A 55,879-nucleotide genomic window follows, 5' to 3' on the forward strand; every position below is an offset into this window, starting at 1 on the left:
CCCGGGGGCCTCACCCGCCTCCGGGGAACGCTCGCATCTTGACGGCCCGCACGCGACTGCGCGACTCTGAAGCCCGGCATCCGGCGCTTCGGGGGGCAAAGTCGCCTATGCGGACCATGCATGTCAAAACGTCTCCACGAGATGTCTCACCGCTGCTCGCGGGCGCCGCGACAGCCGTCGCGGGGTGCGGCGCGCTGCTCGCGCTCGCCGGCTCCGACTCACCGCTGCGCGGCCCGTTCACCCTGTTCTTCCTGCTCGCCGCGCCCGCGACCGCCATCGCCGCCGCGCTGCGCGGACTGGAGACGTTCGGCCGGCTGCTCGCCGCGGTCGCCGGCTCGGTCGTCCTGAACATGCTGGTGGCCCAGGGCATGCTGGCCGCACACCACTGGTCGGTGCGCGGCGGGATCGTGGTGGTGACCGCGATCAGCGCCCTCGGTCTCCTGCTGGTGCTGAGCCGGCGGCCACGCGGCCGTACGGCGCGACGACAGGGCGTCTGACGTGGAGATCGACGTGTACCGGCCCGGCGAGCTGAGCGCGGCCGACCGGGCGGCCTGGACGGCGATGCAGTCCAAGGCCCATCTGCACGGTGCGCCCGGACTGGCGAACCCGTTCCTGTCGCCCGAGTTCGCGCTCGCGGTGGGCCGCTGCAGACGGGGCGTCCGCATCGCGGTGGTCCGGGAGGACGGCGAGCCCGCCGCGTTCTTCCCGTACCAGAGAACGGCCGCGGGCGTCGGCCGGGCCGTCGGGCTCGGCGTCTCGGACGCCCAGGGCCTGGTGCACCGGCCCGGGTTCGCCTTCGACGCCCGAGAGCTGCTGCGGGCCTGCGGGCTCGCCGTCTGGGAGTTCGATCACCTGGTGGAAGGCCAAGAACCCTTCGGGGCGCGGGCCTGCGCCACCTTCGCCTCACCGGTCATGGACGTCGACCGCGGCTACGACGCCTACCTGGCGCACCTGCGGGAGCGGTCCCCCAAGTTCACCCGGACCACCCTCGCCAAGGAGCGCCGGCTCGGCCGGGACGCGGGCGGGGTGACGTACGTCCACGACGAGCGCGACCCGGCCGCCCTGCGCGCCCTCATGGACTGGAAGTCCGCGCAGTACCGCAGGACCGGGCGCAGCGACCGCTTCGCGCACGACTGGATCACCCGGCTCGTGCACCAGCTGTTCCACACCCGCTCCGAGCCGTTCGCGGGGATCCTGTCCGTGCTGTACGCGGACGGCAGGCCGGTCGCCGCGCACTTCGGGCTGCGCACCGAACGGGTGCTCGCCTGCTGGTTCCCGGCGTACGACCCGGACTGCGCGAAGTACTCCCCCGGACTGGTCCTGCATCTGCGGATGGCCGAGGCGTCCGCCGCCGACGGCATCGCGTACCTGGATCTGGGCCGGGGCCAGAAGGACTACAAGGACTCCCTGAAGACACGCGAACTCCAGGTGTCAGAGGGGTGGGTGACACGACGTCACCCGGTGGCGGCCGGGCATCGCGTCCGCCGCGCTCCGGTACGGGCCCTGCGCAACGCCGTGGTGTCCCGGCCGGAATGGTTCGAGCCGGCCGACAGACTCCTCAAACAGGCGGGGAAGTTCCGTTCGGGCCGCCGGTGACGGCCGACCGGCATGTCAGCCGGAATGCCGACCGGCATGTCGACCGGTATGCCGACCGGCATGTCGATCGGTAACGGTCAAACCATCAAAAACGTGAGGCCTCGTTCCAGGTCTTGCCATACAGGCTCAATCGTCAATACCGTCGTACATCTCACCCGCACCGGTTCGTCATCAAGCGGCTCCAGGGGAGGGCTCAGGACCGCGATGATCCCGGCGCGGGGCGCGGTAGGGGGGTGCCGTGCTCGGTGATCAGGCTGATGACCGAGTCGTGCCGCGCGACCGGCTGCCCGTTCCCGGGGCCGGCCAGCTTTGCCAGCTCACCCGGCACGCACGGAGATCCTTCCGGCATGCCCCGGGTGAGAACCCCCCTTTCGAACCGGACACGAAGCCGGGCCGCCCAGGGGCGGGCGGTCCACCGGACGAGAGGGACCAGACTCATGAGCTCAGTTCTGCGCCCGGCCAGTACGGGCAAGAATCCGTCGACGGCCGGCGCGTACCGTCCTATCTCCTCTCACCTGGCGATCACACCGCCGGTGAGTGTGGTGATCCCCGCCATGAACGAGGCGGAGAATCTCCCGTACGTCTTCAAGACGCTCCCGGACTGGATCCACGAAGTGGTGCTGGTGGACGGCAACTCCACCGACGACACCGTCGAAGTGGCCCGTTCGCTGTGGCCGGACGTCAAGGTCGTCGAGCAGCGCGGCAAGGGCAAGGGCGACGCGCTGATCACCGGGTTCCAGGCGGCCAGCGGCGACATCATCGTGATGGTCGACGCGGACGGCTCGGCCGACGGCAACGAGATCGTCAGCTATGTCTCCGCCCTCGTCTCGGGCGCGGACTTCGCCAAGGGGTCCCGTTTCGCCAACGGCGGCGGCACCGACGACATGACCTTCATCCGCAAGCTCGGCAACTGGGCGCTGTGCACGGCCGTCAACCGCAAGTTCGGCGCCCGCTACACGGACCTGTGCTACGGCTACAACGCGTTCTGGCGGCACTGCCTCGACAAGATCGAGCTGGACTGCACCGGCTTCGAGGTCGAGACCCTGATGAACATCCGGGTCGTCAAGGCGGGGCTCAAGGTGCAGGAGATACCGAGCCACGAGTACCTCCGCATCCACGGCACCAGCAACCTGCGGGCCGTGCGGGACGGGATCAGGGTGCTCAAGGTGATCCTGAGCGAGCGTTCCAACCGGCGGGCCCTGCGCAGCCGCAGGCACCCCTCCCCGATGCTCGACTCGGTCCGGGGAGAGGTGTCTTGAGCGGTCCCGACATCTCCGTCGTGATCTGCGTCTACACCGAGGACCGCTGGGAGGACATCCTCGCGGCGGTCTCCTCGGTACGGGCGCAGTCCCGGCCGGCCCTGGAGACCCTGCTGGTCGTCGACCACAACGAGGCGCTCCTGGACCGGCTGGCCGAGGAGTACGAGGAGTCCGGGCAGTCCGGGGAGCCGGGCGAGTCCGGCCGGGTGCGGGTGCTCGCCAACGCGGGCCCGCGCGGCCTGTCCGCCGGCCGCAACACCGGGATCGCCGCGGCGCGCGGTGACGTCGTGGCCTTCCTGGACGACGACGCCGTCGCCGAGCGGGACTGGCTGCGGCACTTCGCCGACGGGTACGCCGATCCGCGGGTGATGGCCGTCGGTGGCCGTACCGTGCCCATCTGGGCGTCGGGCCGCCGGCCGGCCTGGTTCCCGGAGGAGTTCGACTGGGTGGTCGGCTGCACGTACAGGGGCCTGCCGCCCGGCCGGGTGAAGGTGCGCAACGTGCTGGGCGGCAACGCCTCCTTCCGCCGCAGCGCCTTCGAGGCGGCGGGCGGTTTCGCCACCGGCATCGGGCGCGACGGCGACAAGCGGCCGCTGGGCTGCGAGGAGACGGAGCTGTGCATCCGGCTCACCCGGGCCAGGCCGGAGGCGGTCCTGCTGATCGACGACCGGGCGGTGATCCACCACCGGGTACCGCGGGCGCGCGAGCAGTTCGGGTACTTCCGCGCCCGCGCGTACGCCGAGGGTCTGTCGAAGGCGCTGGTGGCCCGCAGTGTCGGCACGGACAAAGGGCTGGAGACCGAGCGCCGGTACACGACCCGGGTGCTGCCCGCCGGGGTGGCGCGCGGCCTGCGGGACGCGCTGCTGGCCCGTCCGGGCGGCGCGGGCCGCGCGGGCGCGATCGTCGCGGGGGTGCTGACGGCGGCGGGCGGCTACGTGGTGGGCACGGTCCGCTCGCGCCGCGGCGCAACCACCTTCTCGGTGCCCGGCATCGAGAGGGGAAGCACATGAGGCACATGGGGCACATGGGGCACATGACCGACCGGCCCGTGCCGATACTGATGTACCACGCGGTCGCGACCGACCCGGACGAGGCCACGCGCGCGCTGTCGGTGACCCCGGAGGCGTTCGCCGCGCAGATGGCCGTGGTCGACGGCCTGCGCCGCACGCCCGTCACCACCGCCGATCTCGCCGCCCGTTGGCGCTCCGGGCGCCCGCTGCCGGAGCGGCCCGTCCTGATCACCTTCGACGACGGCTACGAGGGCGTGCACCGGCACGCCCTGCCCGTGCTCACGCGGCACGGCTTCCCGGCCAGCCTGTTCGTCTCCACCGGCTGGATACGGGGCGCGTACGACACCGGGGGCGGCCCGGACACCATGCTGGACTGGGACCAGGTCCGCGAACTGGCCGCCGCGGGCGTGGAGATCGGCGGGCACAGCCACACCCACCCGCAGCTGGACCAGCTCGACGACGCCGCGCTGCGGCACGAGCTGATCCACTGCAAGGAGATCGTCAGCGACGTGCTCGGCACGGTCCCGGCCTCGTTCGCCTATCCGTACGGCTACTCCAGCCGCCGGGTGCGGCAGGCGGTGCGGGAGACCGGGTACGGCCAGGCGCTCGCCGTCGGCAACGGCCTCGCCCGGCGCCGGCAGGGGCCGTACGCCCTGCGACGGGTCACCGTGCGCCGCGGCACGGGCGCCGAGGAGTTCGAGCGGCTCGTCGAGGGCCGGGCGATCGCCCGGAACTTCGCCGGGGACCGTGCCCTCACCAAGGGGTACGCCCTGGTCCGCAGAGCACGCCAGGTCCGCCGGAAGGCCATCCGTTCCCGTGTCTGACACGACCATGACCGAGCCCACCTCACCCTCGCCCGCGTCCGAGGCGCCCGAGCGGTCGGGGCGCCGGCTGCGCCTGCCCGGCCTGGGCCGGTCCAGCGGCGGCAGCCAGCTGTTCCGCAACGCCTACGCCCTGATGCTGAACACCGGCATCTCCGCGGTGCTCGGCCTCGGCTACTGGCTGGCCGCCGCCCGCTACTACTCCGAGTCGGCCGTCGGCCAGGGCTCCGCCGCGATCGCCGCGATGAAGCTCCTCGCGGGGCTGACCGCGGTGACCCTGACCGGCGCGCTGGCCCGGTTCATCCCGGTCGCGGGCCGGGCCACCGGCCGGCTGATCCTGCGTACGTACGCGGGCAGTTCGGTGATCGTGGCGCTGGCCGCCCTCGTCTTCCTGCTCACCCTGGACCTGTGGGGGCCGTCGTACCGCTTCCTGCACGGGCCGCTGTACGGGCTCGGCTTCGTGGTGGCCGTCGTCGCCTGGTCCCTGCTGACGCTCCAGGACGGGGTGCTGACCGGGCTGCGCAGCGCGCTGTGGGTGCCGGTCGGCAACACGGTGTTCTCCGCGGTGAAACTGGGGCTGCTGGCCGCGTTCGCCGTGGCGATCCCGACGACCGGCGTGTTCGTGTCGTGGGTCGCGGCCATCGCGTTCTCCGTGCTGCCGCTCGGCTGGCTGGTGTTCCGGCGCCTGGTGCCCCGGCACGAGAAGGCGACCGACGAGCGCGCGCGGCCGCCGACGCTGAAAGAGGTCGGGCGGTTCCTGGCCGGCGACTACACGGGCTCGCTGTTCTCGCTGGCCGTCGTCTACCTGGTCCCCGTGATCATCGCCTCGCAGGTCAGCGCCGAGGACAACGCGTACTTCTACATCACCGCCACGATCGGCGGCACCGTCAACCTGCTCGCCATCAACATGGGCGCGTCCCTGACCGTCGAGGGCTCGCACGACCCGCGCCGGCTGGCCGCCAACACCCGGGCCGCGCTCAGGCGGATGGCCCGGATCATGCTGCCGGTGGCCGCCGTCCTGTTCTTCGGGGCGCCGTGGATCCTCGGCGTGTTCGGCGCGGGCTACGCGGACGCGGCCACACCACTGCTGCGCTGGTTCGCGGTCGGCGCGGTGCTGCGGGTCGTCATGGAGACGTACTTCGCGGTGCTGCGCGCCCAGAGCCGGACCGCCGGACTGGCCTGGCTCCAGGGCCTGTTGTGCGTGCTGGTGCTCAGCCTGACGCTGCTGCTGCTGCCCCGGATGGGCCTGGCCGGCGCGGGCGTGGCGGAGATCTGCGCGCTGGCGGTGATCGTCACGATCGCCGCGCCCAGGCTGTACAGGATCGTCCGGGGCGCGTCGGGCGACCTGCCCGAGGGCGCGGCACCCGACGGGGACCTCGCCGACCTGGGGGCGCGCGAGGTGTCCGTCCCGGCCGGACCGCACCGGCGCGGGCCCGCCTGGGGGCTCGACCAGGACACGCTCGGCCTCGGCGTCCGCGTCGACTTCGACCACCTGGAACGCCGGCCCGACGTCCGTCCGGGCCCCGGCACCCCGCCCGGCACCCCGCCCGTCGGGACGCCCGTGGCGTTCCGGGCTCCCGAGGACCGCCGGCCGGCCTGGGCGGCGAGACCCGAGGTGGGCCTGCCGGCCGAGGAGCGGGAACCGGGTGCCGAGGCGTCCCTGGGCCCGGCCGAGGTGGACGCCCCGTTCGAGACGCCGGAGGAGTCCGTCGTACGGGAGGAGGCCGCAGCACGCGCCGGGGCGCCCGAGCCCGACGAGGTGCCGGAGCCCGCGGGGGCGCTGCCCACCCGGGTCGGGATCGTCCTGGGCGGTCTGCTGGCCGCCGCGCTGCTGCTCTACTGGGTGCCCGCGCTGCGGCTCGGCGAGGCCGACCTGGACGCGATGGGCGGGCTCGGGCTGGTCTCCGTGCTGCCGACGCCCACGCTGGTCGGTGCCGGGCTGCTGGTCGTGGTGTTCGCCTCGCTGCTGTGGCTCGGCCGGGAGCACCGGACGCTGCTGCTGGTGACGCTGCTGGCGACGGTCGTCTCGCTGCACGCGCTGCCCGCGGTGATCGAGACGGAACCGCGCTTCGCGACGGCCTGGCAGCACCTCGGATTCATCGACTACATCGACCGGACCGGATCGGCCGTACCCGACCTGGACGCGCGCTGGAGCTGGCCGGGCTTCTTCGCGGCGGCCGCGTTCGTCGCCGAGGCGTGCGGAGTCAGCGACCTCACCGAGGTGATCCGCTGGTGGCCGACGGCCGTCCAACTCCTCTACCTGGCGCCGATGTTCCTGCTGGTGCGCTCGATGCGGGCGAGCTGGCGGGCCAAGTGGACCGGCATCTGGATCTTCGTGCTCAGCGGCTGGGTCGGCCAGGACTACTTCTCCCCGCAGGGCTTCACCTACCTCCTCTACCTGGTGTTCGTGGCGATCCTGCTCGTCTGGTTCCGGGCACCGGGCGTGATCTGGGCCCGGCGGCGCCCCGGCGAGATCGAGGTCGAGCCGACGGACCGGCGGCAGCGGGCCGTGCTGCTGATGGTCGTGATCGGCCTGTTCGCGGCGAGCGTCCCGGCCCATCAGCTCACCCCCTTCGTGATGGTGGGCGTGCTCGCGGTGCTCGTCCTGGCCGGCCGCAGTGAACTGCGGGGCCTGCCCCTGCTGTTCGGCGTCATGGTGACGGCCTGGGTGGGCTTCATGGCGGAGCCGTACTGGTCCGGGCACTTCGGCGAGATGTTCGGCGGGGTCGGCGGGGTCAGCGGCAACGTCACGTCGTCGGTGTCCGGGCGGATCGAGGGCGGCAGTTCGACGCACAAGCTGGTGCTGTACGTGCGGGTGCTGCTGGCCGGCGGGGTGATGGCGTTCGCCTGCTGGGGCTGGTGGCGCAGGCGCTGGCACGGCTACCGCGAGCGGTCGCTGCTGGTCCTCGCCTTCGTGCCGTTCCTGGGCTTCGGCATGCAGTCGTACGGCGGCGAGATGGCGCTGCGGGTCTTCATGTTCGCCCTGCCGGGCGCCGCCCTGCTCGCCGCTCTCGCCCTGTTCCCGCGCACCGGCGTCACCGTCGAGGAACGCGACAAGGACCGGGTGAGCCTCGCCCCGCTGGCCGCGCTGATGGCGGGGCTGGTCCTCATGGGCGGTTTCCTGGTGGCCCGTTGGGGCAACGAGCCGTTCGAGCGGATCCGGCCCGGCGAGGTCGCGGCCATGGACTACCTGTACGCCCACGACGAGCCGACGGCCCGGCTGCTGTGGCTGAGCAACGACACGGTGACCAACGTGACGCCCGCGATGCCGTGGGGCGCCCGGGACATGGAGAAGGTCGAGTACCTGCCGACGCTCGCGCCCGCCGACCCGGTGCTGGTGTCGGGCCTGGTCAAGGCATTGAAGAACGCCGGCCCGAACTCGTATCTGATGGTCAACCGGAGTCAGGTCGTCTATCTGGAGCTGGACGTGGGCTACCCGAGCACGTGGGAGTCGCGGCTGGTCCGGAACCTGGACGACCGGCCGGAGCTGCGGAAGGTCCTCGCCGACGACGACGTGACGATGTACGCGCTGCGCAAGCAGCCCGAGGGCAAGGTGCCGGCCGCGGACCCCGGTCCGGTCGGGCCGCTGGTGACGTGGACGCCCTGGTCGGTGGTCGGCGCCCTTGCGGCGCTCGCGCTGATCGTGCTGCTGACGGCACGGGAGGTCGTCCGGGTCGCGGTGCGGCCCGGTGTGCGGCAGCTGCGGTGGCTGCAGAGCAGCTTCTGGTTCTCGCTGCCGCTGCTGGCGGTGCTGTCCGCCTCGCTGATCCAGCGGTTCCTGACGATGAAGTGACGGCCGGGTGGCCGAACCGCGGCAAGGGATGCGGCGGGATCAGGGGGTTCGGCCGGAGCGGGCGCGTCAGCCGGAGCAGGTGGTTCGGCCGGAGCAGGTGGTTCAGCCGGCTTGCCTGTCCAGCCACTTGACCTCGTACGCCTGCATCGTGAACCGCCTGCCGTCGACCGTCGCGCTGATCCGCCGGTCGAGGGTGTTGACGACCAGGACCGCCTCGTCGGTCGCCAGGACCCGGATGCCGGGCGCGTCGTCGCCGGCGACGGACACCGTCCGGTAGGCGGTGCCCGGCCCGAACTCCGCGCCGAAGCGGGAGACGAGGTCGTACATGGGCAGCTTCGCGCCGCCGCCTGCCCTGTCGGTCGGTGTCCACAGGCAGCCCGCGCAGTCGCCGCCCTTCTCCTTCTGCGGGTTCCAGTAGAAGCCGGAGGTTGCGCCGCCCTCGGCCATGGCGATCATCCCGGTGGCCTGGACGGCGACGCGGTGGGTCTCGGACCAGCCCTTGCGTTCGTCGTCGCCGTCGCCGGGCTCGACGTAGTACTCGGCCCACCACAGCGGCAGGCCGCCGGTCCGGGCCCGTACCCACTTCCCCACCGCGGTGAACTTGCCGGTGGCCGCGAACTCGTCCGGCAGCAGTTCGTCGTCGTTGGTGTAGCTGGAGCCGTCGACGACCACGAAGTCGGCGCCGGCCTTGTGCTCGTTCCAGTGGGCGAAGGCGTCCAGGACGCGCTGGTCCATGGCGCCCCAGGGGCCCGTGAAGGTGGTGGAGGCGTCCTCGGAGCGCGGGTCGAGGCTGTCCATCACCAGGTAGGGACCGCCGACCATGATGTCCTCGTCGACGCTCTTGAGGGCCTTGTGGACCAGGTTGTAGAGCTCGGTGTAGCCCTCGTAGTCCCAGCGGGCCTCCGCGTCGTTCCAGAAGCCCTTGAACTCGTTCCAGACGACGAAGTGGCGTACGTCCGGATAGCGCTTGGCGACGGTCGCGGCCAGGTCGGCGAAGTCCTGGTAGTGCTCCGGGGACGGAGCGGTCTCCAGGGCGGCCTGGCTCCAGTCCGTGTGGTCGACGCCGGCCCGGCCGCCCTTCATCCAGTCCGGGGAGCAGCACAGCGTGATGACGGGGGTGGCGCCGGAGGCGCGCATGAAGTCGACGCGGCGGTCCATCGCCTCGAAGGAGTAACGGCCCTTCACCGGCTCGGGGTTGTCGGCGCCCCAGCCCATGATGTGCTGGTTCTGCGGCAGGCCCCCGGCCCTGGACAGCAGCCCCTCGACGCGCCCGGTGGCGGCGGCGCTGCCCTCGTCGGCGCTGAACTGGGTGTGGGTGAAGCCCCAGCCGACCTCGGGCTTCGGCGTGCCGGCGGGAGCGGTCGGGGTGCCGTGCACCTTGTCGCCGTCGCGGGAGGTGCCGGCGGTGCTCGCGCCGTTCCCGGGAAGCGTGTGGAACAGGGTCACGAGCAGGGCCAGAGCGGCCGCGCCCACACCGAGCAGCGCGGTGAGCCGCCACCGCCTAGCCCCCGAATTCCACCCATGACGTCCCATCGAGGACAACGGTAACCGGCGGGGTGCCCGCTGGGCAGAGGTCGTAGCCGTACAGCTCGGAAACGGGCCCCGGGGCGCACCCCGCGGGCCCACGCGACCGGCGACACCTCCGGCGCACTGCGGAAAGCGGGTGCACGAGGCGCGTGCGTGCCGGATCATGGCGGCATGTCTGCGAACCCACACGACGCTCTGCCGATCCGGCTCAACGTCGACGACAGCGACTCACCGTCCGATGTCGTCGACGCGCTGTTCCTCGGCCGGTTCGCGACGGGCGAGCAGCCGTACTCGCACGCGGCCAACATCGACCGCGTCCGGTCCGGAGCGACCCTGATGCCGCCGGGCGCCCGAGTGCTGCGCGTGGCCCGCGACGACGACCGCAGCGCGACGCTCGCCGAGGGCGACGGCTGGACGCTGCTGATCTCCCGCTGGAACCGCGGCGCCGACGTCACGGTCACGGCGACCAGCGCCGAGCTGGCCGAGAAGGTCCTCGACCAGGCCACCGAGGGCGCCGCGGACGAGCCCGAACCGCAGCCGGAGAACGTGACGATGGGGTTCTGGTACGTGTCCCCCAGGCGCGGTCCGCACCGCACCACCCGCCAGATCTCCGCGGGCACGTGGGACGAGGTGCGGGCCAACTACACCGCGCCGGTGGCGGACGCGATGGACCGTCTGATGAAGACGACCCCCGAGGACATCGCCGGCCGGCTGCTGCTCCTGCACGGCCCGCCCGGCACCGGCAAGACGTCGGCGCTGCGGACGCTGGCGCGGTCGTGGCGGGACTGGTGCCAGGTGGACTGCGTGCTGGACCCGGAGCGGCTGTTCAGTGACGTCGGCTATCTGATGGACATCGCGATCGGCGAGGAGGACGGGGCGGGCAAGGGCCGCTGGCGGCTGCTGCTGCTGGAGGACTGCGACGAGCTGATCCGCGGGGAGGCCAAGCACACCGCCGGCCAGGCGCTGTCCCGGCTGCTCAACCTCACCGACGGCCTGCTGGGCCAGGGCCGCAACGTCCTGGTCGGCGTGACGACCAACGAGGACCTGGAGCGCCTCCACCCGGCCGTGGTCCGCCCCGGCCGCTGCCTGGCCCGCATCGAGGTGGGGCCGCTGACCCGCCGGGAGGCGGTGACCTGGCTGGGCACCGAGGAGGGCGTCGACCGCGAGGGCGCGACGCTGGCGGAGCTGTACGCGCTGCGCCGGGGCACGTCACCGACGGCGCTGCCGGAGCCGCGCGGCAGGGCGGACGCGGGGCTGTATCTGTAGTGCTTTCATGAAGGTATGACCCTGTTCGTCGGTACCTCGGGGTGGCAGTACAAGGACTGGCGGGGCGCTCTCTACCCGGCCGGGTCTCCCGTCCGGCTGTGGCTGGAGGAGTACGCGACGCGCTTCGCGACGGTCGAGATCAACAACGCCTTCTACCGGCTGCCGTCCCGAGAGACCTTCGAGGCCTGGCGGGAGCGCACCCCGCCGGACTTCGTCGTCGCGGTCAAGGCCAGCCGCTATCTGACCCACATCAAGCGGCTGAAGGACCCCGAGGAGCCGGTGCACCGCCTGATGAGCCACGCGGCGGGCCTGGGCGACCGGCTCGGCCCGGTGCTGCTCCAGCTGCCGCCGACCCTGCGCGCCGACCCCGGTCTCCTGGACGTCTGCCTGGCCTGTTTCCCGGCCGGCACCAGGGTCGCCGTCGAACCCCGGCACGACTCCTGGTGGACGCCCGGAGTGCGCACGGTGCTGGAGACGCGCGGGGCCGCCCTGTGCTGGGCCGACGTCCGCTCCCGCCCGGCGACCCCGCTGTGGCGCACCACCGACTGGGGCTACGTCCGCTTCCACGTCGGCCGGGCCCGCGCCTGGCCCCACTACGGCCGGCAGTCCCTGAAGACGTGGGCCGAGCGGATCGCGGCCACCTGGGCGCACGGCGAGGACGTCTTCGCCTACTTCAACAACGACCCGAACGCGGCGGCGGTGAGGGACGCGGTGGTGTTCGCGCGGGCGGCGGCTGCGACGGGGCTGACACCGACCCGCACTCCGTGAGTCGTGGGCGCACCCCCTGCCGGCGGCTGGCTCCGAACCGGCCGTGCCCGTTTTTTCTGCGGCCCCGCTCAACTCCCCCCGTAAGCCGCCCGCAGGGCATCCCGTACCGCGACGAGCGCCGCGCTCTCGTCCAGCCCGAGCCGTCGAGCCCGCTCCACGTAGGCCTGGGCGGCCGACACGAGTTCCCGTTCCGCCGCCGAGCCCGCGGCGGCCACATAGGTGCCGTTGCGCCCCCGCGTCTCGATCACCCCGTCCCCCTCCAGCGCCCGGTACGCCTTGGCGACCGTGTTCGCGGCAAGGCCCAGCGACTCGGCCAGCCCCCGCACGGTCGGCAGCCGGTAGCCCACCGGCAGGACTCCCGACCGTGCCTGCTCGGAGATCTGCGCGCGCACCTGCTCGTACGGCGGGGCACTCTCGTCGATGTGGATCTTCAAGGTCACGCAGGCGATTGTCCCGCACCCGGGCGGAAAATGAGAGGCACCGGGACGCGGCTCCCGCATAGCCTCCGCCCATATGACTATGACTGTGCGCGATCTGCGCCCCGAGGTCCGGGCCGACGTCGAGGGCTTCGCCCGCGTCCGCCGGCTCGCTCTCCCGTTCTACCTCGTCACCCCGGACTCCCTCACCCACGACCTCGCCCACGCCCACCCCGGCTCCCACTACCGGCCCCTGGTCGCGGAGGAGGGCGGCGAGGTGGTCGGCACGGCCCAGGTGGGGCTCGTTCACGACAGCGCGGAGCCCGGCCAGGGGTACGTCAACGTGTACGTGCACCCCGAGCGCACCGGTCGCGGCGCCGGCTCGGGCCTGGTGCGCGCCGCCGAGGAGTACTTGGCCGCTCGGGGGGCGACCCGGCTCTTCGCCTGGGTCCTGGACGAGCCGGGCAACCGCGCCTTCGCCGAACGGCACGGCTACCGGGGCAGCCGCACCGCCCACTTCCTGCGCCTGGATCTGGCGAACGGCGCCCTGCCGCCGCGCGAGCCCCTGCCGCCGGGGGTGGAGCTGCGCAGGGGCGCCGACTTCGCGGACGACCCGCGCCCGCTGTTCGAGCTGGACGCGGAGACGACGTCGGACGAGCCGAGCGACATCGACTACGAGTTCACCGACTACGAGGCCTGGCTGGAGAGCACCTGGCAGCACCCGCTCTTCAGTGCCGAGCTGACCTCCGTGGCCGTGGTCGAGGGGCGTCCCGCCGCCTTCAGCGCGGCCCGCACGGACGGCGGCACCCGCTACGGCACCGTCATGACCGGCACCGCCCGCGCCTTCCGCGGCCGTGGCCTGGCCAAGCTGGCGAAGAACGACTCCCTGCACCGCGCCCGCGCCGCCGGACTCGTCGAGGCGTTCACCGGGAACGACGCCGGCAACGAGCCGATGATCGCGATCAACAAGTGGTTCGGTTACGAGATCTGCGCGACGGAGGTGCGGTATGTCCGCGAACTCGGCTGAGCCGCCCCGTGAGGTGGAGATCGTCCTCGTCAAGGCGGGCCGTACGAAGATCCGTTACCCCAGTGTGCTCCTCCAGGACGACGGCACGCGTGTCGCGGTCCGCGCGCCCTGGGCCGGGGACGGGGTTCGTGACTTCGGTTTCGTCCGCTTCGAGCCGGGCGACGTCTTCACCGAGTACTACTGGCGTGACCGCTGGTACGCCGTGAAGGAGGTCCGCGACGCGGCCGGCGCGGTGAAGGGCTGGTACTGCGACATCACGCGCCCGGCGACTGTCTCGGGTACGGAGCTCGTCGTCGAGGACCTCGACCTGGACCTGTGGGTCTCGGGCGACGGCACGGACGTCCGCCGGCTGGACGAGGACGAGTTCGCCGAGAGCGGCCTGGCCGACCGGGACCCGCGAGCCGCGTCCGCCGCCGTGGCCGCCCTCGACGCCCTGGAGTCGCTGGCCCGCGGGGACGGCCTCGCCACGCTGCTCACGTGACCGCCGCCCGCGCCGGCCGTCCCGGTGCGGGCCCGGACGCCGACGAACCGCACGTGGCCGACGCCGCTGCGCCGCTCAGCCGGCCGTCGCCACCACCGCGTACCGCTCGTCGTCCACGTCCTTGCCCCACAGCCGCGCGTCGTCCGACAGCCGGTCCACGCGCACGGGCCCGCCGAGCGGGGCGAGCAGGGCGGTGAGCCGGTCGGCGGGTATGCCGACCGGGTCGGCGGTGCCCCACACGCCCTCGATCAGCACCAGCCGGCCGCCGGGGCGGAGGAAGCCCCGCCAGTGCCGCAGCACCCGGCCGGGGTCGGGCAGCGTCCACAGCACGTGCCGCACGAGCACCGCGTCGAACCGCTCTTCTCCCACCGGCGGGTCCACCGCGTCACCGACGAGGAACACCGCGTCACGGCCGGCGAGCTTGGCGCGCGCGAGGCCGACCATGGCCGGGGACCGGTCCACCCCGGTGACGCGGTGCCCCTGTTCGGCCGCGAGGAGCGACAGACTGCCGGTGCCGCAGCCGAGGTCCAGGACGTCGGCCGCGGCCCGGGGCAGCCAGCCGCGCAGCCGTTCGGCCCAGGCCAGGCGCACCTGCGGGTCGCGCAGGCCGTGGTCCGGCTCGTCGTCGAAGGACGCGGCCCGCGCGTCCCAGTCGACACCCTCCGAGGTCGTGCCGTCACTCTCGTTCGTCATGCGCCCCAGAGTGACACCCGCCACTGACAGTCGAATCGTGACAACCGCCACTGACAGAACAGCAGCCGATGAGGAACTCTCCCTCAACGGGTCTACCTCCGTGAGATCGCGGAACTCGGTAGTCCTTGAAGGAGGCAGCCATGCGCCGTGTGACCGTGCACAAGCCCCTGAAGAAGACGGACTCCCGAGTCCGCGAGGAAGCCGACGAGCGCCCCGCGGGACGTCCGGAGGTCCGCAAGGACATCGCGCGCACATGGTGGCCCGACGGGTAAGGGCGCCGAGCGCCCTCAGTCCAGCCGCTTGCGGTAATGGACACGGTCGTAGGGCCCGTCCACGCGCCGCTCCACGACCTGGTAGCCGAACTTCGGGTAGATCTCCTGGTTCTCCCGCATCATCGCGTGGGTGTGGAGCCTGATCTCGGGACGGCGCAGCGCACGCGCGCGTGCCTCCACGAAACGCAGCAGCCGTCCCCCCACCCCCGTGCCGTGCGCGTCGGGGTGGACGGCGATGCTGTCGAGATACAGGTGGTCCTCGTGCGCCTCGATCACCACCAGGCCCGTCACCGGTTCCCCCGTCACGAACACCTTCCCCTCGGCCACGTTCGCCGCGTGGTCCGCCTCCATGGGCCGCGGCACCACCCCGATGCGCGCGATGTAAGGGTGGTACGCCGCGTCGGTCACGCTCTTCACGGCCGGTACGTCCGCCGTCACGGCCAGCCGGATCTCGTCGCCTGTCATGCCGGGCACCGTATCCGTCCCGCCGATGCGCGCTCCCGACCTGAGCCCTCGGTTAGCGCTCCCTTAAAGGCGCCATAAGGATCTCCCCCACCCGCCTCCAGCAGGCGTTTTCGCGGTCGTCAGGGGCTAGCTTGCTGCTCGTCCCCCACGGGTTCCGGCCCCATGAACCTGAACCGAGCGACCGTTCCGAGGAGTTCCGCATGCCCGCACGCCACAGGGTCGCCACCGTCGCCGCCGCCGGCATCACCCCGCTGGCCCTGGCCGTCCTGGCCGCCGCGCCCGCGTCCGCGCACGGTTCGATGGGCGATCCGGTCAGCCGGGTCGCGCAGTGCTACGCGGAGGGTCCGGAGAGCCCCTCGTCGGCCGCGTGCAAGGCGGCGGTCGCGGCCGGCGGGACCCAGGCGCTGTACGACTGGAACGGCATACGCATCGGCGACGCGAACGGGCGGCACCAGACGCTGATCCCGGACGGCAGGCTGTGCAGCGCCGGCAACGACGCGTTCAAAGGGCTCGACCTGGCCCGCGCCGACTGGCCCGCGACGGCCGTGAGCGCCGGGCCGTACACCTTCGAGTACCGCGTGACGGCCCCGCACAAGGGCACCTTCACGGTGTACGCCACCAAGCCCGGGTACGACCCGGCGCAGCCGCTGGGCTGGGACGACCTGGATCTGGCGCGCCCGGTGGCGACGGCCACCGACCCGGTCGCGGCGGGCGGCCACTACACGTTCTCCGGCACCCTCCCCGAGCGCACCGGCCGGCACCTGCTGTACGCGGTCTGGCAGCGCTCGGACAGTCCGGAGGCGTTCTACTCCTGCTCGGACGTCGACTTCGGCGGCGGCGCCGGCACGGCCGGCGCGGGCGGTGGCGGCACCCCGGCCCCGAGCGCCTCCGCCCCCTCCGAGCAGCAGATCGAGGACGGTGCCGACAAGTCGACGATCGAACACCACGGGCACGGCGACCAGGACGCCGGCACGTCGGCCGAACCACAGACGGAGTCGGAGTCGGAGGCGGAAGCGGACCCGACAGCGGCTCAGGCGACGAACCCGGCAGCGGACCCGGCAGCCGAACCGGTCACGGGGACCGCGGACTCCGCACCCAACGAGCCGAGGGCGGCCGGTGTCTCCGCGAACCTCGCCGAGACCGGCGGCGACGACAGCACGCCGTACCTGGCCATGGGCGGGGCGGCCGCGCTGGCGCTCGGCTCGGCGGCACTGTTCGCGTCGGTCCGCCGCCGGACGGTGAGCGGCGGCCGGCGCGGTCGCTAGAGCCGGCACGGGGCGGGGCCCCGACGGGGGCGGGGTCTGTCCGGCGGCTCAGGCCGGACAGACCCCCCTCACCAGCTGGGCCGCAGCGGGCCGGAGGGGGCGATGCGCCCCAGTCGCTCGCGCAGCGCGCGCACCTCGCCCTCGCCGAGCAGCTCGGCCCAGGCCCCGACGGCCTCCGCCGCCGCCTCCTCCGCCGCCCGGGTGCAGGCCCACCCCGACTCGGTCAGCACGACCAGCCGGGCCCGCGCGTCCTCGGGATGCGGCCGGCGCTCGGCGTACCCCTTGCGCACGATCTCGTCGACGAGCTGACTGGCGGCCTGCTTGCTCACCCCGAGGTGGGCCGCGAGGTCGGTGGCGGTCGCCCCGTCCGGGGCGAGCCGGGCGAACGCGAACCCGTGCGCGGGCCTGAGGTCCTCGAAGCCACGGGCGACGACCCCCTCGTGGATGCGGTGCGTGAGGTCACCGGCGACGGCGAGCAGGGTGGCGGACAGGGCCATGGCTTCGGAGTTCTGCACGGACGCATTGAAACACCCTTGACGGGTCGGTCAAGCAGCTTGACTATAGAGCCAGGAAGATAGTCAAGCTGCTTGACCATATTGCGACTGGAGACCCCCGTGCCCGTCATCCGCTCGTCCGAGGCCGTCACTCACGAGATCCATGGCGCCCGCTTCGTCTCGTACGCCACTCCCCGCACCGGCAGCAAGGAGCTGTGCGCCTGGCGGGGCGAGATCCCGGCGGGGACGAAGGCGCCCGCCCACACGGTCGACCGGGAGGAGATCTTCCATGTGCTCAGCGGCGAACTGCTGATGACCCTGGACGGCCATGCCCACCGCGTCGGCGCGGGCGACACCGTGATCATCAACCCCGGCGCCACACTCGCCGTCGAGAACCCGACGGCCGAGACCGCCACCTCCTGGGTGACCACCTCCATCGGCCTGGAGGCGGAACTCGCCGACGGCACCCGCATCGCGCCGCCGTGGGCCAACTGAGCCAAGGGCCCGACGGCCAGGCCTCACGCCGCCAGCGCCCCGGGCATCACCGCCCGCGGTCCGAACTTCGCCCGCGCGCGGTCCGCGACCTCCTCGACGCGGCGGAGTTTCTCGTCCACGGGGTCGAAGGCGAGCTGGTAGGAGGCCTGTTCGGCGGGGCCGAGGGCCTCGGCGCGCAGGGCGACGGAGCGGACCCGGGCGCGCTGGAGGCCGAGCGCCTCGTACATGCCGTAGGCCGCCTTCGTCAGCGCCGCCGAGTGCGCGGTCGGCTCCTTGAGGGTGCGGGTACGCGTCGTCGAGGAACGGTCGGCGTAGCGGACGGTGAGGGTCAGGGTGCCGCAGACCTTGCCCAGGGCGCGCAGCCGGGCGCCCAGCTCCTCGGCGGCCGAGAGCAGGGCACGCCGGTGCCGGCCGGCGTCCAACTCGTCGCGTTGGAAAGGGCGTTCGGTGGCCAGTGATCGGGAGACGGCGTTCGGCACCACCCGGCCGCGGTCGATGCCGCCCGCCTTCTCCCGCAGCTCACGCCCGGTCTTCGCGCCCACCAGACGCTGGAGCGTGGACAGCGGCGCGGCGGCGACCAGACCGAGAGTGTCGAGCCCGTACTCGCCCAGGGTGCGGGCGGTCGCGGCGCCCACGCCGGGAAGCGCGGCGACCGGCTTGTCGGCGAGGAACGCGGCGACGGCGTCCTCGGGCACCGCGCGGGTCACCCCGGGCTCGGCGTCCCGCAGCGCGACGCGGGCCAGCATCGGGCCCGGCCCGGCGCCGATCACGCAGTCGACGCCGTACAGGGCGAGCGCCCGGACCCGGATCACCGACGCCAGCTCCACCGCGCTGCGCCCGAAGTAGCGTTCGGCGCCCCGCAGGTCGGCGAGCGCCCCGTCCGGCGGCAGCGCCTCGACGACGGGCGTGAACTCCTCGAGCAACCCGAGCAGACCCGGTAGGGCCGCCTCGTACATCGGCGGCAGCTGGAAACGTACGCAGAGGATGGTCATCCCGCACTCCCCGGACTCTGGTGCCACAACTTCCTTCCGCTCGCGGGCCCTTCGCCCGCGGGCCGCAGATCCGCCCATGGATGCATCTCGTATCCGGTGGTCATCCGGATGCTGCGGGCGCGGGCGGCTTCCAGCGGATCCCGGGCCGCGGACCCGGCCGGCGCGGGCCGCCCGTCCGACCCGGCGATCCGGGCCCGGTACGCGCCGTCGCCGTCGCCGTCGCCGTCCGGGGCGCCCGCCCCTCCCGGCCCGTCCGGCCCGGCCGCCGTCCGGGCCAGCCGGGCCGCGACCGCGTCGACCCCGCCCTCGGCGCGCAGTTCGATCAGCTCGGCGAGGTTCCAGGCCGCGGCGCCCACCACGCTGAAGCTGCGCGGGCCGCGCCGCTGCACCACCCCGCGCACCAGCAGCAGCCAGGAGTGGAAGACGGTGTGGGCGCAGGTGTCGTGCGAGTCGTCGAAGAAGGCGAGGTCGACCAGGCCGGTGCCGTCGTCCAGGGTGGTGAAGATGACGCGTCGGCCGGAGCGGACCGGCGGCGTCTGGGTGGCCGCCTTGGCGCCCGCGACCAGCACGGTCTCCCCGTGCCGCGCCTCGCGCAGCCGGCGTGCCGACAGCACGCCCAGCTCGTCGAGGAAGGCGCGGTGGTCGTCCATCAGGTTGCGCGAGGTATCCATGGACAGCACGCCCAGTTCGGCGCTGAGCCTCTCCGCCGAGGAGAGGTCGGGCAGCCCGGCCGGGGCCGTCTTCCGGCCGCCCGCCAGCGGAAGCTGGCCCCCGCCGGCGCCCGGGCCCCGGGAGCCCCGGTGCAGCTCGGTCAGGTGCAGTTGCAGATCACGGCGGTTGGCGCCGAACGCGTCCAGCGCGCCCACCTGCGCGAGCCGCCCGGCGAGCGGCCGGCTCGGGCGGGCCCGCTCCCAGAAGTCGAGCAGCGAGGCGTACGGCTGCCCGTCCGCGATCCGCGCCGCCTCGGCCTCGCTGATGCCGTGCACGTCGGAGAGGGCGAGGCGCAGCCCCCAGACCTTCCCCGGCCCCTCCGGCCCCTCCGGCCCCTCCGGCCCTCCAGAAGATTCAGACACCAGTTCGATCCTGTGTGCGACGCCCGACTCGTTCACGTCCAGCGGCAGGATCGGCACCCCGCGCCGCCGCGCGTCCGCCAGCAGCAGCCGCTTCGGATACATCCCGGGGTCGTGCGTGAGCAACCCCGCGTAGAAGGCGGCCGGGTGGTGCGCCTTCAGCCACGCCGACTGGTACGTCGGTACGGCGAAGGCGACCGCGTGCGCCTTGCAGAAGCCGTAGGACCCGAAGGCCTCGACGATCTCCCAGGTCCGCTGAATCGTTTCTGCGTCGTAGCCGTTCGCCGCCGCGTGCTGCGCGAACCAGAACCGGATCCGCCCCTGCGACTCCGGGTCGGACAGCCCGCGCCGCACCCGGTCCGCCTCGCCGCGCCCGCAGCCGGTCATGATGTCCACGATGTCGATGACCTGCTCGTGGAAGACGACGACTCCGTACGTCTCCCTCAGCGGCCCTTCCAGGTCCCGGTGCGGATAACGGACCGGCGCCCGCCCGTGCCGCGCCTCGATGAACGGCCGCACCATGTCGGCGGCGACCGGGCCGGGCCGGAACAGCGAGATGTCGACGACCAGGTCGTGGAAGGTGGCCGGCTGCAACCGCCCGACCAGGTCCCGCTGGCCCGGCGACTCGATCTGGAAGCAGCCGAGCGTCTCGGTGGACCGGATGAGCTGATACGTCGCCGGGTCGCCCTCCTCGACCGAGTCCAGGTCGACCCGGTCCCCCGTCACCCGCTCCACCTCCGCGACCGCGTGCGCCATCGCCGACTGCATCCGCACGCCCAGCACATCGAGCTTGAGCAGCCCGAGATCCTCGACGTCGTCCTTGTCGAACTGGGACATCGGCAGCCCCTCGCCGCTGGTCGGCATCACCGGCGTACGGGAGAGGAGGGAGGCGTCGGACAGGAGCACGCCGCAGGGGTGCATGGCGACTCCGCGCGGGAGGGCGTCGAGGGCCTCGACCAGTTCCCAGAGCCGGCCGTACCGCTCCCGCTCCCCCGCCAGCCGCCTGAGTTCGGGCAGTTCGTCGAGCGCCGCGCGGGCGTCGCGGGCGCGGATGTGCGGGAAGGACTTGGCGATGCGGTCGATGTCGGCCGGGTCCATGGACAGGGCCGCGCCGACGTCCCGGATCGCGTGCCGCACCCGGTACGTCTCCGGCATCGCGACCGTCGCGACCCGCTCGGTGCCGAACCGGCCGATGATCGCGCGGTAGACCTCCAGCCGGCGGGCCGACTCCACGTCGATGTCGATGTCGGGCAGGACGGTCCGCTCCCTGGACAGGAAGCGCTCCATCAGCAGCCCGTGCTCGACCGGGTCGGCGTGCGCGATGCCGAGCAGGTGGTTGACGAGGGAACCGGCGCCGGAGCCGCGCGCGGCCACCCGGATGCCCATCGCCCGTACGTCGTCCACCACCTGAGCGACCGTCAGGAAGTAGGAGGCGAAGCCGTGGTGGGCGATGATGTCCAGCTCCCGGTGCATCCGCTCCCAGTACGCGCGCCTGCCGGTGTACCCCCGCAGCACCATCCCCGCCGCCGCCCGTGAGGCCAGCGCCCGCTGCGCCGTGCGGCGGCCCGCGCCGACGAGGTGCGGCTCGGGGAAGTGGACGGTGCCGATGCCGAGGTCGTCCTCGGGGTCGACCAGGCACTCGGCGGCGGTGGCCTGCGTCTGCTCCAGCAGACGGTGGGCGGTGTCACGGCGGAAGCCCGCGGCCTCGACGATCCGCTCGGCCGCCTGGAGCATGGCGCCCGGGTCCTTGAGCCAGGCCTCGCCGGAGTCCAGTTCCCGGGCCGGGTCGACGGGGACGAGGCGGCGGGCGGCGTCCAGGACGTCGGCGACCGGGCCGAGGCCGGGGTCGGCGTACCGGGCGGCGTTGCTGAGCACGGGCCGGATCCGCTGCTCGGCGGCGAAGCCGACGGTACGGGCGGCCAGGCGCAGGGAGCCGGGACCGGTGCCGGTGCGGCCGTGCCAGACGGCTTCGAGGCGCAGGGCGTCGCCGTAGGTCTCCCGCCAGGGGGCGAGGAGCCGGGCCGCGCGGTCGGGGCGGCCGGCGGCGAGGGCGCGGCCGACGTCGGAGGCGGGGCCGAGCAGGACGGTCAGGCCGTCTCCCCTGTTGTCGGCCCAAGGCAGCAGGGGCGTGCCCTGCCCCGCGTGCGACGCCGTGACGATCCGGCACAGGTCGGCCCAGCCGCGGGCGCCGTCCCGGGCGAGGAAGGTGGCGCGGGGTGCCGACTCGTCGATGAAGGCGCCGCCGCGCACGGGGGTGCGGTGCCTTCCCCGTCGTACGGACGTGTCTCCTCCTGCGGAATCATCCCGCGGGGTCTGCTCCACCGCCAGGTCCACCCCGAACAGCGGACGGACGCCCGCCTTCGCGCAGGCCTTGGCGAAGCGGACCGTCCCGGCGAGGGTGTCGCGGTCGGTGAGGGCGAGGGCGTCCATGCCCCGCTCCGAGGCACGCTCGGCCAGCCGCTCCGGGTGCGAGGCGCCGTACCGCAGGGAGAACCCGGAGACGGTGTTCAGATGCGTGAAACCCGGCACCGCACACCTCCCGCACTGAGCCCCGGTCAGGCCCTCGAACACTTGTTCCCAGCTACCTCACCCCCACCATAGACCAATTCTCGAATGTGTGTACGACATCCGTTCGGCCCCGTCCCACCTGCACAAACGCTCCACGGCCCGGACCCTGGGGGCATGACGCGGACCACCGGCGCCGACACCGCGGGGAGCCCCCCCGGCTCCTTTCTCGCCGAGGTGAAGGACGCCGTCACCCCGCGGGCCACGCTGCTGGTCGTCGGCGTGGTCGCCCTCCATCTGCTGTTCATCGCCTCCTACGTGGGGGCGCTGCACGATCCGAAGCCCAGGGACGTGCCCTTCGGGGTCGTCGCACCCCCGGCCGCCGCCCAGCAGACCGTGACCCGGCTGGAGCGGCTGTCCGGCTCGCCCCTGGACCCGCGCCCGGTGGCCGACGAGGCGACGGCCCGCCGGCAGATCACGCACCGGGAGATCGACGGCGCCCTGGTCGTCGACCCGGCCGGCACCACCGACACCCTGCTGGTCGCCACCGGCGGCGGACGGGTGCTGGCCACCACCCTGGAGACGCTCACCGCCACCCTGGAGAAGTCCGAGGGACGCACCGCGAGGACCGTCGACGTGGTCCCGGCCGACACCCGGGACGCCAACGGGCTCTCCTCCTTCTACCTGACCGTGGGCTGGTGCGTGGGCGGATACCTGTGCGCGTCGATCATGACGATCAGCGCCGGCGCCGGCCGTTCCACCCCGAGGCGCGCGGTGATCCGGCTCCTGGCCATGGCCCTGGTGGCGCTCGTCGGCGGACTCGGCGGCGCGCTGATCGCCGGGCCGGTCCTGGGGGCCCTGCCGGGCGGCCTCGCGGCCTTCTGGGGGCTCGGCGCGCTGGTCGTCTTCGCGGTCGGCGCGGCCACGCTCGCGTTCCAGGGCGTCTTCGGGCTGGCCGGCATCGGCCTGGTCATCCTGATCGTGGTGATCCTGGGCAACCCGAGCGCGGGCGGCGCCCTCCCGCCTCCCCTGCTCCCGCCGTTCTGGAAGGCGATCGGTCCGGCGCTGCCGCCGGGCGCGGGGACCTGGGCGGCGCGCTCGATCGCCTACTTCCAGGGCCACGACATCACCGCCTCGCTGCTGGTCCTGTCGGCCTGGGCGTTCGGCGGGGTCGTGGTCACGCCGCTGGCGGCGGCACTGCGGGGCAGGCGGCGGCCGGCGGTCACCCGAGGCGTTCGCCCCGCACACACCACGCACGAGTGACCCTGCTCGACCCGCGGGGTCCAGCCCTGGCCTGAAATCGACCCTTGCTTTCAGGAACCACAGCGGCTCCACCGGGAACGGCAGCACCAGCGTCGGGTTCTTCTCGGCGGCCACCGCCCCCACCGTCCGGAGCAGCCGCGGTGGTGACCGTCCGGACGTCGACGGCGGACCCGGCACCCGGCACCCGGCACCCGGCACCCGGACAAGGGGGAGCCCCCGCACATCAGGTGTGTGCGAGGGCTCCCCTGCCGCCGACTGCGTGACAGGACGTACGGGTGCCGAAGTGCGACCAGGGCCTCAGTAGATGCTGACGCCGTAGGCGCTGAGGGCCTCCGTGACGGGCTGGAAGAACGTCGTTCCGCCGGAGGAGCAGTTGCCGCTGCCGCCGGAGGTCAGGCCGTACGCGGTGCCGTTGCTGCCGTAGAGCGAGCCGCCGGAGTCGCCGGGCTCGGCGCAGACGGTGGTCTGGATCAGACCGGAGACGACGTCGCCGCCGCCGTAGTTGACGGTCGCGTTGAGGGCGGTGACCCGGCCGCTGTGCGTACCGGTGGTGGAGCCGTCGCGGATGACGGTGGTGCCCACGGCGGGCGTGGCCGCGCGGGTGATGTCCACCCCGTTGGCGGTGCCGGGCCGGGCGACGGACCCGCTGTAGCGCACGATGCCGTAGTCGTTGCCCGGGAAGCTGGAGCCGGTGGTCGTGCCGATGACCGTGGTGCGCCCCGAGTTGGAGTACCAGGTGCCCGCGCCGTCGGTGCAGTGGCCGGCGGTCAGGAAGAACTGGACGCCGCTGCTGTTCTGGACGTTGAAGCCGAGGGAACAGCGCCAGCTACTCGCATAGATGGCGTCGCCGCCCTGGATCAGCTTGTTGAACTTGCCGGGGGTGCGCTTGATCGTGAGCGCGTCGGCGTTGCCGCCCGCCTGCTCCTTGATCTTCGCGATCTCGGCCTCGGAGACCGTGCTGTCGACGGTGACGAGGACGCGGTTGGTCTTGCTGTCGACGGCCCAGGCGGTGCCGGGGATGTCGGCCTTGAGCACGGAACTGTTCACGCTCTTGAGCTCGGAGGCACTGAACGTGGTGGGGGTGTCTGCCGCGTTGGCGCTGGGGATCGCGATCGCGGCGGCGGCAACGAGGCCGGTGGAAACGGCGATCAGCCGGGTCCGTCTCGAAATGCCGCTGCGGGGGGTGGTGCGCTTGATCCTCACTTGTCGTTCCTCCACATGGGAAGTCGGGGGCCCTCGTGGGGTTGTGGGCCCGTGAGGCGCAGTCAGGGAGCCGAGCGACCGGATTCCGGACACGCCGTGCTCCTGACAAGCGCTGAGGGGGAGTATTCGGCCGAACGGACGGTCGGCGCAAGGGCGCCTTTCGGCCGTCAACCTTTGAACCACCTGTGTGGATCGGTCCGTTCCGGCCGGCCGTCGGCGCGGCGTGCGCTGCCCGCCCCGGCCACGACGGCCAGTGGTGGTTCCCGGTGGCGGGACAAGGGCAGAGGAGGTGGTCGGCCGACGTCACGGCGGTCGCAGCGCGGGGTGGGGCCGCCCCGGCGTGCGGCCCCCGCGTCCGGCACGGCGGCCGTACGCCGGCAGCCGCTGCCCCCGCTCGCGGCATCGCCGAAAATCACCCACGCCGAGCCGCCCCCCGAGCCGCCGCCCGGACCGATCGCCCGGACCGCCGCCTCCCGCCGCCGGGGGTGACCCCGCGCACCGCCGGGATTCGGGCCACGCGCCCGCCCGTCCGCACCTCCCCGCGTCCGCACCTCCCCCGTCCGGTGCGGCCCTCGCCGTACGGCGGGCAGCGCCCCGGCCCCGTACGCCGACCGCGTCGGCCCGCACGGCGAGGCCGACGAGGCCGACGTCCCTTGAGCACGTCCAGCCGGCCGATGCTCCCCGCACGACACCCTCCCGACCCGCGAGGTCAGCAGTTGCAGCCGCAGTCACACCCGTCGCATCCGCAATCACACCCGTCACCGCAGCACTTCCCGCAGCAGTCGCAGCAGGTGCAGCAGTCACCGCAGCCGCTGCAGTCGGTGCCGGCGCACAGCCCCTGCCGGCGCTCCCGGCTCCACGGGTCGGCGAACTCCCCGCAGCACATCTGGCACGTACAGGCCAGCCCCAGCCACACCGCGCACCCGGTGAGCAGCCCGCGCCGGTCGCGGTGCGGCGGCTCCGGGGGCAGCGGGGCACCCGGCCCGCCGGGCGGGGCGTACGGGCCGGTCGGCGACGCGCCGGACAGCGTGGCCCCGTGCGCGCAGGAGGCGGTGCCGAAGGCCCGGTCCACGGAGGTGCGCAGTTCGTGGACGAGCAGCCGGTGCGCGAGCTTCGCGTCCGTGAACGCTGCCTCCCGCAGCGCCAGCCGGATCCCGTGCACGGCGTCGTCGGCGAGCCGCCGGGCCTCCGTCAGGGACGTCCCGGTCGCGGCGAGGGGGTTCCAGGCGCCCGACGCGGCGTCAGCCTCCCTGTCCTCCACGGCGTCCAGCAGATGCGCGAGCCGGCCGAAGAGGCGGCCGGCCTCGGCGAGCGGCTCGGCGTTGCCGGGGCGGCCGGCCAGGACCGCGGTGTGCGCGAAGGCCGCCGCGGTCGCGGTCTCGGCCGGTTCGGTGACCGTCAGCAGGGACGTGCCGGGCCCGGCGAGCGCCTCGATGCCGACCTGCCGGTCCACGGCGTCGACGAGTACGGCGGTGTCGAACCCGACGCCCGAGCCGGTCCGCTCCCCGGCCCGGCCCCAGCTCGCGGCGACCCGGCGGGCGGCGAGCGCCACCGGCTTGCGGGCCAGCAGCCCGTCGCCGTCGGCGACATGGTCGCGCACCTTGGCCGAGGCGAGCACCAGTGAGACGGCGGCCGCGAGCCGTGCCCCCTCGCCCTGCGCGACGGAGGCGGTACGCATCCCGCGCAGGGGACAGGGGCCCGCCGTACGCCGCCCTCCCCCGCCTCGCCCGGCCTGAGCCTCCGTCAAAACCGATATCAGCAGGCCGTCGTAGTTCGTCACGAGCCGCGCGAACTGTCCGTGGTCCTTGCGCAGCGCGAGACACAGCCCGCACAAATGCGCCATCCACTGATGAGTGAGGCTCTCACCGAGCCGATGACGGCAGGGCCTGACGATTCCGAACACGATGATCCCCCGTGGTGCGTACCGCGTTGAACTGGGCTTGAGCTGCGGCAGCGTACCGGCCCCGCATTCACCCGTACGCACCGGCCATCACCCGTACGCCGTGAGAAATCATATTTCACTCACAGTCAGCAGCCGTTTGCGGCACGACCCTTGGGACACAAGGACTCTCGACGGATTCGCTGTGCACCAGTACCGTCACAAACCCCCCGCGCGGCGTCTATCCACTTGGCGCACCGTCCGCATCATGGATGACCATAGGGATGCGGAAAGCATGAAAGACCGCTGTGAGAGGAGGCGTCCATGGGATCGGTACGCAAGGCAAGTGCCTGGCTTGGCCTCGTCGACGACAACGAAGACGAGCGTTACTACGACGACGACTACACCGAGGGGACCGAGCCCGGGGATGCCTGGGTCACCGATCCGCGGGTCAAGGTGGCGTCCGACGTCGCCGTGGAGAAGGGCCGCCGGATCGGCACGGTCACCCCGGACAGCTTCCGGGACGCCCGCGCCATCGGGGAGCTGTTCCGCGAGGGCGTCCCGGTGATCATGAACCTCACGGCCATGGAGGCCGCCGACGCCAAGCGTGTCGTCGACTTCGCGGCCGGGCTGATCTTCGGCCTGCGCGGTTCGATCGACCGGGTCTCCAACCGGGTCTTCCTGCTGACCCCCGCCGACACGGAGATCATCAGCGGGGAACCGGCCGCGCACCGGACGGACGGCTTCTTCAACCAGAGCTGAGGCAGGGCCGCTCACCGGCCCTGCCTCCCGCAGGGTTGGACCGGGGCCTACCGGAAGGCGTCGAGTCCGGTGAGCGCCTTGCCCAGCACGAGCTGGTGCATCTCGACGGTGCCCTCGTAGGTGAGCACCGACTCCAGGTTGGTCGCGTGCCGCATCACGGGGTATTCGAGCGAGATCCCGTTGGCACCGAGGATGGTGCGGGCCGTACGGCAGATGTCGATGGCCTCGCGAACGTTGTTGAGCTTGCCGAAGCTGACCTGCTCGGGACGCAGCCGGCCGGCGTCCATGCGCCGCCCCAGGTGATGGGCGAGCAGAATCCCCTTGTGCAGTTCGACCGCCATGTCGGCGAGCTTGGCCTGGGTCAGCTGGAACCCGCCGATGGGCCGCCCGAACTGCTCCCGCGTCTTCGCGTAGGCGACGGCGGCCTCGAAACAGGACCGCGCCGCGCCCATCGCGCCCCAGACGATGCCGTAGCGGGCGTGCGAGAGACAGCTGAGCGGCCCCTTGAGCCCGGTCGCCTCCGGCAGCACGGCGTCCGCCGGCAGCCGTACGTCGTCGAGCACGAGCTCGCTGGTGACGGAGGCGCGCAGGGACCACTTGTGCCTGATCTCCGGCGCGGAGAACCCCGGGCTGTCGGCCGGGACCACGAACCCCCGGATGCCGTCCTCGGTCTGCGCCCACACGACGGCCACTCCGGCGACGGACCCGTTGGTGATCCACATCTTCCGCCCGTTGAGCACCCAGTCGCCGCCGGCGAGCTTGGCGTACGTCCGCATGGAGGCGGGGTCGGAGCCGTGGTCGGGCTCGGTGAGCCCGAAGCAGCCGATGACCTCACCGGCGGCCATGCGGGGCAGCCAGGCCTGCTTCTGCTCCTCGCTCCCGAACCGGTGAATGGCATACATGGCGAGGGAGCCCTGGACGGAGACCAGCGACCGGATGCCCGAGTCGGCGGCCTCCAGCTCCAGACAGGCGAGCCCGTACTGCACGGCGCTCGCGCCGGCACAGCCGTACCCGCTGAGCGACATGCCGAGCGCCCCGATCCCGCCGAGTTCGCGGGCCAGCTCCCTGATGCCGGGCAGCTCCCCGCTCTCGTACCACCCGGCGACGTAGGGCAGGACCCGGTCCGCGGCCCAGGCCCGCACGGTGGCCCTGACCGCCAGGTCCTCCGGGTCGAGCAGGTCGTCGATCCCGAGAGGGTCGGCGGGGTCGAACGGGGGCATGGCACCTCCGGCAGGCGTCCGAAACTAGCACCGCTAGTCACAATTCCGGGGCAGACGTTACGACGCGGTGTCCCGCACGTCCACCCGCCGGTCCGCCGAGGGCGGCGCACCCCCACGGGAGACGTCCACCTGTCAGCGCCCCGGGACGGGCGGCGGGTGGGTCCGTGGGTGGGTGCGTGGGGGTGGGGGACTCCCCGGCTCAGGCGGAGACGCGGGAGTCCGCGACCTCCCTGGGCCCCGGAAGCTCCACCTTCGCCTCCGGCTCCCCGCACTGCATCACCCGCGGCAGCCGCAGCGCCAGCAACGCCCCCAGCACCAACAGCCCCGCGCTCACCAGCAACGTCACATGCAGCCCGTGCACGAAGCAGTCCCGGGCGGTACTGCGCAGGGCCACCCCGGCCTCCCCGCCCAGCCGCCCGGCGACCTCGTAGGCCTCCCCCAGCGAATGCCCCGCCGCCGCGGACGCCGACGCCGGAACACCCGGCACCGCCGACACCCCGGGCGCGTACGCCGCGTTCATCACGCTGCCGAGCAGCGCGATGCCGATCCCGGCGCCCAGCTGGTACGAGGTCTCGCCGATCGCCGCGGCCCCGCCCGCCTGCTCCGGCGGAGCCTCGCTGAGCATCGACTCGTAGGCCCCGAACAACGTCGTCTCCAGCCCGAAGCCCAGCATGACGAACCCGGACAGCATCAGTGCGGTGTCGTCCTCGCCGCCCAGCGCGGTCAGCAGCACCACGGCCACCGCGGTCAGGCAGAACCCGCAGCTCACCATCAGCCGCGGGCCGAACCGCCGCAGCATCCGCGCCCCCGCCAGCCCCGCCGCCATCGCGGCGATCGTCAGCGGCAGCAGCCGCAGCCCCGTCTCCAGCGGGGACAGCCCCAGCACCAGCTGCAGGTACTGTGCCGCGATCAGCTCGAGGCCGACCAGCGCGAGCATCGCCAGCACGATGCAGCCCACCGACGTGCTGAACACCGGCCGCGCGAACATCCGCAGGTCCACCAGCGGATGCGCCAGCCGCCGCTGACGCCGTACGAAGAGAACGATCAGCACCGCGCCCAGCAGCAGCGGCGCCACGGTGAACGGGCCCAGCTCCCCGCCGCCGAGCCGTTTCACGCCCAGCACCAGGGCGAACAGCCCGCCCGCCGCCATCAGCGCGCCGATCACGTCCCACGGGCCCGTGCCGTCACCCCGCGACTCCGGCAGCAGCAGCCGTCCGACCGGCAGGCTGACCAGCATCAGCGGGATGTTGACGAGGAACACCGACCCCCACCAGAAGTGCTCCAGGAGGAAGCCGCCGAGCAGCGGACCGACCGCCGCGCCGACCGCCGCCACCGCACTCCAGACGCCTATCGCGAGCGCCCGCTCCCGCCGGTCGGGAAAGACCTGGCGCAGGATCGACAGCGTCGCCGGCATGATCATCGCGCCGCCGACACCGAGCAGCGCCCGCGCGACGATCAGCAGCTGCGCGCTCTCGGCGAGGGCGGCCAGGGCGGAGGCGACGCCGAACAGGGCGTATCCGAGGAGCAGGATCCGTCTGCGGCCGACGCGGTCGCCGAGCGTGCCGAAGAGGATCAGCAGCGAGGCGCAGACGAGGGGATAGACGTCGACGATCCAGAGCAGCTCTATCCCGCCGGGCCTGAGATCCTCGGTGACGGCGGGCACCGCCACGTGCAGCACGGTCGCGTCGAGCGCGACCAGGAGCAGGCTGCTGCACAGGACGAGGAGGACGACCCAGCGGTTGGCACCGGCCCCGGCCGCCCGACGGCGCAGCCCAGCGGCGGCCGTGGTCGTCCCGGACATGTATGTACCTCCCAGATGTTCCCTCGCGTTCGGCGGGCTCACGGGGTGGGGACTCCCGTGACTCGGCCGGAGAGGAGCGGTGGTCCCCGGCCCGCGCACGACGTACGAGTGACACGCCAGCGTACGCGAGTCCGTCCGGGAGCCCAGTGGCGGACCTCTCACCCGCGTCCGGAACACCTGTGGCGTACGCCACTCCCGTTCGCCGGCTCCACGCCCCCCGCGAACCGCCCGGTTCCGTGCCCGGTCGATAATCGCCCCCGTGACCGATCTTGCACCGCGCGGGGCCCCGCCCGGCTCCCCGACCCTGCGCCGGGCGGCCCCGGCGCTCCTCGGGTACGCCGCCGTGCGTGCCCTGGGCCTGCTGGCGCTGGCCCTGTGGAGCGCCGCGCGCGACAAGGACGCGTACACGCTGCTCACCGCCCGCTGGGACGCGCTCTGGTACACCCGGGTCGCCGAGCTGGGGTACGGCTACGAGGTCCGCCTGCCCAACGGCGACGTGCACTCCAACCTCGCGTTCTTCCCCCTGCTGCCGTGGCTGGAGCGGCTGCTGGCCGCGACGACCCCGCTGTCGTACGCCGACGCGGGCTTCGCCGTCGCCCTCCTCTCCTCGCTCGCCGCGGCCTGGGGGATCTTCGCGGTCGCCGACCACCTCTACGGCAGCCGGGAAGAGGAAGGGCGCGACGTACGGCCTTGGAGGGGCGGAGGCGGGAGACGGGCGGGCATCTGCGCGGTCCTGTTGTGGGCGGTGCTGCCCGTGGGGATCGTGCAGTCGATGGCGTACAGCGAGTCGCTGTTCACGGCGCTGGCCGCCTGGTCGCTGTACGCGCTGCTGACCGGCCGCTGGGTGACGGCGGGCCTCCTGGCCTGTCTGGCGGGCCTGACCCGCCCGGTGGGGCTCGCGGTGGTCGCGGCGGTGTGGACGGTGGCGGTCCTCTCGCTCGTACGGGACCGGGGGTCACCGCGGGCGGACCGGGCCTCTGCCCTGGGGCCCGTCCTCGGCATGTGCCTGTCGCCCCTCGGCGCCGCCGCCTATGTCCTGTGGGTCGGCCGGCACACCGGCAAGGGGCCGCTCGGCTACCTGGACGTCCAGGCCGGCTGGCGCAACGGGTTCGACGGCGGCTACGCCTTCGCCCGCTTCGTCGCCGGCACGTTCACGTCGTTCCCCTCGGCCCTGGCGGGCGTGGGACTGATCGCCGGAGTCGGCCTGGTCGCCTGGCTGTACGCCGTCTGCGTACGGCAGGGCCAGCCGCCGGCGCTCCTGGTGTACGCGGGTGTCGTCACCGTCCTCGCCCTGGGCGCGTCGAGCTACTTCGGGTCGAAGCCGCGCCTGCTGCTGCCGGCGTTCCCCCTGCTGCTGCCCCTCGCCCGCGCCCTGGCCAGGGCGCGTACGCCCACGCCGGCGCTGGTGGTGGGCACGGCGGCGGTGGCCTCGGCGCTGTACGGGGCGTTCTGGCTGAACGGGTCCGGTCCGCCCTGATCGTCACAGAGCGTCAGTGAGCGCCCGGAGAATTCCGCCCCATGATTCGGTGAACGAATTCATAAGCGCGATAAAACCGTCACCCAAAACGATCAAAGGAATTGCAGAGGACGGCCGTCAAGCATTGCGGATTCCTCGAAAACAAACCTCTCGCTGAGAGGAATCCCACATCACATCGTCATCACAAAGCCGTGGATTCGACAGGGAACTGAGCTCACTCGCTGTAACGTCGATTGGGTGCGTACCGAACGAAACCTCACCCGTCTGGACCGGGTGTTCGCCAGGCTGGACCGTGAGCCGGAACGACCGGCTCACCTCGATGTGCCGAAGATGAGCCGGCACCGGGTCGCGCTGCTCGCCGGAACTCTCGTGTTCTATCTGGCGATCGTGTGGCTCGTGGTGATCACCTCGTGGCTGGTCCGCCTCGACTGGCAGGTCATGTTCTTCCGCCCGTACCAGCAGTGGGCGGGCATCCACTGGTTCGTCGACTACTACGTGGTGCTCGGCCAGCGCGGCCCCACCGCGGTGATGGTCTCCGCCTGGCTGGGCTGGCGCTCCTGGCGGCAGCACACGCTGCGCCCGATGCTGACCCTGGGCGCCTCGCTGCTGCTGCTGAACCTCACGGTCGGCGCCGCCAAGCTCGGCATGGGCAGACTCGGTCCGCACTACGCGACCACCATCGGTTCGAACGAGATGGGCCTGGGCGGCGATATATTTCCCAGCGGCCACACCGCCAACGCCGTGGTGACCTGGGGCATCCTGGCGTATCTGGCCTCCACCCCGAGAGCCCGCCGCTGGCTGTCCGCCCTGTCCGCGGTGGTCTCCCTCGGCGTCGGCATGGCCACCGTCTACCTCGGGACGCACTGGCTCAGCGACGTGCTCCTCGGCTGGGCCGCGGGCCTGCTGATCCTGTTGGCGCTGCCCTGGTGCGAGCCGCTGATCGCCCGCGCCGAGGCCGGGCTCTTCGATCTGCGCGACCGCTGGCGGGCCCGCCGCGACAGCCCGGCACCGGCACCGCTGTCGCCCGTCGAGACGCCCGTGCGGCTCAAGCCGCGCACCGCTCCCCAGAACGAGACCGCGGCCCGTTCCCCCCGGGCACCCGCCTACCTGGCCCCGGGCCCGCACACGACCCGTTCGGAGCGCACACCGGTCACCCCGGCCGGCAGTCGCCGGCCGCCGCACCCGGACCGTGTGGCGCGGGGCACGACCCCGGCGGCCCGCCCCCTGACGGGCGGCTGACCCTCGTGGCGGCGGGCCGGTACGCACACCCACCCCGCACGGCGACGGCCCCGGCTCCTCAGAAGGAGCCGGGGCCGTCGCCGTTGCCGTAGCCGTTGCCGGGAGGTCAGCCCTTCCAGGCCCGGGTCACGCGGCCGTCCCGCACCTCGAAGTTCAGGCGCCCCGCGCGGTACTCCATGGTGATGACGGCCCCCGGCGGGAGCGACCGGACGCTCGACCACCCCCGCTCACGAGCGAGCCGTTCGGCGGTGCCGGCGTCGCGGCCGACATAGGTGTCCGGGCTGTCGTCGGGTTCGGCGGGCGGTGTCGGAATCGGTGCCATACGGCCACGCTAGGCGCTGTCCGGCGACCGGGGAAGTCCGCGTCCGTACCGCACGCCACGCGTCCCTCTCCGGTCACGCTTCTGTCACAGGACCACGACAGGCGTTTCGGCCCAACCGCGTCACACGTACGAGCGGTTTCGTACGCCTTCCGCAGAGAATCGAACGCAATTCCCGGTGCCGTGCCATACGGAGGAAAAGCCGTGCGAAAAGCGCGGGAGGAACCGTCGCCGGTCCCCTTTCTCCCACTGATTCCGGGCGGCCTCACGGGAACCGGCGCCGCACAGCAAATGCACGGTCGCGGGACAGGCCCCGGGCGGGACGAGCCCCCGGGGCCGCGAGCCGCGCGGAGGGCGGGGAGCGCCGGTGCACCGGTCGCCCCGGCCGCCCCGGCGCCGACGGGATCACCGCGGTCGGCCGCTCCCCGTGACGGGCCGAGGCTGCCCGGCCCGCCCCAGCGAGCGGGCGAGCCGGGCGTGGGCCGTCCTGATCGCCTCGGTCAGCTCGGCCGGCTCCAGCACCTCGAACTCGAAGCCCAGCAGCATCAGGTGGATCACCATCACGTCGAGGCTCGCGGCCCCGGTGCGCAGGACGCAGCTGCCGGGGCCCTCCGCCTCCAGGGTCCCGGCGGACGGCGAGACGCGTTCGGCGGCCTCCTCCAGGGGCACCAGCAGCCGGACGGCCGCGTGCGAGGCGTACGCGCGCGTGGAGACCCCTGTGGAGACGTACGCGGCGAGGTCGTCGGCGGGCGGGGTGCGCGGGGCGAAGCGCGGGCCGTGCGGCGGCCTGGGCGTGATGCGGTCGACGCGGAACGTACGCCAGTCGTCGCGGTCGACGTCCCAGGCGACCAGGTACCAGCGGCGCTCGGTGCACACCAGGCGGTGCGGTTCGACGGTACGGCGGGTGGCGGCGCCCTCGTGGTCGCGGTACTCGAAGCGCAGCCGTTCGGCGTCCCGGCACAGGTGGGCGAGTTCGGTGAGGACGCCCGGGTCGACGGCGGAGGGCGCGGGGCCGCGCAGCATCGGCACGGTGAAGGCGTTCAGGGCGCTCACCCGGCGCCGCAGCCGGTTCGGCAGGACCTGCTCCAGCTTGGCGAGCGCCCGCACCGACGTCTCGCCGATGCCGTCGATGCCCTGCCCGGCGGCCGTCCGCAGCCCTACGGCGACCGCGACGGCCTCGTCGTCGTCCAGCAGCAGCGGGGGCAGCTCGGCGCCCGCGCCCAGCTGGTAGCCGCCGCCGGTGCCGGGACTGGCGTTGACCGGGTAGCCCAGCTCGCGCAGCCGGTCCACGTCCCGGCGGACCGTGCGCGGGGTGACGCCGAGCCGGTCGGCCAGAGCGGCGCCGGACCACTCGCGGTGGGCCTGGAGGAGCGAGAGCAGGCGCAGCAGACGTGCCGAGGTCTCCAACATGCGTCCGAGTCTGCCAGCGGTCGCGGACAGCGGCTGTCCGCGAGTCCGCGTCTCTTCGGCCACCGGTCACGGCCGGTACGACAGCTGCGGAACGTCGAAGCAGGTGCTGTTCATGTCGCCCTGGGAGACCCAGCCGCGGCCGTCCGCCCAGCGGGCCACCGACAGGCACGTCCTGCGGGTCCCGGGCGGCTCGGCCAGCCGCTCGAACACGACGGGGACGAGCAGGCCACCCGCGGTGTAGCCCCCGCCGCTGTTCACGTAGGCGTCGACGCACGCGCGCGTGACGCCGGTGCCGGCGCAGGACCGCGCCGCGTCCGTGAACCAGCGCGCGGCCGCCCAGCCCTCCAGCTGCCACTGCGAACGCGTCTCCAGCCGCTCGGTGGCGTCCCGGAACTCCCGTACGGCCGCGTGGCCGGTGTCCTGGTGGTTGCGGCTGGATCCGGTGGCCCACAGCGCGTTGCGGCAGCGCGGGGCGTCCTGGTAGTCCTCGGGGACGGTCGACGTCCAGTTCTGCACGTTCGTGACCTTGGCGGTGACCTCGACGCCGGCGTCGTCCATCGCCTCGCACAGCCGGGCGTTGCCGTGCGTGTCGATGGCGTCGAAGACGAGGTCGGCGCCCTGCTCCTTCAGGTCCGCCGCCACGGCACGGAAGTTGGGCAGCGCGAAGTCGACCTGTTCGGTGACCACCCGGTAGCCCTCGGCCCTCAGCCCCCGCTCGACCAGCGAGGCGTAGGCGGCGGACGCGGCCTGGTTGTAGGAGACGACGGCGGCCGTGCGGGCCCCGTGCTCGCGCTTGAAGTAGCGGTACACCTCCGTGCCGCCGTACTGCCTGCCGTTCCAGCCGGTCGTGCCGTCGCGGGGCGCGAGGCTGCCGTAGATGCCGTACAGGTGCGGCCAGGTGTCGTAGGCCGCGCCGATGGGCTGGCCCCCGATGTCGGGCACCCGCGCGCGGGAGACGCGGGAGGCGCCCGCGTAGTCCAGGGCCGTGGTGGCGACCAGGGCGACGACCCGGTCCTCGTCGATCAGCCGGTGCACGCACGTGTTGTTGCCGACGCCGCTGCCGCCGTCGTCGCACACGCGCACCTCGACCGGGCGGCCGTCGATGCCCCCGCGCGCGTTGAGGCGGTCGAACCAGGCCTTGGCACCGTCGCGCGGGCCGGTGAAGGCGTCGCCGCCGACCGGGCTGGTGGCGCTGGCGATGATGCCCACGCGGATCGGCGCGGTGCCGGTGCGCGTGGGTGCGCGCTCCGGCCGGTTCTCGAAGTCGCTCTCCGGCAGGCGGCTGCCGCAGGCCGTGCCCAGGGCGAGCAGCAGGACCGCGGCGGCGGCCTCAGCAGCCCACGGCCGGCGGCTGCGACGCATTGCCGCTCAACTGGACCAGCGCGCACAGCGTGCTGACGGACACCTTCCAGGTGCCGTCCTGTTCGACCGCCGTCCCGGAGGCGTCCGGCAGGGCGGTGGCCCCGTTCAGCAGCAGCGTGTACGTCACGGTCGCCTCGGTCGCCTTGGTGAACTCGACCCCGGTGACCTCCGCCCGGACCTGCCCGCCGCGCTCGTCCCCGCTGAAGGCCTGGAGCACCGGGCCCATCTCGTCGCCGTTCTCCAGGACGGCCTGCTTGTCCTTCGTGGGCGTCTTCGCGTCGAAGAACTTCTCCCAGTTCTCCCTGACCTGGCGCTCGGCCGCCGCCGTGTCGGCGGGCGCGGTCGCCGAGGCCGCCGGCGCGCTCGTCGTCCGCTCAACGGAGGGTGTCGGGGGCGGGCTGTCGCCGCCGCCCCCGCTGTCGTCTCCGCAGGCCGCGAGGGCCGGGGCGAGGAGGAGGGCCAGGGCGGCCGCCAGGGCCGTACCCCTCGGGGCGCGTGGCCGCCGTCCGTTCCCCCGCCTGAGGTCACTCCCGAGAACCATCTGGCTCACCACCGGGTGTCGGTCCGGGCCATGGGCGCCCGGTGCTTTCAGGGTCGGCTGACAGAAGGCATAGTGCAAGCGATCGGCTGACATGGACAGACACACGACGTGTGGGAGCCAGAGATGCGGACAGCCCGGCTGCGGACCGTGCACCCCGTCCTGTGGGCCGGCTGGGCCGCGCTCGCCGCGGGCGCGGTGCTGTGCGTCCTTGGCTGGTACGGCGTCTCGGGCGAGCGGTACGCCGAGCGTCAGGTGCCCTACCTCGCGTCCTGCACGGTCCCCGGCGCCGCCCTGATCATCGCCGGGGCGGTCCTGCTCACGCACGGCCGGGGCGCGCTCGCCGCCGCCCGCGTGGAGGAGCTGTACGGCCTCCTGGTGGCCGCCGGTCCCGCCGACGCGGAGGAGCCCGGGGCGGCGCCGGCCGTGCCCCTGGCGGTCAGCGGGGACCTGCTGATGGTGCCGGGCGGCACCCTGTGGCACCGTGCGGACTGCCCGCTGGTCGCGGGGAAGGCGGAGGCCGTGCCGGTGGATTCCAAGCTGGTGACGAGCGGCGAACTGGGCCCCTGCCCGATCTGCGAGCCGGCCGAAGCGACCGGTTGATGTCCGTGCCGATGCCCCCGTCGACGTCCTCGGTCGCGTCCGCTGTGGCCTCCTCGCTCACGTACGACCTCACGCTCGCCGGTCTGTCGGTCGGCGCCGCCGCCGCGCTCACCGGGATCGGCCTGATCGTGACGTACCGGGCGACCGGCGTGCTCAACTTCGCGCACGGGGCCGTCGCGATGGTGTGCGCGTACGCCCTGCGGCAGTGCGTGGTCGAGTGGGGCTGGCCGCTGTGGGCGGGGGCTGCGGTGACGCTGCTCGTCCTCGCGCCCGGTCTGGGCGTGGTGCTGGAACGGTTCGTCTTCCGGCCGCTGTCCGTCCTGGGGAGCGACCCGGCGCAGACGCTGGTCGCCTCCATCGGCGTGTTCGTGCTGCTGGTCGGCGGGGCCGCGCTGGTGTGGGGTCAGGGCGCGCGGGACGACGCGCCGGAGCTGGTGGCGGCGGATCCCTGGGGGCAGCTCGCCGTCGTCCTGGTGCTGGCCGCGGGGGTCGCGGCGGTGATCCGCCGGACCCGCTTCGGGCGGGAGCTGCGGGCCGTGGTGGACGACCGGCGGCTGGCCGTGCTCGGCGGGATCGACGCGGACCGGGTGGCCGCGGCGGGCTGGGCGTTCGGCTCGTTCACGGCGGGCCTGACGGGCGTGCTGCTGGCGCCGTACGTGCGCCTGGACCCGTACGGCCTGCCGCTGCTCGTGGTGGAGGTGGTGGCGGTCGCGGTGGCCGCGCGGATGCGGAGCCTGCCGGTCGCGGTCGTGGTGGCGCTGGGCATCGGGGTCGCGCAGAGCCAGCTGACGCGGCTGCACCCGCCGGGCTGGGGCGAGCCGTTGCTCCAGGCGGTCGGCGCGAACCTGTTCGCCGTGGCCCTGCTGGTCGCGGCGCTGGCCCTGCCGCGCATCGGCACCCGGGACGCGCTGCCGCGCACGGCCACCGCGCGCGTGCCGACCCCGCCGGGCGCCTGGATCGTGGCCGTCGTGCTGTTCCTGCTGCCGCTCGGTTTCGCCGGCTCGGACCTGCACACGTCGGTCCAGGTCCCGGCGCTGGGCGTGGTGCTGCTGTCCCTGGTGGTGGTCACCGGGCGCGGCGGGCAGATCTCGCTGGGGCAGGCGGCGTACGCGGGTCTCGGCGCCCTGTTCACCGCGCTGCTGGCGGCGGGCCGCTTCCCGGGGCTGCCGCGCCTGCCGGAGCTGGCGGCCCTGGCGGTCGCGGTGCTCCTGGTGGCGCCGCTCGGCCTGCTGACCGGCTGGCCGGCGATCAGCCGCCGGGGCCTGGCGCTGGCGCTGGCGACCTTCGCGGTCGGCGTCGGGGTGAGCCGTTTCGTGTTCGCCCAGCCGTACGCCGTCTCCGGCCTGTCGCTGGGCCGCCCGGCGGGTTTCGACGGGGACCGCGCGTACTACGTCCTGGAGCTGTTCCTGCTGGCGGGTGCCCTGCTGGTGACGCACGCCCTGCGCAGGGGCCGCACCGGGCGGGCCCTCGCCGCCCTGCGGGACCACGAGGCGGGCGCGTCGGCGGCGGGCGTCCCGGTACCCTCCCTCAAGCTTCTCGCCTTCGTCTCGGGCGCCGCGCTGGCCGCCCTCGGCGGCGGCATGCTCGGCATGGGCCTGCGGGCCTTCGACCCCGGCGCCTACGACCCCGTCCGCGGCCTGCTGTGGTTCGCCGCGGTCGTCGTCCTCGGCGCCGACAGCACCCTGGGCGCCCTGGCCGCAGCGGCCCTCCTGGTGGGCCTGGACGCGGGCGCCCGGGGCGGCGTGGCGGCGGCCCTCATCGGCGTGCTGGCGGTCCTCGTGGGACGTTTTCCCGGCGGCCCGCACGAGGCCCTGCGCACGGCGGCGGGACGCCTGCGGCTGCGGCCCGGGGCGGTACTGACGCCACACGGGGCGAGGGTCCGCGAACGGCTGCGGCCGGTGGCCGCCCGGGCGGCGGCGACCGCGCCGGGGCACGGAAGCGTGGCACGTCGGCTCGGGCGGGGCGGAGGTGTGACGCGCCGGGCCGGGCGGGGCGCAGGCGCGAGGGGTGGGGGCCCGCAGGACCGTAACGCGGACGGGTGGGCGTACGGCGGTCCGACGCCCGGCCCCCGCACCACGGACCGGCCCGACGGGGCACACCGGCCGGAAGGCACCCCACGGGGAGGCCGCGGGTCCGAGGGCACCGCACCGGAAGCCCCCGCGTCCGAGGGCACCGCACCGAACCGGCGCACCCACCACGCCGCCCGGCCCGGAAGCACCCCGCCCGACAGGCACCGCCCCAGCCCCGCCCAGCCGGACAGCACCACGCCGGACGGACGCGGCCGTCCGGTGGATGCCGACCCGGCGGAGCAGGCGAGCACCCCGCGGCGCACCGCACCCGTCACCCCACGCCCTCCCGCGTCCCGCACCCCCGCCCCGACGGGCCCCCGCGTTCCCTCCTCCTCCCCCGCCCTCACCGCCCACCGCCTGCACGTCCGCTACGACGGCTTCACCGCGCTCGACGGCGTCGATCTCGACGTCCCGCCCGGCACGGTCACCGCGATCGTCGGACCCAACGGCGCGGGCAAGAGCACCCTGTTCCACTGCCTGGCCGGAACGCACCGGCCCGCGGGCGGACGGGTCCTGTTCGGCGGGCGGGACGTCACGCGGCTGGCCGCGCACGCCCGGACCCGGCTCGGGATCGCCCGGACCTTCCAGCAGCTGGCCGTCTTCCCGTCCTTGACGGTGGCCGAGAACGTCCGCGTGGGTGCCGAGCAGGGACGCGTCAGCGATCCGGCCGCCGTGGAGCGGGTGCTGCGTCTGCTCGGGCTCGACGGGCCGGTGCGCGCGCTGCCCGCCGCCGGACTGCCCACCGGCACCCTGCGCCGCGTCGAACTGGCCCGGGCCCTGGCGGGCGGCCCGCGGGTCCTGCTGCTGGACGAGCCCGCCGCCGGTCTGGACACCGCCGAAGTCACCGCGCTGTCGCGGGTGCTGAAGGCCCTCGCCGCCGACGGCACCGCCCTGCTCGTGGTCGAGCACGACCTGGACCTGGTCGCCGGCCTCGCCGACGTCGTGCACGTCATGGCCGCGGGCCGCATCATCGCCTCCGGCCCGCCCGGCCGGGTCCTCGACGCCCCCGACGCCCTCGGCTCCCAGGAGGCCCGCGCGTGACCGCCGTCCTGGAACTGCGCCACGCGCGCGTGCGCTACGGCCCCCTGGAAGCCCTGCACGGCGTCACCCTCGCCGCCCCCGGCCCCGGCCTCACCGTCCTGCTGGGCCGCAACGGTTCCGGCCGTACGTCCGTCCTGCGCGCGCTGGCCGGAACCGTGCCGCTGACCGGCGGCGCGGTGCTCTGGGACGGCACCGACGTGACCCGGCTGCCCGCGTTCCGGCGGGCCAGGCGCGGACTGTGCCTGGTCCCCGAGCGGCAGGCGGTGTTCGGCTCCCTCACCGTGCGCGAGAACCTCGAACTCGCGGCCCTCGCCCCCGGGCGCGCGGCGAGGCGCGCGCCGACACGCGAAGCCGCCCCCGCCCCCGCGCCCACCCCCGACACCGACACCGACACCGCCCCGGTCTACGCCCCCGCCCTGGACGCCTATCCGCAGCTGCGCCCCCTGCTCGCGCGCCGCGCCGGCACGCTCTCCGGCGGTGAGCAGCGCATGCTCGCCCTCTCCCGGGCACTGCTGGCCCGCGCGCGCGTGGTGCTCGTCGACGAGCCCGCGCAGGGCATGTCGCCCACGGTCGCGGCCCGCACGTACGACCTGCTGGGCGCGCTCGACGCGTGCGTGGTCGTCGCCGAACAGCGGCTGCCGCCCGGTCTGCGCGACCGGGCGGCGGTGGTGTACGAACTGCGCCGGGGTTCGGTCGTGTTCAGCGGAGAGGCGGCTGAGTTCCGGCGGCGGGAAGCGGCGGCCCGAACACGGCCGTGAACCGGGCCGAGCTCTTCGGGACGACCAGCAGCGTGCCCGGGTTCAGCCGGTCCGGGCGGCTGCCGATCATCTCCTTGTTCACCTTGTGGAGCTCCCGCCAGCCGCCCTGGACGCCGTACCTGCGGGCGATCGAGGAGAGCGTGTCGCCGGGTTTCACCGTGTGCATCCGGCCCTTGAGCCCGTAGCGCCCGGCGCAGACCGGCCACGCCTCCCAGCCCTGCACGGCCACCACTTCCTGCGCGACGGCGATCTGTTCCGCGCGGGTGGCGAGGTCCGCGCGCGGGGCGTACTTCAGGCCTCCGAACTCCTTCCAGGTGGGCTGCCAGAACTGCAGTCCCCCGTAGAAGCCGTTGCCGGTGTTCACGTGCCAGCGCCCGCCGCTCTCGCACTCGGCGACGCAGCCCCACGGCCACTGGTCCTTCGCGCAGGCGTGGGGCGCGCGTGTCTGCGGTGCCGGGACGACCGGCGGGGGCGGTGCCGCGTGCGCCACGCCGGGCGCGAGGAACAGCAGGACGGTGGCCAGGACGAGCTCGATCGGCTTGGGGTACATCGGCCCACGCTAAGCAGCCGGTGCCGGGGCGCTGTCCCGGCGCGTCCGGTACGCCCGAGGGCCCCACCCGGTCGGCGCACCGGGTGATGCCGTGCGGGGCCCGTGCGGGGCTCGTGCGGGGCCAGGGGGAGCGACGGCCAGGTGTCGAGGCCCTGTCCGGGCACGATCACGCCGGTGCTCGTTGCGCGCGGCCGAGAAACGCAGGAGGGCGACCGGCCGGTGTCAACCAACCGCTCGTCGTCCCAGGCCAGTTGACTGTTACCGCGAGTAGCGGCGATTTCCGGTCACCTATTTCCATTTGTCGATTTCGTGATGTGTCGACCAGCGACCACGACGGGCCGTGACCCGCCCCGCCGGGCCAACTCCCCTCCCCTTCCGCCTACTTGACGGCGAGTACCGGATTCCGCACCGCGGGTGGCCGTCCGCGACGGGTGGTTCGATTCCGTTCGCCGTCGGGCGTGACTCCCGCCACAGATCGCCCGTTGTCTCCTTCATGAGCCCGGGACCGCCCGGTTCACGGGCCGGGAGCCACCCGGCCCCGCCACGCACCACATCCCGAGGGAGCCACCCGTGCCGCGCATGCTCGACGTCAGCGACGAGGTACGCGCCGAGATCGGCGACGAAGAAGCCGACCGGCTGCTCGCCGGAGAGAACGCCCCCGGCAGCTACGACTGCACCTCCTGCCGCACCCAGGGCGACTCCGGACAGGAGCGCACCAGCACCGTCCTGTTCATCGGCGACGAGACCGCCGTCCTCGCCTTCGCCCACGCCAGCTGCCTGCCCTCCCAGGTCGTCCAGGTCACCGAGGAGCAGCTTCAGGGAGCGGTGAAGTCCATCACCGGTGACACCGTCGACCTGGAGCCGGACAAGATCGCGCCCGAGCAGGCCGTGCTCGGCGTGACCAGCGGCCTCGTCCTGATCGCCGGGGAGCTGCACCCGGCGCTGGTCGTCGAGCCGACCGCGCCCATCGTGCGCCCCGGTGCGACGGGTGCCGGCGACGACTTCCTGCCGCTGCTGATCGAGCAGGGGTTCATGCCGGTGACGGTGATCGAGTCGGCGCCCTCCGTCCTCCACGGCTGGTCGGTGCTGCTCGCCATGGGGCAGCTGCACGCGGTGCTCCAGCCGTCGGCGAACGGCGGGCAGCCGGTGGCGTGGTGGCAGGCGCACCAGCCGTTGCAGGTGACCGAGAGCTGGCGGGCCGCGGCCAACAAGCACCAGCAGGTACTGGTGTTCGCGGCTCCGGTGGGGTCGATCGGGCGGCAGCCCCGTGAGGACCTGCTGCGGGACGCGCTGGACAAGGCCGCCGCCAACGGGAAGCTGGTCGCGGCCGCGATGCCGCTCGCCGGGACGTGACCGTGCCGGGGGTGGAGTGCGCGTACGTGGCCGCGTGGGGGTGAGCAGCCCGCTCTCCTGGAGGCGGACCGGCGCGACCGCATCTCTTCCCGTGCGGGGTCGTTTGGACATACGTGCACACCTACGACGTTCCCCGCCGCCCGTTCCCGCAGCTGCCGTCCGCGCGAGTGGCTCAGGACTCTCTGGGCGGCCCTTCGGCCACGCCGATCTACGACGCGCTCTACGCCGAGTACGTCAAGTCGTTCCGTTCGCTGCCGGGTGACCGCAGCGGCGAGGACGAGCTGGGCTTCACCGCCTTCGGGAACACCCCGCACAGTACGGGCTCGTTCAGCACCTCGTACAGCGCCTACAGCGCGGGGGCCTACAGCGCCCGCCAGCAGTCGCAGTGGCAGCGTGTGGGGCAGATCGGGCAGCAGCACAGCACCGGGATGCACCACGTCCCGGCGGCGCTGCCGCCAGGGCCGCGCCGGGGTGTCTGAGACGTGAAGAGGGCGGCCCCCGGTCGGGGGCCGCCCTCTTCACGTGTGCGCTACTTCTTCTTGCCGCGCTTCTCGCGCACCCGCACCGAGATGTGGATCGGCGTCCCCTCGAAGCTGAACTCCTCGCGCAGGCGGCGCTCGATGAAGCGCCGGTAGCCCGCCTCGATGAAGCCGGAGGCGAACAGCACGAACCGCGGGGGCTTGGTGCCGGCCTGGGTGCCGAACAGGATGCGCGGCTGCTTGCCGCCCCGGACGGGGTGCGGATGGGCGGCGACCAGTTCGCCGAGGAAGGCGTTCAGCCGGCCCGTCGGGACCCGGGTCTCCCAGCCCGCGAGGGCCGACTCGATCGCCGGGACCAGCTTCTCCATGTGCCGGCCGGTGCGCGCCGAGACGTTCACCCGGGGCGCCCAGGCGACCTGGAGCAGCTCGGTCTCGATCTCCCGCTCCAGGTAGTAGCGGCGCTCCTCGTCGAGGCTGTCCCACTTGTTGAAGGCGAGGACGATCGCGCGGCCCGCGTCCACGGCCATGGTGACGATGCGCTGGTCCTGGACCGAGATGGACTCGGAGGCGTCGATCAGGATGACCGCCACCTCGGCCTTCTCCACGGCGGCCGCGGTGCGCAGCGAGGCGTAGTAGTCGGCGCCCTGCTGGAGGTGGACGCGCTTGCGGATGCCCGCCGTGTCGACGAACTTCCACGTCACGCCGCCGAGTTCGATGAGCTCGTCGACCGGGTCGCGGGTGGTGCCCGCGACCTCGTTGACGACGACGCGCTCCTCGCCGGCCACCTTGTTCAGCAGCGAGGACTTGCCGACGTTCGGGCGGCCGATGAGCGCGATACGGCGCGGGCCGCCGACGGCGGTGCCGAAGGACTGCTCGGGCGCCTCCGGCAGCGCCTCCAGGACGGCGTCCAGCATGTCGCCGGTGCCACGGCCGTGCAGCGCGGAGACCGGGTGCGGCTCACCGAGGCCCAGGGCCCACAGGTAGGCCGCGTCGGCCTCGCCGCTCTGACCGTCGACCTTGTTGGCGGCCAGCACCACGGGCTTGCCGGCCTTGCGCAGCAGCCGGACGACCGCCTCGTCGGTGTCGGTCGCGCCGACCTTGGCGTCGACGACGAACACGACGGCGTCGGCGGCCTCGATCGCGTACTCGGCCTGCGCGGCCACGGAGGCGTCGATACCGAGGACGTCCTGCTCCCAGCCGCCGGTGTCGACGACCTTGAAGCGGCGGCCCGCCCACTCGGCCTCGTAGGTGACGCGGTCGCGGGTGACGCCCGGCTTGTCCTCGACGACGGCCTCACGGCGGCCGATGATCCGGTTCACCAGAGTCGACTTGCCGACATTGGGGCGGCCGACGACGGCGAGCACGGGCAGCGGCCCGTGGCCGGCCGCCTCGATGGCCCCCTCGATGTCCTCGGGGTCGAAGCCCTCCTCCGCGGCGAGCTCCATGAACTCCGCGAACTCGGCATCGCCAAGCGCTCCGTGGTCGTGCTCCTCGCCCGAGCCGTCGGAGTGGATGTGGTCGTTCATGAAGTCCGTACCTCGTTCATCGTGGTGATCGGTGGAACACCCGGCGTTTCCGGGTCGGTCCACTACTCAGTGTCGCCTGGCGGCCGGTCAGCCGCCTGGCGTTCTCCAGGTGCGCGGTGAGCTGCTTCTGGATGCGCTCGGTCGCCTCGTCGAGCGCCTTGCGGGTACGCCGTCCGCTGCTGTCGCCCGCCTCGAAGGGGTCGCCGAAGACGACGTCGACGCGGGTGCGCAGCGGAGGCAGCGCCTTTGTCAACCGGCTGGGCCGGCCGGAACTTCCCAGCACGGCGACCGGGACGATCGGAGCGCCGCCGCGTACCGCGAAGTACGCGAGCCCGGCGCGCAGCGCGGCGAAGTCGCCCTCGCCCCGGGTGCCCTCCGGGAAGATCCCGAGGACGCCCCCGCTGCCCAGCACGCCCAGTGCCCGGGTGATCGCCGTGCGGTCGGTGGTGTCGCGGTCCACCTTGACCTGCCCGATGGCGAGCAGGAAGGGGTCGAGCGGCCCGATGAACGCCTCTTTCTTGATCAGGAAGTGCGTCGGCCGGGGCGCCACACCCATGACCATCGGGCCGTCGATGTTGTGCGAGTGGTTGACGGCGAGGATCACGGGGCCGGTCGCGGGGACCTTCCAGGCACCGAGCACACGCGGCTTCCACAGGCCGTACATCAGGCCGACGCCGATGCGCCGCCCGACCTCGGCGCCCCGCGCCGAAGGAAGTTCGGTCACTTCGCGGCCCGCTTCTCCTCGACGAGGGTGACGACGCACTCGATGACCTGGGCGAGCGTGAGCTCGGTGGTGTCCACCTCGACCGCGTCGTCCGCCTTGGCGAGCGGCGAGGTCTTGCGGCTGGAGTCGGCCGCGTCCCGCTTGACCAGGGCCTCGCGGGTGGCGTTGACGTCGGCGCCCTTGAGCTCGCCGCTGCGGCGGGCGGCGCGGGCCTCCGCGGAGGCGGTGAGGAAGATCTTCAGATCGGCGTCGGGCAGCACGGTCGTCCCGATGTCGCGGCCCTCGACGACGATCCCCTTCTCGGCACCGGCCGCGATGGAGCGCTGCAGCTCGGTGATCCTGGCCCGCACCTCGGGCACCGCGCTGACCGCGCTGACCTTGGCGGTGACCTCCTGGGTGCGGACCGGACCGGCCACGTCGGTGCCGTCGACCGTGATCGTCGGGTTCAGCGGGTCGGTCCCCGAGACGATGTCCGCCTTGCCCGCCACGGCGGCGATCGCCGACGGGTCGTCGATGTCGATCCCGTTGGTCACCATCCACCAGGTGATCGCCCGGTACTGGGCACCGGTGTCCAGGTAGCTCAGGCCGAGCTGGGCCGCCACGGCCTTGGACGTGCTCGACTTACCCGTGCCGGAGGGACCGTCGATGGCGACAATCACGGGCTGGGCCGCGCCGTTTTCCACGGGAGGACACCTTCCTGGTGCGTGGTGGGAGTGTGCGGGAGCGCCGCGGCGCCCCGCACAAGGTTACTGGCTCGCCGGAGGCCTCCTTACGGGCGGACGGCCCGGCCCCGCTCACTGGCGGATGGCCCAGCCCCGCTCCCGCAGCGCCGCCGTCAGCACGGGTGCCGCCTGCGGCTCCACCGTGAGCTGCACCAGACCCGCCTGCTGCCCGGTCGCGTGCTCGATGCGTACGTCCTCGATGTTGACCCCGGCGATCCCCGCGTCCGCGAAGATGCGGGCCAGCTGGCCCGGCTGGTCGTCGATGAGCACGGCCACGACCTCGTACGCCCGCGGGGCGGACCCGTGCTTGCCGGGGACGCGGACCTGGCCCGCGTTGCCGCGGCGCAGGACGTCCTCGACGCCGGCGGTGCCCTCGCGCCGCTTGTCCTCGTCACAGGACTGCAGGGCGCGCAGGGCGCGGACCGTCTCGTCGAGGTCGGCGGACACGTCCGCGAGGAGGTCGGCGACCGGCCCGGGGTTCGCGGAGAGGATGTCGATCCACATCCCCGGGTCGGAGGCGGCGATCCGGGTCACGTCCCGGATGCCCTGCCCGCACAGCCGTACGGCGGCCTCCTCGGCGTGCTCCAGGCGGGCGGCGACCATGCTGGAGACCAGGTGGGGCATGTGGGAGACGAGGGCGACGGCACGGTCGTGGGCGTCCGCGTCCATCACCACCGGCACCGCACGGCAGTGCGAGACCAGCTCCAGGGCGAGGTTCAGCACCTCGGTGTCGGTGTCCCGGGTCGGCGTGAGCACCCAGGGCCGCCCCTCGAACAGGTCGCCGGTGGCCGCCAGCGGGCCCGACTTCTCCCGCCCCGACATCGGGTGGGTGCCGATGTACGGCGACAGGTCCAGGCCGAGCGCCTCCAGCTCGCGGCGCGGGCCGCCCTTGACGCTCGCCACGTCGAGATAGCCGCGGGCCGCGCCCCGGCGCATGGCGTCCGCGAGCACCCCGGCCACATGGGCGGGCGGGGCGGCGACGATCGCGAGGTCGACGGGCCCCTCGGGCGCCTCGTCGGTGCCGGCGCCGAGCGCGGCGGCCGTGCGGGCCTGCTCGGGGTCGTGGTCGGCGAGGTGGACGAGGACGCCACGCCGGACCAGGGCGAGCGCGGCGGACGTGCCGATGAGTCCGGTGCCGATGACGAGGGCGGTCCTCACTGGGCGATGTCCTTGCGCAGGGCGGCCGCGGCACCGAGGTAGACGTGCGCGATCTCGGCGCGGGGCCGGTCGGACTCGATGTGCGCGAGAACCCGGACCACGCGGGGCATCGCGCCCTCGATGTCGAGTTCCTGGGCGCAGATCAGCGGTACGTCGGCGAAGCCGGCGCCGAGCTTGCGGGCGGCGGCGGCCGGGAAGTCGCTGTGCAGGTCGGGCGTGGCCGTGAACCAGATGCTGATCAGGTCGTCGGCGGTCAGGCCGTTGCGCTCCATGAGGGCGGTGAGCAGGGCTCCGACCTGCTCGTCCATGTGGCCGGCCTCGTCCTTGTCGAGTTGGACGGCGCCCCGGACCGCTCGTACCGCCACGGCGATGCTCCTTGCTGATGTGCGGATCGGCTCTGTGCAGGTCCAGCCTAGTCAGCCGTCCTCGGGCGGGTGCGCGACGCCCGCCCGCTGAGACGGCCGCCGGGCGAGAACGCTCCCGCGCGCCCCTGGACGCCGGGCCGCGGGTCCGCTCTGATGAGGCACCAGGAAGTCCGCCTCGGGGGAGGCCCGTCATGAAGCGCTCCGGACCCCTGGTCACGCTGCTCGCGGGACTGCTGTTCGGCCTGTTCCTGCTGGTGCTCAACTCGACGACGGGAACGAAGGCCTCGTCGTCCGCGCAGCCCGTCGGGGATTCGCCCACGGCCGCGGTGTCACCGACGCCCACGAGACCCACCCCGTCACCGACCGCGACCCCGGCCCCGGCTCCCGTTCCGGACGCGGACTACGCGGGCCGTACCGACGACGACTCGGCCGCCGTCGCCGTGACCCTGCGCGACGGCAGGGCGGTCGCGTACTTCTGCGACGGCCGCGCCAAGGAGTCCTGGCTGAAGGGCGACGTCGCGGACGACGGGACGATGAGGCTCACCGGCAAGCACGGCGCGAGGCTGACCGGCACGCTCAAGGAGGGCAAGCGGATCCGCGGCACGGTCGACATCGACGGCGGGCGCCACGCCTTCACCGCCGGCAAGACGAAGAAGCCGTCGGGGCTGTACCGGGCGACCGCCACGGTGCGCGAGGCGAAGATCGACGGCGGCTGGATCGTGCTGAGGGACGGTACGCAGGTCGGCATCCTCACCCGCGACGCGAAGCCCGCCCCCGCGCCCCGGATCGACCCCGCGACCGGCGCTGTGACGGTCGACGGACACGAGCTCACGGCACGCCCCGTGACCCCCTGACCGCCCGCAGCCCCAGGAGCCGGCCATGACCGTCGACCCGAACGCCGCCACCCAGGGCTTCCCCGCCCCCCAGCCGGGCCCCCGCCGCCCGCACCCCGCCCGCTACCTGGTCCCGGCGCTGGTGGCCGGCGCGGTCGCGGTCGTCCTGGGCGTGTACGGCAAGGTCCACGACCCGGCCGGGACCGCCTTCAACCTCGCCGGCTTCAGCGGCACGGGGGCGGTGAAGTCGTGGCTGGCGACCGCCGCCTTCTTCTTCGCGCTGGTCCAGCCGGCCTCGGCGGCGATGGTCTACGGCAGGCTGCCGGGCCCGCGCTGGTCACCGGCGCTGCACCGCTGGTCGGGCCGTGCGGCGTTCCTGGTGTCCGTGCCGGTCGCGGTGCACTGTCTGTACGCGCTGGGCTACCAGACGTACGAACCGCGCGTTTTGTGGCACTCTCTCCTGGGTTGTTTCTTCTTCGGTGCCTTCAGTGCCAAGATGCTGCTGCTCCGCTGGGAGCGACTTCCCGGCTGGCTGCTGCCCTTCGCCGGCGGGCTGGTCCTCGTCGTTCTCACGGTCATCTGGCTGACCTCTGCCCTCTGGTTCTTCCGCACCTTCGGAGTGACGACATGACTGACAGCCCGACGCGACGCACCATCCTCCTCGCGGCGAGCGCGGCGGGCGCGGCGGCACTGACCGCCGGTTGCGGCGAGTACGGCGACGACGGCGGCTCCTCGGCCTCGGACGCCTCACCCGGCCAGGAGCTGGCGAGGACGGCCGACATCCCGGTCGGCGGCGGCACGATCTTCAAGGACGAGAAGGTCGTCGTCACCCAGCCGAAGGAGGGCGAGTTCAAGGCCTTCTCGAACATCTGCACGCACGCTCAGTGTCCGGTCGCCAGTGTCTCGGACGGCACCATCAACTGCACCTGCCACGGCAGCAAGTTCAGCATCGCGGACGGTTCGGTGGCCACCCCGCCGGCGACGAAGCCGCTGCCCGAGAAGGCGATCACGGTCCAGGGGGACTCGATCCGCCTGGCGTGATCCTCCGGGCCTGATCCGCCGGGCCTGATCCACCGGGCCTGATCCACCGGGCCTGATCCGCACGGCCGGGCAGGCCCGTCAGGCGTCCCAGAGCGCTCCGAGCGTCGCCAGTTCACTCTGGTACTCGATCCGGTCGGCCCACTGCGCCGGCCACACCTCCGCGCCCAGGTGGGCGCCCGCGAAGGCCCCCGCCAGGCAGGCGATCGAGTCGGAGTCGCCGGAGGTGCAGGCGGCCCGCCGCAGGGCCGTCACCGGCTCGTCAGCGAACAGCAGGAAGCACAACAGCCCGGTCGCCAGGGCCTCTTCGGCGATCCAGCCCGCACCGGTGGCCAGACACGGGTCGGTCTCCGGCGACGGAGCCCGCAGCGCGTCCCGGAGCCGGTCCAGCACCTCCAGGCACTCGTCCCACCCCCGCGCCATGAAGTGCTCGGGCGTGGGGTCCTGGCTCCGCGTCCACAGATCGCCGAGCCAGCGCTCGTGGTAGTGGGCGCGGTTCTCGTGGGCGTACGACCGCAGCAGCCCGACGAGTTCGGCGGGCTCGGCTCCGAGCGCGAGCAGCCGTACGGCGTGCGCGGTGAGGTCGGACGCGGCGAGGGCGGTCGGATGCCCGTGGGTGAGCGCGGCCTGCAACTGGGCGGCGCCGGCGCGCTGTTCGTCGCTCAGCCCGGGAACGAGCCCGACAGGCGCGACGCGCATGGTGGCGCCGCAGCCCTTGGAGCCGAGCTGGCTGGCGTCCTGCCAGGGCAGGCCGGCGCGCTCCAGCAGACCGCACGCGGTGAGACAGGTGGTGCCGGGAGCCCGGTTGTTCTCCGGTGAGCGATTCCACGCGATGAACTCCAGGCGCACCGCCTGCGCCATGCCCACGGGCCCGAGCACTCCCCGGTCCATGGCCGTCCGCATTCCCCGTCCCAGCGCCAGCGTCATCTGCGTGTCGTCGGTGACGATCGCGGGCGTCGGCAGCTCCATCCGGCGCCATGGCCCGCAGGTGGCGAGGATCGAGGGCACGTCGTCGAACTCGGTCGGAAATCCGAGCGCGTCCCCGAGGGCGAGCCCGACGAGCGCTCCCGTGGCGGCGCGCTTGGTGAGGATCGTGGTCATGCGGGGCGTCCTTCCCGGGACGGTCGCAGCGACGGCCGCCGGGAGCCGGCCGTACCCGCGCGGTACGACGCGGCCTGCTCAGCCCTGCCCTGATCCCGGGCCGGGCATACGCCTACAGGTCGACTTCCTTCATCAGCATCCCGACCTCCGTGTTCGACAGCCGCCGCAGCCAGCCCGACTTCTGGTCGCCCAGGGTGATCGGCCCGAAGGAGACCCGGACCAGCTTGTCGACCGGGAAGCCCGCCTCGGCGAGCATGCGGCGCACGATGTGCTTGCGGCCCTCGTGGAGGGTCACCTCGACCAGGTAGTTCTTGCCGGTCTGCTCGACGACCCGGAAGTGGTCCGCCTTCGCGTACCCGTCCTCCAGCTGGATGCCGTTCTTGAGCTGCTTGCCCAGGTCGCGCGGGATCGGGCCGACGATGTGCGCGAGGTAGACCTTCTTCACGCCGTACCTGGGGTGGGTCAGCCGGTGCGCCAGCTCGCCGTGGTTGGTGAGCAGGATGATGCCCTCGGTCTCGGTGTCGAGCCGCCCGACGTGGAAGAGCCTGGTCTCACGGTTGGTGACGTAGTCGCCGAGGCACTGCCGGCCCTCGGTGTCCTCCATCGTGGAGACGACACCGGCGGGCTTGTTCAGCGCGAAGAACTGGTACGACTGGGTCGCGACCGTCAGGCCGTCGACCTTGACCTCGTCCTTCTCCGGGTCGACCCGCTTGCCCTGCTCCATGACGATCTCGCCGTTGACCTCGACCCGCGCCTGCTCGATCAGCTCCTCGCAGGCGCGCCGGGAGCCGTAGCCCGCGCGCGCGAGGACCTTCTGCAGCCGCTCGCCCTCCTGCTCGGCGCCCGGGAAGGTCTTGGGCAGCTTGACGTCCTTCTTGTCCGCGTACCGCTCGCGGTTGCGCTCCTCGGCCCGCGTCTCGTACTCACGCGAGGTCGCCGGAGCCGTCCGCCCGCGCTGCTGGGGCTTCTTCGGCCCGCCCTTGGCGCCGCCGCGGGCCGCGCCGCCGCGCCCCGCCTTCGGGCCCTCGTGGGACGCGCTGGGGCCCACGTCGTAGCGGCGCTCCTCGGGGCGGGGCTTGCTGGGACGGCCCTGACCCTTGCCCTGGCCCTGGCTCTTGGCCTGGCCCTGACCCTTGCCCGGGCCCTGCTTCTGGTCCCTGTTGTTTCCGGCGCCGCGGTGGTTACCGCGCCCGCCGCTCTTGCCACTACCGCTGCCGCTGCTTCGCATCAAAGTTCCGTCGTCGTCCTAATCGGCATGTCCGTCTTGGGACCGTCGTCCGGGTCCGGGGCGTCCGGATCGAACGACGGGACGCCTTCCTGGGTCTCGGCCTCGATCGCCTCCGCCTCCGGGAGGAAGGGCGCGAGCTCCGGGAGCTCGTCCAGACCGCGCAGGCCCATCCGCTCCAGAAAGTAGTTCGTCGTCACGTACAGGATCGCACCTGTTTCGGGTTCCGTGCCCGCCTCCTCGACCAGACCGCGCTGGAGGAGGGTGCGCATCACGCCGTCGCAGTTGACTCCGCGGACCGCGGAGACCCGGCTGCGGCTCACCGGCTGGCGGTAGGCGACCACCGCGAGGGTCTCCAGCGCGGCCTGGGTGAGCCGGGCCTGCTGGCCGTCCAGGACGAAACCCTCGACGGCCGCCGCGAACTCGGGCCGGCTGTAGAAACGCCAGCCGCCCGCGATCAGCCGCAGCTCGAAGCCGCGCCCCTGCACGGTGTACTCGTCGGCCAGCTCCCGCAGCGCGTCCCCGATCTGCCGCCTGGACCGCTGGAGTATCTTCGCCAGGTGCTCCTCGGTCGCGGGCTCGTCCACGACCATGAGGACGGCCTCCAGGGCCGGCTTGAGGTCGAGGCCGGCCACCGTACGCGGGCCCGCCGGGACGTCGGTCGTCTCCTCGCTCATGCCTTCTTCTCCTCCTCGGGCTCGGCGGGCGGCCGGTCGAACTCGTCCGTGACTCTCGGCGCCGCGTCCCCGTCGCCGCCGGTCCAGCGCACCAGCAGGTCACCGAGGGCGGTCTCCTGGTCGAGGGCCACGGCCTTCTCCCGGTAGAGCTCCAGCAGGGCCAGGAAGCGCGCCACGACGGTCAGCGTGTCGTCGGCGTCCGCCACCAGCGTCCGGAAACTGGCCTCCCCCAGTTCCTTCAGCCGCGCGACCACGATCCCGGCCTGCTCCTGCACGCTCACCAGCGGCGCGTGGATGTGGTCGACGTACACCTGCGGCCTGGGCCTGGGCTGCATCGCCTTGACGGCGAGCTTCGCGAACCCTTCCGCGCCGATCCTGATGACCACCTCGGGCAGCAGCCGGGCGTGGTGGGGTTCGAGTCCGACGGTACGGGGGTGGCGGCGGCCCTCCTCGTCGAGGCGGCCGCTGAAGATGTCGGCGATCTGCTTGTAGGCGCGGTACTGGAGGAGCCGCGCGAACAGCAGGTCCCGGGCCTCCAGCAGGGCCAGGTCGGCCTCGTCCTCCACCTCGGCGGCGGGCAGCAGCCGCGCGGCCTTCAGGTCGAGCAGGGTCGCGGCCACGACGAGGAACTCCGTCGTCTGGTCCAGGTCCCAGTCGGGCCCCATCGCCCTGATGTGCGCCATGAACTCGTCGGTCACCTTGGACAGCGCGACCTCGGTGACGTCCAGCTTGTGCCGGGAGATCAGCTGGAGGAGCAGATCGAAGGGACCCTCGAAGTTGGACAGGCGGACCGTGAAGACGCCGTCGGCGGGTTCCGCCGCCTCCGCGGCAGCCGCGGACTCCCCGGCCGGAGGCCGCTGCACCGGAGCGGGAGGTTCCGGCACCGGCGGCGGCCCGGCCGGAACCAGTGGCGGCCCGGCCGCGGCCGACTCCGCCGTCGGCCCTCGTCCCAGCGCACGCCGACGGCCGGCCGGTGCGCCGGTGCCGGGAGGAGCGTCCTTCGAGGTCATGGCCCCCGCAGGCTACCGTTACCGCCCGCGCAGCCGTCGTACGAGGATGCTCGCGTCCCCGCGGGACTCCAGATCGGCCAGCACGACGGCGACCGCTTCCCGCACGATCCGTCCGCGGTCCACGGCCAGCCCGTGCTCGCCCCGCAGCACCAGGCGCGCGTGTTCCAGATCCATGAGTTCCTCGGCGGACACGTACACCGTGATCTTCTCGTCGTGCCGTTCCCGCCCGCTGGGCCGCCGTGCGGCCGCCCGGCCGCGCTTGCGGGACGCGGCGCCGGCCGGGCCTCCCGCACCCGCGGCAGAACCTTCCTGCGCCCCCTGGCGCCGCGTGGAGCGCTCCGCGCCCCGGCTGCGGGACTCGCCGTCAGCCGCTTCGGCGCCGGCCGCCACGTGCTCCGCGCCGTCGCCGTCGCCGCCCTGTGCGGGCACCGACTGCGGTGCGTCCTCCGCCGCGGACGAGGGCGACCCGGCCGCGGCCTGGTCGCTCTCCCCCGCCGGAGCCGGCACCCGGGCCTCGCCGTTGGCCGGGCGCCGGGGAGTGGACGGCTGGAGCGCCATTCCCCCTGTCGTACGGAACAGTTCGTCGGCCCCCGGCAGACTCACTCGGCGTGACACCGGGCGAGCACCTCCCTGGCGAGCTGGCGGTAGGCGGCGGCGCCGACGGAGTTGGAGGCGTACGTGGTGATCGGCTCACCGGCGACCGTGGTCTCCGGGAAGCGGACCGTGCGCCCGATGACCGTGTGGTAGACGTGGTCGTCGAACGCCTCCACGACCCGCGCGAGCACCTCACGGCTGTGCACGGTGCGCGAGTCGTACATCGTGGCCAGGATCCCGTCGAGCTCCAGCTCGGGGTTGAGCCGCTCCTGGACCTTCTCGATGGTCTCCGTCAGCAGCGCGACACCTCGAAGGGCGAAGAACTCGCACTCCAGAGGCACTATCACCTTGTGCGCGGCCGTCAGGGCGTTGACCGTGAGCAGGCCGAGCGAGGGCTGACAGTCGATCACGATGTAGTCGTAGTCGGCCATGAGCGGCTTCAGGGCGCGTTGCAGCGTCGACTCGCGCGCGACCTCGGAGACCAGCTGGACCTCGGCGGCGGACAGGTCGATGTTGCTGGGCAGCAGGTCCATGTTGGGGACCGCCGTCTTCAGGAGGACCTCGTCGGCCGCCATGCCCCGCTCCATGAGCAGGTTGTAGACGGTGAGGTCGAGCTCCATCGGGTTGACACCGAGACCGACCGACAGCGCGCCCTGCGGGTCGAAGTCCACGAGCAGCACACGACGGCCGTACTCCGCGAGGGCGGCACCCAGGTTGATGGTCGACGTCGTCTTGCCGACGCCGCCCTTCTGGTTGCACATCGCGATGATCGTCGCGGGACCGTGACTGGTCAGCGGTCCCGGGATCGGGAAGTACGGCAGCGGGCGCCCGGTCGGGCCGATGCGCTCGCGGCGCTGGCGGGCAGCGTCGGGCGCGAGCGTGGCCGCGTACTCGGGATCGGGCTCGTACTCGGCGTCGGGGTCGTAGAAGTGCCCGTCGGGCAGTTCGTCGTAGTCGGCGAAGTGGTTGTGGGGCGCGCCACTCCCGTCGCCGGCCATGGCGTTCACGTGATGGCCATCCATGCTCTGGTGTGTCCGAGTCGCCTGCGGACTCTGGTGGGCTGCGAAGGTGCGCACCGCGACGGAGCCGACAGCCTCGAACCCCGCGGGGCCCTGGGCCCGTGCAGGCATTCCTGGTTGACCACCCCCGGGAGAAAATGTCGACTCATTCACAAGTCGTCTTACCTCCTTGGTGACCAGGAAACTTCTAGACAGGTCAGCGTGGCACCATGCCGACGGTTGGCGACTCTATGGCGTGTCGGGCGTCCGCAGCAACACAATCCGCCGTACCCGGCAGGATGTGTCGGCAATGAAACATCCCTCTGTCAAGGGCGTACGGCCGTCGCACGGTGGGTTTCACCGGTGT

At 73.3% G+C, this 55,879-nt stretch carries 52 protein-coding genes; 25 read left to right on the plus strand and 27 right to left on the minus strand.

The features are described from left to right. Positions 1 to 116: 116 nt before the first annotated feature. From ACWD0J_RS08945 to ACWD0J_RS08970, 6 genes are all read left to right on the plus strand, one after another. Positions 117 to 497: a hypothetical protein gene (locus ACWD0J_RS08945; RefSeq protein WP_451495082.1), complete on the plus strand. Its 381-nt coding sequence runs from the start codon at positions 117 to 119 to the stop codon at positions 495 to 497. Between the two features lies 1 nt (position 498). Further along, on the plus strand, positions 499 to 1,596 hold the full coding sequence (locus ACWD0J_RS08950) for a GNAT family N-acetyltransferase (protein ID WP_451495083.1): 1,098 nt from the start codon (positions 499 to 501) through the stop codon (positions 1,594 to 1,596). A 437-nt stretch (positions 1,597 to 2,033) separates the two neighbouring features. Further along, on the plus strand, positions 2,034 to 2,855 hold the full coding sequence (locus tag ACWD0J_RS08955) for a glycosyltransferase family 2 protein (protein WP_451495084.1): 822 nt from the start codon (positions 2,034 to 2,036) through the stop codon (positions 2,853 to 2,855). Further along, positions 2,852 to 3,865 carry a glycosyltransferase family 2 protein gene (locus ACWD0J_RS08960; RefSeq protein WP_451495085.1) on the plus strand — a complete coding sequence of 338 codons (1,014 nt, stop codon included), beginning with the start codon at positions 2,852 to 2,854 and terminating at the stop codon, positions 3,863 to 3,865. The genes ACWD0J_RS08955 and ACWD0J_RS08960 overlap by 4 nt, the downstream gene beginning before the upstream one ends. A gap of 23 nt (positions 3,866 to 3,888) precedes the next feature. Then, the gene (locus tag ACWD0J_RS08965) at positions 3,889 to 4,689 is read left to right on the plus strand and encodes a polysaccharide deacetylase family protein (RefSeq protein WP_451495147.1); all 801 of its coding nucleotides are present in this window, start codon (positions 3,889 to 3,891) and stop codon (positions 4,687 to 4,689) included. Further along, positions 4,682 to 8,479, plus strand: a complete 3,798-nt coding sequence (locus ACWD0J_RS08970) for a lipopolysaccharide biosynthesis protein (RefSeq protein WP_451495086.1) — start codon at positions 4,682 to 4,684, stop codon at positions 8,477 to 8,479. Before ACWD0J_RS08965 ends, ACWD0J_RS08970 begins: the two co-directional genes overlap by 8 nt. A 102-nt stretch (positions 8,480 to 8,581) precedes the next feature. Here ACWD0J_RS08970 and ACWD0J_RS08975 read toward each other — a convergent pair whose 3' ends face one another. Then, positions 8,582 to 10,012, minus strand: a complete 1,431-nt coding sequence (locus tag ACWD0J_RS08975; protein ID WP_451495087.1) for a GH39 family glycosyl hydrolase — start codon at positions 10,010 to 10,012, stop codon at positions 8,582 to 8,584. Between the two features lie 165 nt (positions 10,013 to 10,177). Here ACWD0J_RS08975 and ACWD0J_RS08980 point away from each other — a divergent pair, with 165 nt between their 5' ends. Together ACWD0J_RS08980 and ACWD0J_RS08985 are read left to right on the plus strand one after the other, a co-directional pair. Next, a complete protein-coding gene (locus ACWD0J_RS08980; RefSeq protein ID WP_451495088.1) occupies positions 10,178 to 11,272 on the plus strand; it encodes a DUF5925 domain-containing protein in 1,095 nt (364 codons plus the stop codon). 15 nt (positions 11,273 to 11,287) lie between these two features. Then, positions 11,288 to 12,040, plus strand: a complete 753-nt coding sequence (locus tag ACWD0J_RS08985) for a DUF72 domain-containing protein (protein WP_451495089.1) — start codon at positions 11,288 to 11,290, stop codon at positions 12,038 to 12,040. Positions 12,041 to 12,108: 68 nt separating this feature from the next. On the opposite strand, the gene ACWD0J_RS08990 is transcribed toward ACWD0J_RS08985, so the two are convergent. Then, positions 12,109 to 12,480 (minus strand): GntR family transcriptional regulator, encoded by a 372-nt coding sequence (locus tag ACWD0J_RS08990; protein ID WP_451495090.1) that lies wholly within the window; start codon positions 12,478 to 12,480, stop codon positions 12,109 to 12,111. Positions 12,481 to 12,553: 73 nt separating this feature from the next. On the opposite strand from ACWD0J_RS08990, the gene ACWD0J_RS08995 reads away from it, so the two are divergent. Continuing rightward, positions 12,554 to 13,483 (plus strand): GNAT family N-acetyltransferase, encoded by a 930-nt coding sequence (locus tag ACWD0J_RS08995; RefSeq protein WP_451495091.1) that lies wholly within the window; start codon positions 12,554 to 12,556, stop codon positions 13,481 to 13,483. After that, a complete protein-coding gene (locus ACWD0J_RS09000) occupies positions 13,464 to 13,964 on the plus strand; it encodes a DUF402 domain-containing protein (RefSeq protein ID WP_451495092.1) in 501 nt (166 codons plus the stop codon). Before ACWD0J_RS08995 ends, ACWD0J_RS09000 begins: the two co-directional genes overlap by 20 nt. A gap of 75 nt (positions 13,965 to 14,039) precedes the next feature. Here ACWD0J_RS09000 and ACWD0J_RS09005 read toward each other — a convergent pair whose 3' ends face one another. Then, on the minus strand, positions 14,040 to 14,657 hold the full coding sequence (locus ACWD0J_RS09005) for a class I SAM-dependent methyltransferase (RefSeq protein WP_451495093.1): 618 nt from the start codon (positions 14,655 to 14,657) through the stop codon (positions 14,040 to 14,042). A 140-nt stretch (positions 14,658 to 14,797) separates the two neighbouring features. Here ACWD0J_RS09005 and ACWD0J_RS09010 point away from each other — a divergent pair, with 140 nt between their 5' ends. Further along, complete coding sequence (locus ACWD0J_RS09010; RefSeq protein WP_451495094.1) at positions 14,798 to 14,929, plus strand: hypothetical protein; 132 nt, start codon at positions 14,798 to 14,800, stop codon at positions 14,927 to 14,929. A 15-nt stretch (positions 14,930 to 14,944) separates the two neighbouring features. On the opposite strand, the gene ACWD0J_RS09015 is transcribed toward ACWD0J_RS09010, so the two are convergent. Next, a complete protein-coding gene (locus tag ACWD0J_RS09015) occupies positions 14,945 to 15,394 on the minus strand; it encodes a GNAT family N-acetyltransferase (protein WP_451495095.1) in 450 nt (149 codons plus the stop codon). A 200-nt stretch (positions 15,395 to 15,594) separates the two neighbouring features. On the opposite strand from ACWD0J_RS09015, the gene ACWD0J_RS09020 reads away from it, so the two are divergent. Beyond that, the gene (locus tag ACWD0J_RS09020) at positions 15,595 to 16,659 is read left to right on the plus strand and encodes a lytic polysaccharide monooxygenase auxiliary activity family 9 protein (RefSeq protein ID WP_451495096.1); all 1,065 of its coding nucleotides are present in this window, start codon (positions 15,595 to 15,597) and stop codon (positions 16,657 to 16,659) included. A gap of 68 nt (positions 16,660 to 16,727) precedes the next feature. Here the strand turns inward: ACWD0J_RS09020 and ACWD0J_RS09025 are convergent, their stop codons facing one another. Next, complete coding sequence (locus ACWD0J_RS09025) at positions 16,728 to 17,174, minus strand: MarR family winged helix-turn-helix transcriptional regulator (RefSeq protein ID WP_451495097.1); 447 nt, start codon at positions 17,172 to 17,174, stop codon at positions 16,728 to 16,730. A gap of 99 nt (positions 17,175 to 17,273) precedes the next feature. Between ACWD0J_RS09025 and ACWD0J_RS09030 the strand changes: the two genes are divergently transcribed. Next, on the plus strand, positions 17,274 to 17,648 hold the full coding sequence (locus ACWD0J_RS09030; protein WP_451495148.1) for a cupin domain-containing protein: 375 nt from the start codon (positions 17,274 to 17,276) through the stop codon (positions 17,646 to 17,648). Positions 17,649 to 17,671: 23 nt separating this feature from the next. On the opposite strand, the gene ACWD0J_RS09035 is transcribed toward ACWD0J_RS09030, so the two are convergent. Then, positions 17,672 to 18,640 carry a DNA polymerase Y family protein gene (locus ACWD0J_RS09035; RefSeq protein WP_451495098.1) on the minus strand — a complete coding sequence of 323 codons (969 nt, stop codon included), beginning with the start codon at positions 18,638 to 18,640 and terminating at the stop codon, positions 17,672 to 17,674. Further along, positions 18,637 to 22,239, minus strand: a complete 3,603-nt coding sequence (locus ACWD0J_RS09040; protein ID WP_451495099.1) for a DNA polymerase III subunit alpha — start codon at positions 22,237 to 22,239, stop codon at positions 18,637 to 18,639. Before ACWD0J_RS09040 ends, ACWD0J_RS09035 begins: the two co-directional genes overlap by 4 nt. Before the next feature lie 153 nt (positions 22,240 to 22,392). Here ACWD0J_RS09040 and ACWD0J_RS09045 point away from each other — a divergent pair, with 153 nt between their 5' ends. Further along, positions 22,393 to 23,478 (plus strand): DUF3533 domain-containing protein, encoded by a 1,086-nt coding sequence (locus tag ACWD0J_RS09045; protein WP_451495100.1) that lies wholly within the window; start codon positions 22,393 to 22,395, stop codon positions 23,476 to 23,478. 297 nt (positions 23,479 to 23,775) lie between these two features. Here the strand turns inward: ACWD0J_RS09045 and ACWD0J_RS09050 are convergent, their stop codons facing one another. Both ACWD0J_RS09050 and ACWD0J_RS09055 read right to left on the minus strand, forming a co-directional pair. Continuing rightward, a complete protein-coding gene (locus ACWD0J_RS09050) occupies positions 23,776 to 24,681 on the minus strand; it encodes a S1 family peptidase (protein ID WP_451495101.1) in 906 nt (301 codons plus the stop codon). Between the two features lie 709 nt (positions 24,682 to 25,390). After that, the gene (locus ACWD0J_RS09055; RefSeq protein WP_451495102.1) at positions 25,391 to 26,584 is read right to left on the minus strand and encodes a DUF5685 family protein; all 1,194 of its coding nucleotides are present in this window, start codon (positions 26,582 to 26,584) and stop codon (positions 25,391 to 25,393) included. Positions 26,585 to 26,884: 300 nt separating this feature from the next. On the opposite strand from ACWD0J_RS09055, the gene ACWD0J_RS09060 reads away from it, so the two are divergent. After that, on the plus strand, positions 26,885 to 27,322 hold the full coding sequence (locus ACWD0J_RS09060) for a cell division protein SepF (protein ID WP_451495103.1): 438 nt from the start codon (positions 26,885 to 26,887) through the stop codon (positions 27,320 to 27,322). A 47-nt stretch (positions 27,323 to 27,369) separates the two neighbouring features. Here the strand turns inward: ACWD0J_RS09060 and ACWD0J_RS09065 are convergent, their stop codons facing one another. Together ACWD0J_RS09065 and ACWD0J_RS09070 are read right to left on the minus strand one after the other, a co-directional pair. Continuing rightward, the gene (locus ACWD0J_RS09065) at positions 27,370 to 28,542 is read right to left on the minus strand and encodes an acyl-CoA dehydrogenase family protein (RefSeq protein ID WP_451495104.1); all 1,173 of its coding nucleotides are present in this window, start codon (positions 28,540 to 28,542) and stop codon (positions 27,370 to 27,372) included. 199 nt (positions 28,543 to 28,741) lie between these two features. Continuing rightward, complete coding sequence (locus ACWD0J_RS09070) at positions 28,742 to 30,343, minus strand: MFS transporter (RefSeq protein WP_451495105.1); 1,602 nt, start codon at positions 30,341 to 30,343, stop codon at positions 28,742 to 28,744. Between the two features lie 259 nt (positions 30,344 to 30,602). Between ACWD0J_RS09070 and ACWD0J_RS09075 the strand changes: the two genes are divergently transcribed. Beyond that, entirely contained in the window at positions 30,603 to 31,820 is a 1,218-nt protein-coding gene (locus tag ACWD0J_RS09075) for a mannosyltransferase family protein (protein WP_451495106.1), read from the plus strand. Between the two features lie 237 nt (positions 31,821 to 32,057). After that, entirely contained in the window at positions 32,058 to 33,059 is a 1,002-nt protein-coding gene (locus ACWD0J_RS09080) for a phosphatase PAP2 family protein (RefSeq protein WP_451495107.1), read from the plus strand. 106 nt (positions 33,060 to 33,165) lie between these two features. Here ACWD0J_RS09080 and ACWD0J_RS09085 read toward each other — a convergent pair whose 3' ends face one another. From ACWD0J_RS09085 to ACWD0J_RS09100, 4 genes are all read right to left on the minus strand, one after another. Beyond that, positions 33,166 to 33,381 (minus strand): I78 family peptidase inhibitor, encoded by a 216-nt coding sequence (locus tag ACWD0J_RS09085; protein WP_451495108.1) that lies wholly within the window; start codon positions 33,379 to 33,381, stop codon positions 33,166 to 33,168. Positions 33,382 to 33,783: 402 nt separating this feature from the next. Continuing rightward, positions 33,784 to 34,788 (minus strand): helix-turn-helix transcriptional regulator, encoded by a 1,005-nt coding sequence (locus ACWD0J_RS09090; RefSeq protein WP_451495109.1) that lies wholly within the window; start codon positions 34,786 to 34,788, stop codon positions 33,784 to 33,786. Between the two features lie 66 nt (positions 34,789 to 34,854). Next, positions 34,855 to 36,150 (minus strand): ABC transporter substrate-binding protein, encoded by a 1,296-nt coding sequence (locus ACWD0J_RS09095; RefSeq protein WP_451495110.1) that lies wholly within the window; start codon positions 36,148 to 36,150, stop codon positions 34,855 to 34,857. After that, positions 36,119 to 36,691 (minus strand): hypothetical protein, encoded by a 573-nt coding sequence (locus ACWD0J_RS09100; protein WP_451495111.1) that lies wholly within the window; start codon positions 36,689 to 36,691, stop codon positions 36,119 to 36,121. The genes ACWD0J_RS09095 and ACWD0J_RS09100 overlap by 32 nt, the downstream gene beginning before the upstream one ends. 123 nt (positions 36,692 to 36,814) lie before the next feature. Between ACWD0J_RS09100 and ACWD0J_RS09105 the strand changes: the two genes are divergently transcribed. The 3 genes from ACWD0J_RS09105 to ACWD0J_RS09115 are packed head-to-tail and all read left to right on the plus strand — an operon-like array spanning position 36,815 to position 41,159. Then, positions 36,815 to 37,291, plus strand: a complete 477-nt coding sequence (locus tag ACWD0J_RS09105) for a hypothetical protein (RefSeq protein ID WP_451495112.1) — start codon at positions 36,815 to 36,817, stop codon at positions 37,289 to 37,291. Beyond that, complete coding sequence (locus ACWD0J_RS09110; RefSeq protein ID WP_451495113.1) at positions 37,291 to 40,401, plus strand: ABC transporter permease subunit; 3,111 nt, start codon at positions 37,291 to 37,293, stop codon at positions 40,399 to 40,401. Before ACWD0J_RS09105 ends, ACWD0J_RS09110 begins: the two co-directional genes overlap by 1 nt. Next, positions 40,398 to 41,159 (plus strand): ATP-binding cassette domain-containing protein, encoded by a 762-nt coding sequence (locus ACWD0J_RS09115; RefSeq protein WP_451495114.1) that lies wholly within the window; start codon positions 40,398 to 40,400, stop codon positions 41,157 to 41,159. Before ACWD0J_RS09110 ends, ACWD0J_RS09115 begins: the two co-directional genes overlap by 4 nt. On the opposite strand, the gene ACWD0J_RS09120 is transcribed toward ACWD0J_RS09115, so the two are convergent. Beyond that, positions 41,101 to 41,709: a transglycosylase family protein gene (locus ACWD0J_RS09120; protein ID WP_451495115.1), complete on the minus strand. Its 609-nt coding sequence runs from the start codon at positions 41,707 to 41,709 to the stop codon at positions 41,101 to 41,103. The genes ACWD0J_RS09115 and ACWD0J_RS09120 overlap by 59 nt on opposite strands. A gap of 570 nt (positions 41,710 to 42,279) precedes the next feature. Between ACWD0J_RS09120 and ACWD0J_RS09125 the strand changes: the two genes are divergently transcribed. Together ACWD0J_RS09125 and ACWD0J_RS09130 are read left to right on the plus strand one after the other, a co-directional pair. Beyond that, positions 42,280 to 43,062: a hypothetical protein gene (locus ACWD0J_RS09125; protein ID WP_451495116.1), complete on the plus strand. Its 783-nt coding sequence runs from the start codon at positions 42,280 to 42,282 to the stop codon at positions 43,060 to 43,062. Between the two features lie 113 nt (positions 43,063 to 43,175). Further along, a complete protein-coding gene (locus tag ACWD0J_RS09130; RefSeq protein WP_451495117.1) occupies positions 43,176 to 43,541 on the plus strand; it encodes a hypothetical protein in 366 nt (121 codons plus the stop codon). Positions 43,542 to 43,591: 50 nt separating this feature from the next. Here ACWD0J_RS09130 and der read toward each other — a convergent pair whose 3' ends face one another. From der to aroH, 5 genes are all read right to left on the minus strand, one after another. After that, positions 43,592 to 45,067, minus strand: a complete 1,476-nt coding sequence (gene der / locus ACWD0J_RS09135; RefSeq protein ID WP_451495118.1) for a ribosome biogenesis GTPase Der — start codon at positions 45,065 to 45,067, stop codon at positions 43,592 to 43,594. 16 nt (positions 45,068 to 45,083) lie between these two features. Next, complete coding sequence (locus tag ACWD0J_RS09140) at positions 45,084 to 45,791, minus strand: lysophospholipid acyltransferase family protein (protein WP_451495119.1); 708 nt, start codon at positions 45,789 to 45,791, stop codon at positions 45,084 to 45,086. Then, complete coding sequence (gene cmk / locus ACWD0J_RS09145; protein WP_451495120.1) at positions 45,788 to 46,474, minus strand: (d)CMP kinase; 687 nt, start codon at positions 46,472 to 46,474, stop codon at positions 45,788 to 45,790. The genes ACWD0J_RS09140 and cmk overlap by 4 nt, the downstream gene beginning before the upstream one ends. Before the next feature lie 111 nt (positions 46,475 to 46,585). Beyond that, positions 46,586 to 47,671: a prephenate dehydrogenase gene (locus ACWD0J_RS09150; RefSeq protein ID WP_451495121.1), complete on the minus strand. Its 1,086-nt coding sequence runs from the start codon at positions 47,669 to 47,671 to the stop codon at positions 46,586 to 46,588. Then, complete coding sequence (gene aroH, locus ACWD0J_RS09155) at positions 47,668 to 48,036, minus strand: chorismate mutase (RefSeq protein ID WP_451495122.1); 369 nt, start codon at positions 48,034 to 48,036, stop codon at positions 47,668 to 47,670. Before aroH ends, ACWD0J_RS09150 begins: the two co-directional genes overlap by 4 nt. A 191-nt stretch (positions 48,037 to 48,227) precedes the next feature. Between aroH and ACWD0J_RS09160 the strand changes: the two genes are divergently transcribed. The 3 genes from ACWD0J_RS09160 to ACWD0J_RS09170 are packed head-to-tail and all read left to right on the plus strand — an operon-like array spanning position 48,228 to position 49,910. Next, positions 48,228 to 48,890, plus strand: coding sequence for a hypothetical protein (locus ACWD0J_RS09160; RefSeq protein WP_451495123.1), 663 nt, complete (start codon positions 48,228 to 48,230; stop codon positions 48,888 to 48,890). Positions 48,891 to 48,915: 25 nt separating this feature from the next. Next, positions 48,916 to 49,500 (plus strand): DUF6529 family protein, encoded by a 585-nt coding sequence (locus tag ACWD0J_RS09165; RefSeq protein ID WP_451495124.1) that lies wholly within the window; start codon positions 48,916 to 48,918, stop codon positions 49,498 to 49,500. Further along, positions 49,497 to 49,910: a Rieske (2Fe-2S) protein gene (locus tag ACWD0J_RS09170; protein ID WP_451495125.1), complete on the plus strand. Its 414-nt coding sequence runs from the start codon at positions 49,497 to 49,499 to the stop codon at positions 49,908 to 49,910. The genes ACWD0J_RS09165 and ACWD0J_RS09170 overlap by 4 nt, the downstream gene beginning before the upstream one ends. A 78-nt stretch (positions 49,911 to 49,988) precedes the next feature. On the opposite strand, the gene ACWD0J_RS09175 is transcribed toward ACWD0J_RS09170, so the two are convergent. The 6 genes from ACWD0J_RS09175 to ACWD0J_RS09200 form a co-directional block, all read right to left on the minus strand. Beyond that, the gene (locus ACWD0J_RS09175; RefSeq protein WP_451495126.1) at positions 49,989 to 51,008 is read right to left on the minus strand and encodes an ADP-ribosylglycohydrolase family protein; all 1,020 of its coding nucleotides are present in this window, start codon (positions 51,006 to 51,008) and stop codon (positions 49,989 to 49,991) included. A 112-nt stretch (positions 51,009 to 51,120) separates the two neighbouring features. Beyond that, positions 51,121 to 52,236, minus strand: coding sequence for a pseudouridine synthase (locus ACWD0J_RS09180; RefSeq protein WP_451495127.1), 1,116 nt, complete (start codon positions 52,234 to 52,236; stop codon positions 51,121 to 51,123). Then, positions 52,236 to 52,910 (minus strand): SMC-Scp complex subunit ScpB, encoded by a 675-nt coding sequence (gene scpB / locus ACWD0J_RS09185; RefSeq protein WP_451495128.1) that lies wholly within the window; start codon positions 52,908 to 52,910, stop codon positions 52,236 to 52,238. The genes ACWD0J_RS09180 and scpB overlap by 1 nt, the downstream gene beginning before the upstream one ends. Then, positions 52,907 to 53,920, minus strand: coding sequence for a segregation and condensation protein A (locus ACWD0J_RS09190; RefSeq protein ID WP_451495129.1), 1,014 nt, complete (start codon positions 53,918 to 53,920; stop codon positions 52,907 to 52,909). Before ACWD0J_RS09190 ends, scpB begins: the two co-directional genes overlap by 4 nt. Before the next feature lie 18 nt (positions 53,921 to 53,938). Further along, positions 53,939 to 54,535: a hypothetical protein gene (locus ACWD0J_RS09195; RefSeq protein WP_451495130.1), complete on the minus strand. Its 597-nt coding sequence runs from the start codon at positions 54,533 to 54,535 to the stop codon at positions 53,939 to 53,941. After that, a complete protein-coding gene (locus ACWD0J_RS09200) occupies positions 54,520 to 55,644 on the minus strand; it encodes a ParA family protein (protein WP_451495131.1) in 1,125 nt (374 codons plus the stop codon). Before ACWD0J_RS09200 ends, ACWD0J_RS09195 begins: the two co-directional genes overlap by 16 nt. Between the last annotated feature and the right edge of the window lie 235 nt (positions 55,645 to 55,879).

This window comes from Streptomyces sp. NPDC003011 (assembly GCF_053591515.1).

Excerpts from the sequence above, each read along its gene's own strand:
- scpB (WP_451495128.1), bottom strand. The coding sequence starts at position 52,910 with ATGAGCGAGGAGACGACCGACGTCCCGGCGGGCCCGCGTACGGTGGCC.
- ACWD0J_RS09000 (WP_451495092.1), top strand. The coding sequence starts at position 13,464 with ATGTCCGCGAACTCGGCTGAGCCGCCCCGTGAGGTGGAGATCGTCCTC.
- ACWD0J_RS08985 (WP_451495089.1), top strand. The coding sequence starts at position 11,288 with ATGACCCTGTTCGTCGGTACCTCGGGGTGGCAGTACAAGGACTGGCGG.
- ACWD0J_RS09095 (WP_451495110.1), bottom strand. The coding sequence starts at position 36,150 with ATGCGTCGCAGCCGCCGGCCGTGGGCTGCTGAGGCCGCCGCCGCGGTC.
- ACWD0J_RS09060 (WP_451495103.1), top strand. The coding sequence starts at position 26,885 with ATGGGATCGGTACGCAAGGCAAGTGCCTGGCTTGGCCTCGTCGACGAC.
- ACWD0J_RS09010 (WP_451495094.1), top strand. The coding sequence starts at position 14,798 with ATGCGCCGTGTGACCGTGCACAAGCCCCTGAAGAAGACGGACTCCCGA.
- ACWD0J_RS08955 (WP_451495084.1), top strand. The coding sequence starts at position 2,034 with ATGAGCTCAGTTCTGCGCCCGGCCAGTACGGGCAAGAATCCGTCGACG.
- ACWD0J_RS08980 (WP_451495088.1), top strand. The coding sequence starts at position 10,178 with ATGTCTGCGAACCCACACGACGCTCTGCCGATCCGGCTCAACGTCGAC.
- ACWD0J_RS08965 (WP_451495147.1), top strand. The coding sequence starts at position 3,889 with ATGACCGACCGGCCCGTGCCGATACTGATGTACCACGCGGTCGCGACC.
- ACWD0J_RS09020 (WP_451495096.1), top strand. The coding sequence starts at position 15,595 with ATGCCCGCACGCCACAGGGTCGCCACCGTCGCCGCCGCCGGCATCACC.
- ACWD0J_RS09070 (WP_451495105.1), bottom strand. The coding sequence starts at position 30,343 with ATGTCCGGGACGACCACGGCCGCCGCTGGGCTGCGCCGTCGGGCGGCC.
- ACWD0J_RS09015 (WP_451495095.1), bottom strand. The coding sequence starts at position 15,394 with ATGACAGGCGACGAGATCCGGCTGGCCGTGACGGCGGACGTACCGGCC.
- ACWD0J_RS09005 (WP_451495093.1), bottom strand. The coding sequence starts at position 14,657 with ATGACGAACGAGAGTGACGGCACGACCTCGGAGGGTGTCGACTGGGAC.
- ACWD0J_RS09165 (WP_451495124.1), top strand. The coding sequence starts at position 48,916 with ATGACCGTCGACCCGAACGCCGCCACCCAGGGCTTCCCCGCCCCCCAG.
- ACWD0J_RS08995 (WP_451495091.1), top strand. The coding sequence starts at position 12,554 with ATGACTATGACTGTGCGCGATCTGCGCCCCGAGGTCCGGGCCGACGTC.
- ACWD0J_RS09180 (WP_451495127.1), bottom strand. The coding sequence starts at position 52,236 with ATGCGAAGCAGCGGCAGCGGTAGTGGCAAGAGCGGCGGGCGCGGTAAC.
- ACWD0J_RS09190 (WP_451495129.1), bottom strand. The coding sequence starts at position 53,920 with ATGACCTCGAAGGACGCTCCTCCCGGCACCGGCGCACCGGCCGGCCGT.
- ACWD0J_RS09045 (WP_451495100.1), top strand. The coding sequence starts at position 22,393 with ATGACGCGGACCACCGGCGCCGACACCGCGGGGAGCCCCCCCGGCTCC.
- ACWD0J_RS09120 (WP_451495115.1), bottom strand. The coding sequence starts at position 41,709 with ATGTACCCCAAGCCGATCGAGCTCGTCCTGGCCACCGTCCTGCTGTTC.
- ACWD0J_RS09065 (WP_451495104.1), bottom strand. The coding sequence starts at position 28,542 with ATGCCCCCGTTCGACCCCGCCGACCCTCTCGGGATCGACGACCTGCTC.
- ACWD0J_RS09035 (WP_451495098.1), bottom strand. The coding sequence starts at position 18,640 with ATGACCATCCTCTGCGTACGTTTCCAGCTGCCGCCGATGTACGAGGCG.
- ACWD0J_RS09170 (WP_451495125.1), top strand. The coding sequence starts at position 49,497 with ATGACTGACAGCCCGACGCGACGCACCATCCTCCTCGCGGCGAGCGCG.
- ACWD0J_RS09090 (WP_451495109.1), bottom strand. The coding sequence starts at position 34,788 with ATGTTGGAGACCTCGGCACGTCTGCTGCGCCTGCTCTCGCTCCTCCAG.
- ACWD0J_RS09160 (WP_451495123.1), top strand. The coding sequence starts at position 48,228 with ATGAAGCGCTCCGGACCCCTGGTCACGCTGCTCGCGGGACTGCTGTTC.
- der (WP_451495118.1), bottom strand. The coding sequence starts at position 45,067 with ATGAACGACCACATCCACTCCGACGGCTCGGGCGAGGAGCACGACCAC.
- ACWD0J_RS09110 (WP_451495113.1), top strand. The coding sequence starts at position 37,291 with ATGTCCGTGCCGATGCCCCCGTCGACGTCCTCGGTCGCGTCCGCTGTG.
- ACWD0J_RS08975 (WP_451495087.1), bottom strand. The coding sequence starts at position 10,012 with ATGGGACGTCATGGGTGGAATTCGGGGGCTAGGCGGTGGCGGCTCACC.
- ACWD0J_RS09100 (WP_451495111.1), bottom strand. The coding sequence starts at position 36,691 with ATGGTTCTCGGGAGTGACCTCAGGCGGGGGAACGGACGGCGGCCACGC.
- ACWD0J_RS09200 (WP_451495131.1), bottom strand. The coding sequence starts at position 55,644 with ATGCCTGCACGGGCCCAGGGCCCCGCGGGGTTCGAGGCTGTCGGCTCC.
- ACWD0J_RS09085 (WP_451495108.1), bottom strand. The coding sequence starts at position 33,381 with ATGGCACCGATTCCGACACCGCCCGCCGAACCCGACGACAGCCCGGAC.
- ACWD0J_RS09105 (WP_451495112.1), top strand. The coding sequence starts at position 36,815 with ATGCGGACAGCCCGGCTGCGGACCGTGCACCCCGTCCTGTGGGCCGGC.
- ACWD0J_RS09175 (WP_451495126.1), bottom strand. The coding sequence starts at position 51,008 with ATGACCACGATCCTCACCAAGCGCGCCGCCACGGGAGCGCTCGTCGGG.
- ACWD0J_RS08945 (WP_451495082.1), top strand. The coding sequence starts at position 117 with ATGCATGTCAAAACGTCTCCACGAGATGTCTCACCGCTGCTCGCGGGC.